Origin of the sequence: Hymenobacter glaciei (genome assembly GCF_039539585.1) — a bacterium.
Taxonomy (GTDB): Bacteria; Bacteroidota; Bacteroidia; order Cytophagales; family Hymenobacteraceae; genus Hymenobacter; species Hymenobacter glaciei.
In genome coordinates this window covers 167,334-221,285 of record NZ_BAABDK010000010.1, presented here as the reverse complement: position 1 = coordinate 221,285, position 53,952 = coordinate 167,334, and the positions used below count along the sequence as shown (strand labels likewise).

General features: G+C 58.4%; 63 protein-coding genes and 1 pseudogene (2 of these 64 running past the window's edge). 16 read left to right on the top strand and 48 right to left on the bottom strand.

The features are described 5' to 3' along the window. Window positions 1–282, top strand: the 3' portion of a protein-coding gene (locus ABD837_RS05740; protein ID WP_345051421.1) for a hypothetical protein. Its footprint begins 219 nt before the window's first position; only the last 282 of its 501 coding nucleotides appear in the window; its start codon lies off the left edge, out of view; its stop codon occupies window positions 280–282. Window positions 283–366: 84 nt separating this feature from the next. Here the strand turns inward: ABD837_RS05740 and ABD837_RS05735 are convergent, their stop codons facing one another. Beyond that, window positions 367–969 carry a histidine phosphatase family protein gene (locus ABD837_RS05735; protein WP_345051418.1) on the bottom strand — a complete coding sequence of 201 codons (603 nt, stop codon included), beginning with the start codon at window positions 967–969 and terminating at the stop codon, window positions 367–369. A gap of 214 nt (window positions 970–1,183) precedes the next feature. Further along, on the bottom strand, window positions 1,184–3,067 hold the full coding sequence (locus tag ABD837_RS05730; RefSeq protein WP_345051415.1) for an ABC transporter ATP-binding protein: 1,884 nt from the start codon (window positions 3,065–3,067) through the stop codon (window positions 1,184–1,186). A 616-nt stretch (window positions 3,068–3,683) separates the two neighbouring features. On the opposite strand from ABD837_RS05730, the gene ABD837_RS05725 reads away from it, so the two are divergent. The 9 genes from ABD837_RS05725 to ABD837_RS05685 all read left to right on the top strand — a co-directional run bounded on the left by ABD837_RS05725 (window position 3,684) and on the right by ABD837_RS05685 (window position 16,106). Then, window positions 3,684–6,044 carry a TonB-dependent receptor domain-containing protein gene (locus ABD837_RS05725; RefSeq protein ID WP_345051412.1) on the top strand — a complete coding sequence of 787 codons (2,361 nt, stop codon included), beginning with the start codon at window positions 3,684–3,686 and terminating at the stop codon, window positions 6,042–6,044. Window positions 6,045–6,639: 595 nt separating this feature from the next. Next, window positions 6,640–7,212: a helix-turn-helix domain-containing protein gene (locus tag ABD837_RS05720; RefSeq protein WP_345051409.1), complete on the top strand. Its 573-nt coding sequence runs from the start codon at window positions 6,640–6,642 to the stop codon at window positions 7,210–7,212. Between the two features lie 80 nt (window positions 7,213–7,292). Beyond that, window positions 7,293–7,706 (top strand): hypothetical protein, encoded by a 414-nt coding sequence (locus ABD837_RS05715; protein ID WP_345051406.1) that lies wholly within the window; start codon window positions 7,293–7,295, stop codon window positions 7,704–7,706. A 213-nt stretch (window positions 7,707–7,919) separates the two neighbouring features. Further along, window positions 7,920–8,732: an outer membrane beta-barrel protein gene (locus ABD837_RS05710; RefSeq protein WP_345051404.1), complete on the top strand. Its 813-nt coding sequence runs from the start codon at window positions 7,920–7,922 to the stop codon at window positions 8,730–8,732. Between the two features lie 429 nt (window positions 8,733–9,161). Further along, on the top strand, window positions 9,162–9,704 hold the full coding sequence (locus tag ABD837_RS05705) for a hypothetical protein (protein WP_345051401.1): 543 nt from the start codon (window positions 9,162–9,164) through the stop codon (window positions 9,702–9,704). Window positions 9,705–9,740: 36 nt separating this feature from the next. After that, window positions 9,741–10,982, top strand: a complete 1,242-nt coding sequence (locus tag ABD837_RS05700; RefSeq protein WP_345051399.1) for an MFS transporter — start codon at window positions 9,741–9,743, stop codon at window positions 10,980–10,982. Window positions 10,983–11,571: 589 nt separating this feature from the next. Next, window positions 11,572–13,620 carry a DUF3857 domain-containing protein gene (locus ABD837_RS05695; protein ID WP_345051396.1) on the top strand — a complete coding sequence of 683 codons (2,049 nt, stop codon included), beginning with the start codon at window positions 11,572–11,574 and terminating at the stop codon, window positions 13,618–13,620. Window positions 13,621–13,641: 21 nt separating this feature from the next. Next, window positions 13,642–15,585 carry a DUF3857 domain-containing protein gene (locus ABD837_RS05690; protein WP_345051393.1) on the top strand — a complete coding sequence of 648 codons (1,944 nt, stop codon included), beginning with the start codon at window positions 13,642–13,644 and terminating at the stop codon, window positions 15,583–15,585. Between the two features lie 83 nt (window positions 15,586–15,668). Beyond that, a complete protein-coding gene (locus ABD837_RS05685; protein ID WP_345051390.1) occupies window positions 15,669–16,106 on the top strand; it encodes a hypothetical protein in 438 nt (145 codons plus the stop codon). A gap of 36 nt (window positions 16,107–16,142) precedes the next feature. Here ABD837_RS05685 and ABD837_RS05680 read toward each other — a convergent pair whose 3' ends face one another. Together ABD837_RS05680 and ABD837_RS05675 are read right to left on the bottom strand one after the other, a co-directional pair. Then, a complete protein-coding gene (locus tag ABD837_RS05680; RefSeq protein ID WP_345051388.1) occupies window positions 16,143–18,215 on the bottom strand; it encodes a ComEA family DNA-binding protein in 2,073 nt (690 codons plus the stop codon). 171 nt (window positions 18,216–18,386) lie between these two features. Further along, window positions 18,387–19,301: a hypothetical protein gene (locus ABD837_RS05675; protein WP_345051385.1), complete on the bottom strand. Its 915-nt coding sequence runs from the start codon at window positions 19,299–19,301 to the stop codon at window positions 18,387–18,389. Between the two features lie 186 nt (window positions 19,302–19,487). On the opposite strand from ABD837_RS05675, the gene ABD837_RS05670 reads away from it, so the two are divergent. Continuing rightward, on the top strand, window positions 19,488–20,222 hold the full coding sequence (locus ABD837_RS05670) for a M48 family metallopeptidase (RefSeq protein WP_345051382.1): 735 nt from the start codon (window positions 19,488–19,490) through the stop codon (window positions 20,220–20,222). 9 nt (window positions 20,223–20,231) lie between these two features. On the opposite strand, the gene ABD837_RS05665 is transcribed toward ABD837_RS05670, so the two are convergent. After that, window positions 20,232–21,371: a DUF4357 domain-containing protein gene (locus ABD837_RS05665; protein WP_345051379.1), complete on the bottom strand. Its 1,140-nt coding sequence runs from the start codon at window positions 21,369–21,371 to the stop codon at window positions 20,232–20,234. Window positions 21,372–21,486: 115 nt separating this feature from the next. Between ABD837_RS05665 and yidD the strand changes: the two genes are divergently transcribed. Continuing rightward, window positions 21,487–21,711: a membrane protein insertion efficiency factor YidD gene (yidD, locus tag ABD837_RS05660; RefSeq protein ID WP_345051376.1), complete on the top strand. Its 225-nt coding sequence runs from the start codon at window positions 21,487–21,489 to the stop codon at window positions 21,709–21,711. Between the two features lie 44 nt (window positions 21,712–21,755). After that, entirely contained in the window at window positions 21,756–22,670 is a 915-nt protein-coding gene (locus tag ABD837_RS05655) for a hypothetical protein (RefSeq protein ID WP_345051373.1), read from the top strand. 114 nt (window positions 22,671–22,784) lie between these two features. On the opposite strand, the gene rplQ is transcribed toward ABD837_RS05655, so the two are convergent. The 16 genes from rplQ to lepB form a co-directional block, all read right to left on the bottom strand. Then, window positions 22,785–23,390 (bottom strand): 50S ribosomal protein L17, encoded by a 606-nt coding sequence (gene rplQ, locus ABD837_RS05650; RefSeq protein WP_345051370.1) that lies wholly within the window; start codon window positions 23,388–23,390, stop codon window positions 22,785–22,787. Window positions 23,391–23,576: 186 nt separating this feature from the next. Next, window positions 23,577–24,566, bottom strand: a complete 990-nt coding sequence (locus ABD837_RS05645; protein ID WP_345051368.1) for a DNA-directed RNA polymerase subunit alpha — start codon at window positions 24,564–24,566, stop codon at window positions 23,577–23,579. A 90-nt stretch (window positions 24,567–24,656) separates the two neighbouring features. After that, window positions 24,657–25,262 carry a 30S ribosomal protein S4 gene (gene rpsD, locus ABD837_RS05640; RefSeq protein WP_210521201.1) on the bottom strand — a complete coding sequence of 202 codons (606 nt, stop codon included), beginning with the start codon at window positions 25,260–25,262 and terminating at the stop codon, window positions 24,657–24,659. Between the two features lie 26 nt (window positions 25,263–25,288). After that, complete coding sequence (rpsK, locus tag ABD837_RS05635; RefSeq protein WP_035567868.1) at window positions 25,289–25,681, bottom strand: 30S ribosomal protein S11; 393 nt, start codon at window positions 25,679–25,681, stop codon at window positions 25,289–25,291. Window positions 25,682–25,768: 87 nt separating this feature from the next. Next, on the bottom strand, window positions 25,769–26,146 hold the full coding sequence (gene rpsM / locus ABD837_RS05630; RefSeq protein ID WP_035567870.1) for a 30S ribosomal protein S13: 378 nt from the start codon (window positions 26,144–26,146) through the stop codon (window positions 25,769–25,771). Between the two features lie 111 nt (window positions 26,147–26,257). Next, window positions 26,258–26,374 carry a 50S ribosomal protein L36 gene (gene rpmJ, locus ABD837_RS05625; RefSeq protein WP_046246595.1) on the bottom strand — a complete coding sequence of 39 codons (117 nt, stop codon included), beginning with the start codon at window positions 26,372–26,374 and terminating at the stop codon, window positions 26,258–26,260. Between the two features lie 21 nt (window positions 26,375–26,395). Continuing rightward, window positions 26,396–26,614, bottom strand: a complete 219-nt coding sequence (gene infA / locus ABD837_RS05620; protein ID WP_035567874.1) for a translation initiation factor IF-1 — start codon at window positions 26,612–26,614, stop codon at window positions 26,396–26,398. A 5-nt stretch (window positions 26,615–26,619) separates the two neighbouring features. Continuing rightward, window positions 26,620–27,405, bottom strand: a complete 786-nt coding sequence (gene map, locus ABD837_RS05615) for a type I methionyl aminopeptidase (protein WP_345051325.1) — start codon at window positions 27,403–27,405, stop codon at window positions 26,620–26,622. 8 nt (window positions 27,406–27,413) lie between these two features. Next, window positions 27,414–28,733 carry a preprotein translocase subunit SecY gene (gene secY, locus ABD837_RS05610; protein ID WP_345051323.1) on the bottom strand — a complete coding sequence of 440 codons (1,320 nt, stop codon included), beginning with the start codon at window positions 28,731–28,733 and terminating at the stop codon, window positions 27,414–27,416. Between the two features lie 15 nt (window positions 28,734–28,748). Further along, window positions 28,749–29,198: a 50S ribosomal protein L15 gene (rplO, locus tag ABD837_RS05605; protein WP_342297508.1), complete on the bottom strand. Its 450-nt coding sequence runs from the start codon at window positions 29,196–29,198 to the stop codon at window positions 28,749–28,751. 13 nt (window positions 29,199–29,211) lie between these two features. Continuing rightward, complete coding sequence (gene rpmD / locus ABD837_RS05600; protein WP_168672170.1) at window positions 29,212–29,391, bottom strand: 50S ribosomal protein L30; 180 nt, start codon at window positions 29,389–29,391, stop codon at window positions 29,212–29,214. A 5-nt stretch (window positions 29,392–29,396) separates the two neighbouring features. Further along, window positions 29,397–29,888 carry a 30S ribosomal protein S5 gene (gene rpsE, locus ABD837_RS05595; protein ID WP_035567955.1) on the bottom strand — a complete coding sequence of 164 codons (492 nt, stop codon included), beginning with the start codon at window positions 29,886–29,888 and terminating at the stop codon, window positions 29,397–29,399. 90 nt (window positions 29,889–29,978) lie between these two features. Then, window positions 29,979–30,329: a 50S ribosomal protein L18 gene (gene rplR / locus ABD837_RS05590; protein WP_210521205.1), complete on the bottom strand. Its 351-nt coding sequence runs from the start codon at window positions 30,327–30,329 to the stop codon at window positions 29,979–29,981. A gap of 9 nt (window positions 30,330–30,338) precedes the next feature. Next, window positions 30,339–30,893: a 50S ribosomal protein L6 gene (gene rplF, locus ABD837_RS05585; RefSeq protein WP_345051315.1), complete on the bottom strand. Its 555-nt coding sequence runs from the start codon at window positions 30,891–30,893 to the stop codon at window positions 30,339–30,341. Window positions 30,894–30,920: 27 nt separating this feature from the next. Next, window positions 30,921–31,319, bottom strand: a complete 399-nt coding sequence (gene rpsH / locus ABD837_RS05580; RefSeq protein ID WP_068191741.1) for a 30S ribosomal protein S8 — start codon at window positions 31,317–31,319, stop codon at window positions 30,921–30,923. 277 nt (window positions 31,320–31,596) lie between these two features. Beyond that, window positions 31,597–32,712: a signal peptidase I gene (gene lepB / locus ABD837_RS05575; RefSeq protein WP_345051312.1), complete on the bottom strand. Its 1,116-nt coding sequence runs from the start codon at window positions 32,710–32,712 to the stop codon at window positions 31,597–31,599. 236 nt (window positions 32,713–32,948) lie between these two features. On the opposite strand from lepB, the gene ABD837_RS05570 reads away from it, so the two are divergent. Continuing rightward, complete coding sequence (locus tag ABD837_RS05570; RefSeq protein WP_345051310.1) at window positions 32,949–33,674, top strand: hypothetical protein; 726 nt, start codon at window positions 32,949–32,951, stop codon at window positions 33,672–33,674. A gap of 414 nt (window positions 33,675–34,088) precedes the next feature. Here the strand turns inward: ABD837_RS05570 and ABD837_RS05565 are convergent, their stop codons facing one another. The 25 genes from ABD837_RS05565 to ABD837_RS05445 all read right to left on the bottom strand — a co-directional run bounded on the left by ABD837_RS05565 (window position 34,089) and on the right by ABD837_RS05445 (window position 49,191). Further along, on the bottom strand, window positions 34,089–34,637 hold the full coding sequence (locus tag ABD837_RS05565) for a hypothetical protein (protein WP_345051307.1): 549 nt from the start codon (window positions 34,635–34,637) through the stop codon (window positions 34,089–34,091). A 130-nt stretch (window positions 34,638–34,767) separates the two neighbouring features. Then, entirely contained in the window at window positions 34,768–35,037 is a 270-nt protein-coding gene (gene rpsN / locus ABD837_RS05560; RefSeq protein WP_035567891.1) for a 30S ribosomal protein S14, read from the bottom strand. A gap of 12 nt (window positions 35,038–35,049) precedes the next feature. Further along, window positions 35,050–35,604 (bottom strand): 50S ribosomal protein L5, encoded by a 555-nt coding sequence (gene rplE / locus ABD837_RS05555; protein ID WP_345051303.1) that lies wholly within the window; start codon window positions 35,602–35,604, stop codon window positions 35,050–35,052. A gap of 15 nt (window positions 35,605–35,619) precedes the next feature. Then, window positions 35,620–35,961 (bottom strand): 50S ribosomal protein L24, encoded by a 342-nt coding sequence (rplX, locus tag ABD837_RS05550; protein ID WP_345051300.1) that lies wholly within the window; start codon window positions 35,959–35,961, stop codon window positions 35,620–35,622. 3 nt (window positions 35,962–35,964) lie between these two features. Beyond that, complete coding sequence (rplN, locus tag ABD837_RS05545) at window positions 35,965–36,333, bottom strand: 50S ribosomal protein L14 (protein WP_188561967.1); 369 nt, start codon at window positions 36,331–36,333, stop codon at window positions 35,965–35,967. A gap of 9 nt (window positions 36,334–36,342) precedes the next feature. Next, window positions 36,343–36,642 (bottom strand): 30S ribosomal protein S17, encoded by a 300-nt coding sequence (gene rpsQ, locus ABD837_RS05540; protein ID WP_168672178.1) that lies wholly within the window; start codon window positions 36,640–36,642, stop codon window positions 36,343–36,345. A gap of 5 nt (window positions 36,643–36,647) precedes the next feature. After that, window positions 36,648–36,860 carry a 50S ribosomal protein L29 gene (gene rpmC, locus ABD837_RS05535; RefSeq protein WP_345051291.1) on the bottom strand — a complete coding sequence of 71 codons (213 nt, stop codon included), beginning with the start codon at window positions 36,858–36,860 and terminating at the stop codon, window positions 36,648–36,650. A gap of 3 nt (window positions 36,861–36,863) precedes the next feature. Continuing rightward, window positions 36,864–37,289: a 50S ribosomal protein L16 gene (gene rplP, locus ABD837_RS05530; protein ID WP_035567899.1), complete on the bottom strand. Its 426-nt coding sequence runs from the start codon at window positions 37,287–37,289 to the stop codon at window positions 36,864–36,866. Between the two features lie 152 nt (window positions 37,290–37,441). Then, window positions 37,442–38,332, bottom strand: a complete 891-nt coding sequence (gene rpsC, locus ABD837_RS05525) for a 30S ribosomal protein S3 (RefSeq protein WP_092676431.1) — start codon at window positions 38,330–38,332, stop codon at window positions 37,442–37,444. 6 nt (window positions 38,333–38,338) lie between these two features. Further along, a complete protein-coding gene (gene rplV / locus ABD837_RS05520) occupies window positions 38,339–38,758 on the bottom strand; it encodes a 50S ribosomal protein L22 (RefSeq protein WP_345051284.1) in 420 nt (139 codons plus the stop codon). Window position 38,759: 1 nt separating this feature from the next. Beyond that, a complete protein-coding gene (rpsS, locus tag ABD837_RS05515) occupies window positions 38,760–39,038 on the bottom strand; it encodes a 30S ribosomal protein S19 (RefSeq protein ID WP_068191730.1) in 279 nt (92 codons plus the stop codon). A 3-nt stretch (window positions 39,039–39,041) separates the two neighbouring features. After that, window positions 39,042–39,869 carry a 50S ribosomal protein L2 gene (gene rplB / locus ABD837_RS05510; protein ID WP_345051280.1) on the bottom strand — a complete coding sequence of 276 codons (828 nt, stop codon included), beginning with the start codon at window positions 39,867–39,869 and terminating at the stop codon, window positions 39,042–39,044. Window positions 39,870–39,913: 44 nt separating this feature from the next. Then, window positions 39,914–40,201 (bottom strand): 50S ribosomal protein L23, encoded by a 288-nt coding sequence (rplW, locus tag ABD837_RS05505; RefSeq protein WP_345051278.1) that lies wholly within the window; start codon window positions 40,199–40,201, stop codon window positions 39,914–39,916. Then, a complete protein-coding gene (rplD, locus tag ABD837_RS05500) occupies window positions 40,201–40,839 on the bottom strand; it encodes a 50S ribosomal protein L4 (RefSeq protein WP_345051276.1) in 639 nt (212 codons plus the stop codon). The genes rplW and rplD overlap by 1 nt, the downstream gene beginning before the upstream one ends. A gap of 8 nt (window positions 40,840–40,847) precedes the next feature. Further along, window positions 40,848–41,468 carry a 50S ribosomal protein L3 gene (rplC, locus tag ABD837_RS05495; RefSeq protein WP_345051273.1) on the bottom strand — a complete coding sequence of 207 codons (621 nt, stop codon included), beginning with the start codon at window positions 41,466–41,468 and terminating at the stop codon, window positions 40,848–40,850. A 231-nt stretch (window positions 41,469–41,699) separates the two neighbouring features. After that, window positions 41,700–42,974 carry an O-antigen ligase family protein gene (locus tag ABD837_RS05490; protein ID WP_345051271.1) on the bottom strand — a complete coding sequence of 425 codons (1,275 nt, stop codon included), beginning with the start codon at window positions 42,972–42,974 and terminating at the stop codon, window positions 41,700–41,702. Between the two features lie 18 nt (window positions 42,975–42,992). Next, a complete protein-coding gene (locus ABD837_RS05485; protein WP_345051268.1) occupies window positions 42,993–43,472 on the bottom strand; it encodes a carboxypeptidase-like regulatory domain-containing protein in 480 nt (159 codons plus the stop codon). Window positions 43,473–43,615: 143 nt separating this feature from the next. Then, window positions 43,616–43,921, bottom strand: coding sequence for a 30S ribosomal protein S10 (gene rpsJ / locus ABD837_RS05480; protein ID WP_035567915.1), 306 nt, complete (start codon window positions 43,919–43,921; stop codon window positions 43,616–43,618). A gap of 38 nt (window positions 43,922–43,959) precedes the next feature. After that, window positions 43,960–46,098 (bottom strand): elongation factor G, encoded by a 2,139-nt coding sequence (gene fusA, locus ABD837_RS05475; protein ID WP_345051265.1) that lies wholly within the window; start codon window positions 46,096–46,098, stop codon window positions 43,960–43,962. Window positions 46,099–46,199: 101 nt separating this feature from the next. Further along, window positions 46,200–46,667 carry a 30S ribosomal protein S7 gene (gene rpsG, locus ABD837_RS05470; RefSeq protein ID WP_035567919.1) on the bottom strand — a complete coding sequence of 156 codons (468 nt, stop codon included), beginning with the start codon at window positions 46,665–46,667 and terminating at the stop codon, window positions 46,200–46,202. 97 nt (window positions 46,668–46,764) lie between these two features. After that, complete coding sequence (gene rpsL, locus ABD837_RS05465; protein ID WP_068191715.1) at window positions 46,765–47,196, bottom strand: 30S ribosomal protein S12; 432 nt, start codon at window positions 47,194–47,196, stop codon at window positions 46,765–46,767. Window positions 47,197–47,348: 152 nt separating this feature from the next. Further along, window positions 47,349–47,837 (bottom strand): hypothetical protein, encoded by a 489-nt coding sequence (locus ABD837_RS05460; protein WP_345051255.1) that lies wholly within the window; start codon window positions 47,835–47,837, stop codon window positions 47,349–47,351. A 142-nt stretch (window positions 47,838–47,979) separates the two neighbouring features. Further along, entirely contained in the window at window positions 47,980–48,405 is a 426-nt protein-coding gene (locus ABD837_RS05455; protein ID WP_345051253.1) for an HU family DNA-binding protein, read from the bottom strand. Between the two features lie 76 nt (window positions 48,406–48,481). Continuing rightward, a complete protein-coding gene (locus tag ABD837_RS05450; RefSeq protein WP_046245258.1) occupies window positions 48,482–48,805 on the bottom strand; it encodes a DUF3467 domain-containing protein in 324 nt (107 codons plus the stop codon). 53 nt (window positions 48,806–48,858) lie between these two features. After that, window positions 48,859–49,191, bottom strand: a complete 333-nt coding sequence (locus ABD837_RS05445; protein WP_345051246.1) for a hypothetical protein — start codon at window positions 49,189–49,191, stop codon at window positions 48,859–48,861. A gap of 354 nt (window positions 49,192–49,545) precedes the next feature. Here ABD837_RS05445 and ABD837_RS05440 point away from each other — a divergent pair, with 354 nt between their 5' ends. Beyond that, window positions 49,546–50,088, top strand: coding sequence for a beta/alpha barrel domain-containing protein (locus ABD837_RS05440; RefSeq protein WP_345051243.1), 543 nt, complete (start codon window positions 49,546–49,548; stop codon window positions 50,086–50,088). A 1-nt stretch (window position 50,089) separates the two neighbouring features. Next, window positions 50,090–50,284 (top strand): hypothetical protein, encoded by a 195-nt coding sequence (locus tag ABD837_RS05435; RefSeq protein ID WP_345051241.1) that lies wholly within the window; start codon window positions 50,090–50,092, stop codon window positions 50,282–50,284. Between the two features lie 93 nt (window positions 50,285–50,377). Here ABD837_RS05435 and ABD837_RS05430 read toward each other — a convergent pair. Continuing rightward, a pseudogene (locus tag ABD837_RS05430) lies at window positions 50,378–50,458 on the bottom strand (DUF3467 domain-containing protein); the annotation flags it as partial. A 253-nt stretch (window positions 50,459–50,711) separates the two neighbouring features. Next, a protein-coding gene (gene rpoC / locus ABD837_RS05425) for a DNA-directed RNA polymerase subunit beta' (protein WP_345051238.1) crosses the window boundary here: on the bottom strand, window positions 50,712–53,952 show its 3' portion. 1,112 nt of this gene lie beyond the right edge of the window; the window shows 3,241 of its 4,353 coding nt (coding positions 1,113–4,353); its start codon lies off the right edge, out of view — the gene reads right to left on this strand; the stop codon is at window positions 50,712–50,714.

Here is a 53,952-nt window from a genome sequence, read left to right as displayed (position 1 = left end):
CTTAGCCCAGCTACCCGCGGCCGGGCGGCGTCGGCGGTGCCTACTGCTGCTCACCGGCGTGCTTCGTTTCGCAGCCGGGCCCCGGCCATGAGCGAAGACACCATGTTTGGGCTCTTTTTCTACGGCATTGGCGCGCTGCTCGTGGTGGCCGGGCTAGCCCTGGCCATTGGCTCGGGTGCCGGGCTAGCGGTTGTGGGTGGTGTCGTACTTGTATTGTTGGGCCTATGCTTGGCGCTGTTTTGGCTGTATGCAACGGGCTTAGGCAAAAACATGGGGCATTAACCGGCAATACCTAGCTCAATACTGCGCCACCCTGATTGGCAATGCCCGAGCCGCCCTGGAGTTTGCCGGAGCTGCGATGCAGGCTTACGCCCCCGGGCAAATAGCCGAGGGCCGGATGTGCTGCCGGCTTTTGCTTAACACCGGATGTTTGGCTTTGCCGCGGGCCCCGCCGCCGCTAAAGCTGATGGTCCAGATGCTATCGAAGTCGGCATCGGGCCAGTCGCTCACGTTTTCGAGGCCCAGGTCTTTCGCAATATCCACGATGCAGTGATGCTCCCACACCACCAGCACGGTGCCGCGCAGCTTGCGCAGCTGCCGGGCAAAGGCCTTGGTGTTGGCCACCATGAAGTCGCTGTTGATGGTGAGGTTGTGCTGCACGGCGTAGGGCATCACGGTTTGCAGCATGCGCACGCGGGTCGTGTCCCTATCGTTGGTGCCAATGACGGGCACGAAGACGAGATTGGGCGGCGTGGGCATCAGTTGGTTGAGCACGGCCGGCAACGCCAACGCCCGGTTGAGGCCGGCGCAGGAAAGATTGTCGCCCTCGGCAGGCTTTTCGCCGTGCCGGATGATGACAATGCGCAGCACGGGGGCCGGCGGGGCAGCAACCACCTTCGGGGCAAACGGCTGGAGCTTGGATATCAGGTACAGCCGGGCCTTATCAGACGCAGTGATTTTTGGCATCATGGGGAAGAAAGTGGGAACTGCCCGGTTTGTTGAGCCGCAAGGTAGCGGGCAGGTTGTGCCGGGTCAATTGCCAACCAATCAAGCACGCCATGCTGAGCGCAGTCGAAGCATCTCTACTGCAGGGGTCAATCAATCGATTGGAATGCTTAGCGCGGTAAAGATGCTTCGACTGCGCTCAGCATGACGTTCTCGGAAACAACTAAAAGACTCTCCCCTACCGATACCCGGCTGCCTGCAGCTGAAACAGCTCCGCATAGCGGCCACCGCGCGCCAGCAGCTCCTCGTGCGAGCCAATTTCTACGAACTGCCCGTTTTCGATGACCAGGATGCGGTCGGCCATGCGCACGGTGCTGAAGCGGTGGCTGATGAGCACGGCGGTTTTGCCTTGGGTTAGCTCCTTGAAGCGCTGGAATACCTCGTACTCGGCGCGGGCATCGAGGGCGGCGGTAGGCTCGTCGAGGATGAGCAGCTGGGCGTCGCGCATGTAAGCCCGGCCGAGGGCTATTTTCTGCCACTCGCCGCCGCTCAAATCCACGCCGCCGTTGAAACGGCGCCCAATCATCTGGTCGTAGCCGCCGGGCAGCTTGGCGATGACGGTATCGGCCAGGCTCTGGTGGGCGGCGGTTTCGATGCGGGGCTGATTATTCCGCTCCTCGATGCGGCCCACGGCCAGGTTCTGGCCGGCTGGCAGCTGGAAGCGCACAAAATCCTGGAAGATGACCCCAATTTCCTGGCGCAGCTCGGCTGGGTCGTACTCGCGCAAATCGTACCCATCGAGCAAAATGCGGCCCTCGGTGGGGTCGTAGAGCCGGGCCAGCAGCTTAACGAGCGTGGTTTTGCCGGCGCCATTTTCACCCACTAAAGCCAGTTTTTCGCCGGCCTGGAGCTGAAAGCTCAGGTTACGAATGGCCCACTTTGTACCATTTTTGTACTGGAACCCGACGTTTTCAAACTCGAACCCCTGCTTAATAGGTCGGGGGAAGGGTATGGGCCTCTCGCCGGTAAGCTCCTGCCGCACAATGCGCGGCCGCAGTGCAAAGAAGTCGAAGAAATCCTGCAAGTACAAGGCCCCGTCGGCCACCGAGCTGAAGCGGCTGAGGATGCCTTCGAGCAGCCCCCGCAGCCGGGCAAACGAGCCGGCCAGGAAGGTAAGCTGTCCCAGCGAGATACCGCCAGCCACGGTGCGGGCGATGATGTAGACGTACGCGCCATAGTAGCCGGCCGCGCCAATGCCCGCGAACAGCGCGCCCCAGCCGGCGCGGCGCAGCACGAGGCTTCTGTTCTGGCGGTAGAAGTCGTCGGACAGCTCGCGGAAGCGGTTTATCAGGAAACCGGAGAGGCCGAAAATCTTCACTTCCTTGGCCGTTTCGTCGCTGGCTCCGGTCTGGCGCAGGTAGTCGAGTTCGCGGCGCTCGGGCGTCCAGGAGTGCGAGAGGGAGTAGCTGCGCTCGTTGAAGTGCGACTCGCCGAGGAAGGCGGGCACCACGGCCAGCAGCAGCAGCCCCAGCAGCCACGGCTGGAAAGCCACCAACCCGCCGGCCAGCAGCACGAGCGTGACGAAGTCCTGGCCCTGGCTTAGCACCTGGCTCATGAGCACGGTGCGGGAGAGGGTTTGGCGGCGGGCGCGCTCCAGCTTGTCATAAAAGGTGCTGTCCTCGAACTGGTCGAGGTCGAGCTCGGCGGCGTGCTCCATCAGGCGAATGGAGGACTGATTGGCGAACAGGTCGCCGAGCAGCGAATCGAGCAGGGCCACGCCGCGCCCCAAAGCATCGGTGAGCAGCACCAGGCCGAACTCCAGCGCCACGAGCGTGAGCACCGGCGTAAGCGCCCGTTCGGGGGCGGGCAGCCGGGTCAGGGCCACCACTTCGTCAATAATCAGCCGGCCCACATAGAGCATGAGCAGCGGCAGAAACGCCCGAATAAGGCGCAGGGCCATGTTGCCCAGCGCCAACCCCGGGCTGGTGTGCCAGATGAGCTTCAGGAACGCCGGCAAATGGCGCAGGGCCGATACCCGCTCGCGCACGCTCACGGCGGGCTTTTCGGGGCCGCGCGAGGCGTTGGGATTCTTGGCGGAAATGGATTTCAGGAATTCAAACATGGCCCGGGCGGTGGCAAGGTTGGGGCCGGGATGGCAGCTCAGCCGTTTTGGCAGAGGCAATGCCCTACTGGCGCTTACGGGGGTAGTTGCTTGCGCGAACTCACGAGACGTGCTGCCCCAGTTGCGGGCCCGCATCTGGTGGAGCGCCGAGCAGGTGCACAGCTGGGGTCCCACGCTGGCACTGGCACTGGTAAATCTTTTTAGAAAGTCAATCAAACGGTCATGCTGAGCTTGTCGAAGCATCTCTACCGCTTCGTTGGACGGCTCATACCAAGCGGTAGAGATGCTTCGACAAGCTCAGCATGACCGTTTGATTGATTTGGCGAATTTTTAAAAAGCTTCGGTGTAACGGAAAAGCTCAAAATAATTATTGGCAACTTTTATTCACCGCGGGCAACCTTTCCCAGCCTCCTGCATCAAGTTGCGCAATACTGCACGCGGGAGCAGCCCCTCATGGCCTGGCCATGAATTGCCCAGGCTTTTTCCTGAGTCTTCCTTCACTGCCGTTTAGGGCGTAATTTTCGGGTTCGAACTTCCCGGTGGGCTTTCCTGCCGCTGTCCAGAAGGTTGCTCGAAGGATTTTTCTCTGCAACAACACTACTCTTCCTCCCTCTGCATGAAAGTATTTTTTACGCTTTGTATCGCCGTCGCGCCCACCCTGGTCGGTCTGGCTCAAACCCCGGGCTCCGTATCGGGGCGCCTGCTCGATGAAAAGCAGCAGCCGCTGCCCTTTGCCACGGTGCTGCTGCGGCCGGTGCAGGACACCACCAAAGTCACCGCGGCTCAAACGGGTACCGACGGGAGCTACCGCTTCCAGAAGGTGGCGGCCGGGCGCTACCGCGTCACGGCCAACATGCTGGGCTACCAGCCGCAACGCTCGGCGCCGTTTGAGGTGGGCAGCGCCGGCGTAGCACTGCCGACGCTAAAGCTCGCCCCGGCCGCCCAGCAGCTGAAGGACGTGCAGGTGGTGGGCCGCAAGCCCCTGCTGGAAATGCAGAACGGCAAAATGATAGTGAACGTGGAAGGCAGCGTGACGGCCGGCGCCACGGCCATCGAGGTGTTGCAGCAGGTGCCGGGCCTGCTCGTGATGAACGACCGCATCAGCATTGCCGGGCGCGAGGGCGTGGTCATCCTCATCGACGGGCGCACCACCCGCTACACCGACGTGGTGAGCGTGCTCAAGGACTTTCCGAGCACCAACATTGCGCGCATAGAAGTGATGAGCCAGCCCGACGCTAGCTACGACGCGGCCGGCAACGTGGGCGTCATCAACATCATCCTCAAGAAAAACGTGGACCTGGGCACCAACGGCACCGCAGCGGCCAACGTGGGCTACGGGCGCTTTGCCAAGGCCAGCGCCAACCTGGACCTCAACCACCGCGCTGGCAAGCTCAACGTGTTTGGCAGCGCGGGCCTGGCCCGCCGCAAAACCTACGAGCAGCTCAACACCGAGCGCGACGCCGAAACGCCCGGCGCCGGCTACCTGCAGCGCAGCTACCAGCCGCGCACGTCCACGCCCGGCAGCTTGCGCCTGGGCGCCGACTACAACCTCACCTCGCGGCAAACCCTGGGGGTGCTTGTCACGGGCTACGCCAACCGCATCCTGACCGAGGCCGAAAATGGCGTGACGGCGCCCAATAATGTCGAAGTTTCGACCCTGAACCGCACCCGCCGCCGCACCGATACCTACGCCGCCAACCTCAATTACCGCCTGCAGCTCGACTCGCTGGGGCGCGAGCTGACGGCCGACGCCGACTACTCCTACTACGGCCTCGGCAGCCTTGGGCAGGTGCAGAACGATTTCAATACCGGGCCTAACGAAACCCTGCGCAACGACCAGCAGGTGGGCATCGGGCTGCGCTCGGGCCGGCTGGACTACCGCTGGCCGGTGCGCCCCACTCTCAAGTTGAGCTTTGGGGCCAAAGCCAGCCAGGCTGACATCCAAAGCAACCTCGACTTTGTGGGCGGCGCCAAGAACCGGATTGAAAGCTTCGATTTTGTTGAGAACATCAAGGCCGGCTACGCGCAGGCCGAGGGCAAGAGCATGGGCATCAGCTGGCAAGCCGGCCTGCGGGGCGAATGGACCGACAACCGCGGCCACAGCACCAAAAACAACAGCGCCGACGCGCGCTTCACCCGCTCCTACGGCCAGCTTTTCCCCAGCCTCAGCCTGGACCGGGTGGTATACAAGTCGGTGGGATTGAACGCGGCCTACAGCCGCCGCATCGACCGGCCGGGCTACCAGGACCTGAACCCGAACGTCATCTACCTCGACCCCTACACCCAGCAGCGCGGCAACGTGAACCTGACGCCCCAGTTCAGCAACAACTACAAGCTGGCATTGACCTACAACAAGCAGCCCTTCCTCATCCTCAACCACAGCCGCACCACCGACGTCATCAGCCTGGTGACGCGGACCGACGGGCCGCTGATTTACTCCATCTCGGAAAACCTGGATTACCAGAACAGCTACAGCGTCTCCCTCAACGCGCCGCTCACCTTCGCGAAGCAGCTCACCGGGTACGCGGGCGTGAACGTGGCCCGCAACGAATTCGCCTACCTCGACGGGGATAACACTACGCGCGTGGCCCGCACGGCAGCCACCTTCTACTGGCAGGCCAACGTGCAGCTGCCGCACCAGGTCAAGGTTGAAGCGTCGGGGTTCTACCAAACGGCCGGCCTCCAAGGGATTCTCCGCTACCAGGGCTTCGGCAGCCTGAACCTGGGCGCGCAGAAAAGCCTGTTCAACGAGCGCGCCACCCTGCGCCTGACCGTCAACGACGTGTTTTTCTCCAACAAACAGCGGGGCAGCGTCACGTTCCAAGGGAACGACGTGCGCTTTTTGAGCTACTCCGAGTCGCAACAAGCGCGGCTCAGCTTCAGCTACAAGCTCGGTAACCAGCAGCTCAAGGCCGCCCGCAAGCGCGCCACCAGCCTGGAAGAGGAGCGCGGCCGGGTGAAAACCGACAAGGAGTAAGCGCGTGACGGGCGCATCAGCGGCAATATCTACCAGAGCGCCCCGGCGTAGTGGTACTGGTGAAAGCAGGCGGCGGCCGAAGCACCAGCTCCGCGGTGGCCAGCTACACTAGGAGCAGCAGTTAATAAAGGATGAGGCGGCCGACGTAGGGGGTGGCCAGCGCGAGGAGTTTCAGGTAGGCGGGCAGGTGGCGCGGGGCCGACACCCGCTCGCGCACGCTCACGGCGGGCTTGCAAAGCAATTAAGTAATCGAGCAGAAGTAATCAGGTCATCGTCCGGCCCGGTCCGACCGCCCCAGGCGGTCCGACCGGTTGTCGTCAGCTCAAAACCGGAGGTGCTTCAACCGGTCGGACCGCCTGGGGCGGTCGGACCGGGCCGATGCCGAATTACTTTTGCTCGACTACTTAGGTAGTCCCACCTCCCAGAAGCGCCAGCCCCACCAGTGGCTGGGGCTTCTGCATATCACCGCCCCCGGAAGCTTTGGCTGCACCAACCTTGTACAAGAATTTTCTAAAATCAAAAAATACTTGTACAAGCAGGTCTGCGTTTGTGTACAAGAATTATCAGAAAATAGAAAATTCTTGTACAGCTCCGTATGGCACGCCGCTCCCATATCTCCACTAACTTATTGGTCCGCGTTAGGGCTTGGTTTGGGCTGGACCAGGAAGCGTTGGCGCTTTATTTGGGTGCCAGCCCGTCACTGGTCCGCTCGATAGAATCCGGCCGACGCGCCCTTACCACCGACGTGCTGATGGCTCTGCGGCCCCTGCTGCCGCACCTGCCCCCGGCCGAAGCAGCCGCGCCCTCCCCTGCTACTCCGCCGCCCGGCCTGCCCGTGCCCGACGCGGCGGAGCTAGATTTCCGGCGGCGGGTGTGCGAGCAGCAGGCGGCAAAGCTAGGGCGCGAGCTGGCCGCCATTGAAGGGCGGGCGCGGGTGGCGGCGCGTTGGGCGCAGGCCCTGCCTAAGTTGCTGCAGGCCGCCTCAGAGAGCATTCCCGCGCCCGACAACCCCGAGCGCCCCGCCTGGCTGGCTGACTGGCTGACGCGGCAGGCCCGTCCGCTGCCACCCGAAGCCGCCACGCGCGGGCATCTGCTGCGGGCGCGGCTGGCCGGGCTCACGGCCGAGCTGGCGGCGCTGGCCGCGGCCGTAGCGCTGGAAAACGATTGAATAATTTGGTATACTAATACTATAGGGACGGCCGTTTGGGGGCGGAACATTCATTCATCCTTTTCACCCCCTTTTCCATCATGGACTACTCCTCCCTGACCGACCGCGCGATGTGCGACGCCGCCACCGCCGAAATCGAGTTCGAACTCAAAACCTACACCACCCGCGTGGCCCAAGGCGAGCTCACCGACACCCGCTCGGAGCGCACTGCCACCAGCACCACCGCCCAGTTGGCCAAGGTAAACGCCCAAATCGGCACGCAGGACATCCTGCTCGCTACGCCCGGCCTCGATGCCGAAACCCTGCAAGCGGCCACCGACGAGCGTGCCGCCCTGCTGGTGCGCCGCACGGCCCTCACCAAGCGCAACCGCCTCGCCTCGGGCCTCGACCGTTTCCTGGCCGATGTGGATGCCGAGCAGGTGACGGCCCAGGTGGCCACGCTCACCGCGGTCAAGGAGGGCATTGCCACCCGCCGGGCCGCGCTGCCGGCGTAGGCACCGTGTTGCAGCTTGTTCCAAGCCCCGCCGGTCCTGCCGTGCGGGGCTTTTTTTATATCTTGGCGCGCCATCGCGGCTCAGCCGAAAAAGTCGGGCCGACCCCATCCTCCGGGGCCCGGGCAGCACTGCGGCCGGTACGCCGGCAACAGCTCGCCTTCCGGCAGCGCCGGTCCTGTTGCTTTCATTTTTCGCTCGATTTTTACCCAATCTATGCGCCACGTACGGTCCTCACTGCTGCTTGCTTCTGCTGGCCTAACGCTGGCGTTCACGGCCCAAGCCCAGGTGCAGGTGAGCCTGGGCCCGCAGGTGGGCGCGGTCAGCAGCTTCTCGTCCTACTCCGACCATGGCAGCTACGCGGGCAATGGGCGGCCGTACCAGACGCGCTACCTGGCCGGTTTCGAGGGCGGTGTGCTGGTGGCCATTAGCTACGGCCGTTTCCAGCTGCAACCGGCCCTGCTGTTTACGCAGCGGGGTTTCCGCATCGACGATGACTACGTGAGCTATACCTTTCACGCGACCACCGACGTGCGCCTGCGCCTCAACTACCTCAGCCTTCCCATTCTGGCCGCCTATTCATTGCAGGCTTCCGGACAGGGGTGGCAGGTATTTGGAGGGCCCTACCTCGGCCGGTTGGTAGGCGGCAATTACAGCTTCCGCAACACCTACGTGGGCTATCGGCGGCCGCAGTACACCATCGAGGGCAGCATGCCCGTGGCCACCGGTGCGAAGTACCGCACGTCTTCCAACGACCCGGCCGCGTACGACCCCACCGGGAACACGCCGCAGCTAAGCTCCTACTTCTCGCGGGCGGTAGATGTCGGCTTACAGGCGGGCCTGGGGTATCGCTACGGCAACAGCCTGGTGCGGGCCAGCTACAGCCGGGGGCTGAACAACCTGGGCGTGGGTACCACAATCGACTACGGCAGCCCGAGTGGCACGTACACCACCGAGCCGCCCAGCTACTCCAGCCAGGCCTTCGAGCTTTCGTTCGCTTATTTATTTGTGCCCGCCCGCCGCCCCTAGACCCCTTGCGCGGCCGGGATTACCGGGTGCGCCTATTGCTGGCGCAAGGCACCGCCGAAGTGGTGCCTCAACCAAGGCCCGCTACTGGAAACGCAGCTTCCCGCACTCCGGGAGGCCATTCAGCCCGCATTACGGCACCGCTACCGCATTTCGGATACCCAAGCGCGCCAGCTGACGCAGAACCTGGCGGCCCAGCTTCTGCGGGGGAATGCTGCTGCCGCTCGCTGCGGCACAACGCGACGCTGGCCGAATTCCTCGCTCCCATGCTCACGCCGAACCGACCACTGCGGCGGCGTTGCCCGCAACAGGCCATGGCCTCATGCAAAAACCATTGCGCAAGTATCAGGAATATTCTGTAAATTGTCCATACCATTGGGCCTTTGAACACTGTTATGGCTATTACGCATTATAATTATCCAATTATCTACCATGCAATTACAATTACTGAGCGATACGCCCCCCGTTTCGGTTTACTATGATTGCTCCAATGATTGGCTATTTGTGAATTGGCACGGCGACCTGAGCCTGCCCTTGGTACAGGCGGGCTGCCTCGCCATTGCCCGCTGCTTTTTGGAGCGCTCCTATCCGCGTATTCTCAACAACAACGCCGACGTAACAAGCATGGATGTCAGTGCGCCCGACTGGCTGGCCGAGCACTTTTTACCCCACCTCGGGCTCGCGGGCATCGAATACCTGGGGTGGGTGTGCGCCCCCATTCCCAAGGTCAAGTACTTAACCAGCCAGGCCGTGCGCCAGCTGCGCTCCCCGGTGGTTGCCATCTTCGACGACGTGGACGAGGCATTCAGCTGGCTGCAGCACACCCGCTTTGCGCACCTCGAGGCCGCTGCAACCGCCGATAGCGCCTTCGAACGGCAAGCGGAGCTCGCCAGCCGGGTGGCCGAGCTTTCCGAAAGGCTCCGGCATTACCGCAAAGTCGCGCGGCTGTCGGCCCTTTCGCAACGGCGCGCCTGAGGCCACATCCGTTCTCCTGCCGACCTTAGCGGCTTCATGCCCGCAACTTCCCCTCCCGCGTCCCGCCCCTACTCCCTCGGCTTCTGGCTGATGTGCCTGTCGTCGTTCCTGTTTTTTGCCTCGTTCAACCTGCTGCTGCCCGAGCTGCCCAGCCACCTCACCCGGCTGGGCGGGGGCGAGTACAAAGGCTTCATCATTGCGCTGTTTACGCTCACGGCGGCTATTTCACGGCCATTTTCGGGCAAGCTGGCCGATACCGTGGGGCGCATTCCGGTGATGGTGCTAGGCTCGCTGGTGTGCGTGGTGTGCGGGCTGGTGTACCCGTGGGCCCTCACGGTGGGCAGCTTCCTGGGGCTGCGGCTGCTGCACGGCTTCAGCACGGGCTTCAAGCCCACGGGCACGGCTGCCTTCGTGGCCGACATTGTGCCGGCCGAAAAGCGGGGTGAAGCCATGGGCCTGCTCGGCATGACGGGCAGCCTGGGCATGGCCATCGGGCCGTGGCTGGGCACGCAGGTGGCCGAGCATTTCTCGCTCAACACCATGTTCTACTGCTCGGCGGGCATGGCCCTGCTGTCGGTGCTGGTGCAAGGCTCCCTCACCGAAACCCTGCCCCTGGCGCAGCGGCGGCCTTTCAGCTTCGGGCTGCTGAAGCTGGACTGGCGCCAGGAGGTGCTGGAGCCGCGCGTGTTTGCGCCAGCCTTTGTCACGCTGCTGTGCTTGTTTCCGTTCGGGGCGGTGCTCACCGTCATTCCCGACCAGAGCCAGCTGCTGGGCATGCCCAGCAAAGGCTTGTTCTACAGCTGCTACACGGTATCGGCGCTGGTGGTGCGGCTGGTAGCGGGCCGGGCCTCCGATGTGTACGGGCGGGTGCGGGTACTGCGCTGGTCGGCCGCCATTCTGGTGCTGGGGCTGCTGCTGCTGGTCTGGACGCCCTCGATACCGGTGTTTCTGCTCGGGGCGGTGGTGTTCGGGCTGGGCACGGGCCTGAACTCGCCCACCCTCTACGCCTGGACCGTGGACCTGAGCGACCCGCTGCGCCGGGGCCGGGCCGTGGCCACCATGTACATTGCCCTCGAAGTGGGCATCGGGCTCGGCGCTCTGGCCGCCGGCTGGATTTTCAGCAACCTCCCCACCCGCTTGCCCTACGTGCACGCCCTGAGCCTGCTGTGCGTGCTGGCCGCCCTGGCCTACCTACTGCGCATAACGGCCGACGCCCCTGCCGGCCACCAACCCGCCGCCGATGCCAACCCGGAGCCGCTGCCTGAGGAAGTGGTGTAGCGGAGAGGAAGCGGGAAAAACGCCCTTTTAGAGCCGTTTCAGATGTAGGGGCGGGGTCATTCCGACTGTACACTGGCCACGAAACCGCTCTAGTGAGCCAAAGGCCTCTCGCTAATCGAGCCCTAAAGTGATGCGGGAGGAAACCTCCGCGCCCCCGGGCCAGAACTGCCGGGCGAAGTCGCGTGCCGGCAGGTTGCCGATACTTGCGCCCGGGCGGGAAATAATACCGCGTGCCCATGCCAAACTTGCTGTCGGTAATGCCGAGCCCTTCGCCCGCGCAGCTGGGCATTCCGTCTCAGCAACCGGAATGAAGCGAACATGAAATTTCACAATATTTGCTTATGTTTAGTGTTCCAAAGATTGTCTACTCCTTTCTTTTTATGGTGTTGTGTTTTTTGAGCTACACTGCGTCGCAGGCCCTGGTGGGCAGCGCGCAGAAACACCCCAGGTTGGCAGGGCTGGGCTTCCTCCCATTAGTTCTGAACGCATAGCGGCTTCACGTTAACCACCGTGTCCTCCCGGTGGGCTTGTTGCTGCCTGTTTTTCTGCCAACCCCTCTTCTTAATTTATCCTCCTATTTTTTTCCTTGATGAAACACCCCCTACTCCTGGCACTGGGTACCGTACTGCTGACTACGGCCAACGCCCTCGCCCAAAGCGCGCCCTTAAAGTTTGGGCAGGTCGACCCGAAGGACCTCACTGCGGCTCCCTTTGCCGGCGATAGCGCGGCCGCGGCCGTGGTGCTCTGCGACTACGGCACCACCCGGTTCGAGTACGTCAACAACAATTTTCAGCTGGTAACGGAACGCACGACGCGCATCAAAATTCTGAAAAAAGCTGGCTACGAAGCCGCCACTGTAAAAGTGCCGCTCTACCACCAGGGCGAAAGCACGGAAAAGGTTTCGGGCCTGCGCGGCATCACCACCAACCTGGTTGATGGCAAAGGAGTGAAAACCAAGCTCGACCTCGGCACCAGTGCGTTTACCGAAGAAGTGACGCCTCACGTGCGGATGCGCAAGTTCACGCTGCCCGATGTGCGCGAAGGGTCGGTGATTGAATACACCTACACCGTGAATTCGGACTTCTTCACCAACTTTCAGGACTGGACCTTTCAAAGCGAATACCCCGTGCGCTGGAGTGAGTTCCGGGCCAGTATTCCGGAATACTTCACCTACCGCAAGGTCATGCAGGGCTACCATGCCATGACCGTGCAAACCGAGGAGGATAACGTCGTACAATTTGCCATTCACTCATCCGGTGGTTTTTCGGGGTCGGGCTTCGGCACGACCCGGGAAGCAGCCTCCACCGAGACGGTAACGGCCCGCCAGACCAACTCGCGCTGGGTGATGAAAGACGTGCCGGCCTTCCGCGACGAACCGTTTATGACTACGGCGGCCGACTACCTCGACCGCATCAACTTCCAGTTGGCCGGGGTCCGGTTTCCCGGGCAGGCCTACCAGGCCGTGGCCGGCACCTGGGCCAAAGTGGAGATGGAGCTGCTCAACGACGACAACTTTGGCCTGCAGCTCGACCGGGCCGGCTTTCTGAAAGACCAGCTGCAGCCCCTGATAGCGCGGTACCCGGACGCGGGGGAGCGGGCCGCCGCCGTGCGGGCACTCGTGATGAGTGCCGTGCGCTACGACGGCACCAACCGCTACTCGACCACTGCCTCGCTGCGCAAGGCATTCGATGCGCACCTCGGCACCGCTGCCGACGTGAACTTGCTCCTGATTGCGGCCTTGCGCGGTGCCAGCCTACCGGCGCATCCTGTATTGCTCAGCACGCGGGCCCATGGGCACCTCAACCCCTCTATTCCCCTGCTCGACCGGTTCAACTACGTGGTGGCGCTGGTACCGCTGGGCGCCGACAAAGACCTGCTGCTGGATGCCACCGACCCGCTGCTGCCCTGCGGCATATTGCCCGAGCGCTGCCTCAACCAGCAGGGCCGCCTGGTAATGCGCGACGCCGGAGCCAGCCGTTGGGTCGACCTCACCCCCACGCAGCGCTTCGTGCACTACCAGCAAATAAACCTGACGCTTGACGCCCAGGGCGGCCTCAGCGGCAAGGTACACGAGGAGCACGGCGGCTATGCCGGCGTCGACACCCGCCGCGAACTCAGCAACCTGGGCGAGAAAAAATACCTGGCCCAGAAAGTTGCCCCCCACAGTGGCTGGACGGTGCCCAAGCTCACCGTAACGTCCCGCGAAGAGGTGGCCAAACCGCTGGCCCTCGACTACGAGTTTACGCAGCCCGCCGAGGACCAGGCGGCCATCGGCACTTTTTACCTGAGCCCGTTGCGGGAATTCAGCACCGACCAGAACCCCTTCCGGCACGATGACCGCCTCTTCCCGGTAGATTTTGCCGCCCCGCAGGACGAAACGACCATGGTGACGCTGAAGCTCCCCGAAGGCTACGAGCTGGCCGAAATGCCCAAGCCGGCCGTGGTAGACCTGCCCGACGGCGGCGGCCGCTTCCTGTACAGCGTGGCCGCCGGCGCGCCCGGCACCGTGCAGATAACCAGCCGCCTGAACCTGCGCAAATCGGTGTACGCGGCGGCCGAATACGCCAGCCTGCGCGAGTTTTATCGCCTGATGCTGGAAAAGCAGGGCGAAAAGCTGGTTATTAAAAAGAAAGCCTAGCCCTGAGGGTCTGCCCTGTTTATGAAAGCTTTTCTACCCATTGTGGTCGCCCTGCCCCTGAGCGCCCTCCTGCTGGCGGCTGCACCCGCCCCCAAATATGCGGTGGCCGATATTCCGGTGGCCTTGCGCGAAGGGGCCCACGCCGTGGTGCGGGCCGATGATGAAGTGGTGACAGTGAAGTCGGCCAGCCGGCTGGTGCATACGGTGCACCGCGTCGTAACCGTACTCGACAACACCGGCGACGACCTGGCCCGCATTGGGGTGAGCTACGATGCCCTGCGCTCGCTGAGCTACCTGCGCGGTGCCGTGTACGATGCCGAGGGTCGGCTACTGCACCAGCTGCGGGCTTCCGAAATCAAGGATGAAGGCGTCGGCAGCGACGGGTCCAGTTTCATGACCGATGTGCGCGTGCGCTACGCCGACCTGCGCCAGCCCCAGGGGCCTTACACCGTGGAGTTCGAGTACGAAATTGTGTCGGACAACACGTTATTCTACCCCGATTTCCAGCCCCAGGAGGAAGAAGGAGTGGCGGTGCAGGCCGCCAGCCTGCGCGTAATCACGCCCGCCTCCCTACCTCTGCGCTACCAGGAACGGCAGCTGCCGGCCGGCGCCGCTGTGGCCCACATCACGGCCGGCAACCAGGAAGTGTACGAGTGGAAACTGACCAACCTGGCGGCAGTAGACGACGAAGAAGCGGCCCCGCCCCTCACCGACCGCACCCCGGCCGTGGTACTGGCTCCGGGCAGCTTCCAGGTACAGGGCCACGCGGGCACCGCCGCCACCTGGCAGGGCCTGGGCCAGTGGACCTACGACCTGAATGCCGGCCGCGACCAGCTGCCACCCGCTACCGTGGCTAAAGTGCAGGCCTTGGTGAAGGACCTGCCCGACGCCCGGGCCCGCGCCCGCCGCGTGTACGAGCTGCTGCAGGGCAGCACCCGCTACATTTCGGTGCAGCTGGGTTTGGGCGGCTGGCAAACGTTTCCGGCCAGCACCGTGGCCAGCAGTGGCTACGGCGACTGCAAAGCCCTGAGCAACTACACCCGGGCCCTGCTGGCCGCCGCCGGAGTGCCGGCCTACCAGGCCCTGGTGGGAGCCGGCTCCGGCGAGGCCGACCTGCGCGCCGACTTTCCCAGCTCGCAGTTCAACCACGTGGTGCTGTGCGCGCCCCTCGTTACGGCCGGGCGGCCCGATACGCTGTGGCTGGAGTGCACCAGCCAGACCGATGCCTTTGGCTACATGGGCAGCTTCACGGGCAACCGCCACGCGCTGCTGCTCACGCCCGAGGGCGGCAAGCTGATAGCAACCCCGCGCTACGGAGCAGCCGAGAACCGCCGCGTGCGCCGCCTCGACCTGTTTCTGGACGCTTCGGGCAGTGCCACGGCTACTGCCCGCACCCTGCGCACCGGCCAGGAGCAGGACCTCTACGCCGCGCTGCTGCACGAGCTGGGCCCGCCCGACCAGAAGAAGTACGTCGTTGACCGCCTCAAGCTGCCCACTTTCACGCTCACCCGGTTCAGCCTGGTCGCTACCCCGGCCGGCCCACTGCCCGGGGTGGTCGAGAACTTGGCCCTCACGCTGCCCGGCTTTGCGCCCCCCAGTGGCAAGCGGGTCTTCATCAACCCCAACCTGCTGAGCCGCCTGCCCGCCCTGCCCGCCCAGGTGGGCGAGCGCCAGGCCGAGGTGTGGCTGCCCAGCGCCACCCTGCACGCCGATACCGTACGCCTGCATCTGCCCGCTGGCTTTCACCCCGAAACCCTACCCGCCCCGGTGCAGCTGAGCACTGCCTACGGCACTTACGCCACCCAATACGCTACCCTGCCCGACGGCACCATCCAGTACATCCGCCGGCTCGAGCTCAAGCGGGCCAAGCTACCCAAAACGGCCTACCCCGGCTACCTCGATTTCCGTCGCAAAATCAACTCCGCCGATAAGGCCCAAGTGGTATTGGTGAAGGCTGGAAGCTGAAGATTCGACCGGTGCAAAAGCAGCGGTTATGTCGCATTGGCTGTCTTCTCGCCCCCACATTCATCAGGTTTCCTTTCCCAGCAATGAATAAAACCTTTCTACTGAGCTTGGCGCTGCTGGGCAATACTCTTGCCGCCAGCGCCCAAACAACCCAGCCCGTACCAGCCACCATGGGCGTGCAGCGCGTGCGCGTATCAGCCGCCGAGATGAACCCGGAGCTGGAAGCCGCTCGCACGGCCGACCAGCTCACCGGCCAGCTCACGCTCAGCCCTGCGCAAACAACCCGCGTGCGTGCAGCCGCGCGCTCGTGGTCGCAGGCCCGGCGCGACCTTTTGGTGAAGCACAACGGCCTACGCGACCACAGCACCCTGCAGGCGGAAGGCGCCGCCATTGAGACGCAATACGAAACCCAACTCAAAAGCATTCTGACTCCGGCGCAGGAAGAACGCCGCCAGATGATTCGGGCTCGTTTCCGCAAGATTCGGGAAGAGGCTGATGCCCGCGAAAAAGCCGGCAAATAGTGTCGGTGCAGCCCCCGCAGCCGTTACCATCACTGCTTAGAACTTCACCCGCAGTTGTGCCTTCACCTCGCTGCGCAACGAGCCCTGAATAGATTCCAGCCCCGAGCCCACAATGTCCTGGTGGCGGTAGCGGGTCTCGGCATAGCGCAGCCAGAGGGTAATGTTGCGGTTGAGCCGGATTTCCGCAATGCCGTACATCCGTGTGCCCTGCCCATAGAGGGCCGGCACTGATACCGCCAACAGCACGTCCTGCTCATACACGTACTGGCGGGTATCGTAGTCGTCGGCGTCGAAAATGGCGTAGCGCGCCGTGAGTTTGAGCGAGCGGTTGAACTGGTAGCCTACATCCTGCGCCAGCGCGAAGCCGCTACGCCAGGCTAGGCCGGTATCGTCGCGCAGGCGCATAGCCTGGAGCCGGGTGCGCAGTTCCAGGGCAGTGCTGGGCGCCGTGTTGTAGTACACCAGAATGCTTTGGCGCAGCTGCTCGCCGGGCAGCGGCACGGCCCGGCCGGGGCTCAGGTTTGTGAGGTCAGCCGTGCTCAGGTCGCGGGGCTTCAGGCGCTGGCGCAGCTGCACGTAGAGCAGGCTGGTTTTGGTGGGCGTGTACGCCACGCGCAGCAAAGCATCGTGCCCGTCGGTGGGCGCGCTGGCCCGGTAGCGCAGCCACGGAAACCGGAACTGGTCGTAGTAGGCTGAAATTTCCCACTTGGCTACGGGGCGCACCTTCATGCCAATGTACACGCCGGTTTCGTTGATGTTGCGGGTGTTTTCGCTGAATGCGTTGCCGTAGAGGGTGTGGAAGGTGGGGTCGTAGTGGCGCACCAACAGGGCCGCATCCACGCTCGAACCGAGGCTGGCCAACAGCCCGTTCACGGTGCCCAGTCCGCCGCCGGTAGTGCGCGCCGTTTCGCCAAACAGCAGAAAGTTGCGGTACACGTAGCTGTAGTTCAGGCTCAGGGCCAGGTTCTCGCGGCCGCTAAATTCGAAATAATTGTAGGGCTCGGGCCGCTTGAGAATGGCTGTGCCGTAGTGCGTGAACACGCCCGTGGCTCCAATGGCCAGGTTGCCATTGCGACTGGTGTAGGTGGCGTTGCCGCCGCCCACCGTTTCGGCCAGGCGATGCCGGTTGGCCAGTTCCGAGGCCGTGCGGTGGAAGCCCGTGTACAGCAGCCCCGAAGTAAACTCATCGAACTGCGCCAGCGAATCTCGGCTCTGCTGCAGGTTGGCGTCCACGTTCTTGTGCGAGGCAAACGCGGTGGCCTGCACCGTAGGCGCCACCTGGTACGTGGCTGCCCCACCCCGGAAAAACGTGTTTTCGAGCAGCGACGAATACGCCCGCACGCCCACCGACGAACGCCGCAGGGTGGTAATCGTTTCAGCCCCTTTGCCCACGCCCAGCCCCGACGACAGCAGCAGCCCCTGCCCGAACTGCAGCTGGTAGTCGCCCAGCGCCAGCGCCTTCAGCTTCCCGCGTTCCTGCAGCAGCAAGTGCGCCGATACATAGTCGGCCCCGAACTGCCCATTCTGCGGGTTCCAGATAAGCTGCTCGCCAGCATCCTTCTCCATCGAAAAGCCCACGCTGAAATCCTTGGTGTGGCTCACCCGGTAGCGCAGCAGCACCTTGTCGGCCGAGCCGAGGTAGCGCGTAGTAGGCTGCCCTTGGTAGATGGTAGGTGGCGTGTAGCCCTGCCGCTGCTGCAGCACCCGCTCGTAGCGCAGGTACATCGCGTTGTTGTCTTCGTGGGCGATGCGCTGCCACAGGTTGCCCCGGCTCCCGGCACCGCTGCTCTGCACACTCACAAAGGGCAGAATGCGGGCAATAGTGCGCAAGTCGTAGCCCTCGATGCTTTGCAGCTCATACACGCTTATCAGGTCGCCATTCGCCTGGCGGTGGTTCAGCAGGGTGGTTATCTGGTTTTCGTTTAGCAGCAGCAGCGAGCGCAGTTCCTCCCGGGTGGCAGTATTGAGGTTAATAGGCGTTTGGTAATACTGCAGCAGCGTTTCGTAAAGGTCCTCGTAGGGGACATCATCGGACTGAATTTCGGCAAAAAGCTCCTGCGTCAGGCGGTCCAAATCGGGCGCGCGGCGCACGTATTCCTGGCTGTGCACTGCCTGCGCAGTAAACAGTAAACAAGCTAAAACAAGCAGACTAGGGTGGCCAAAGCTTCGGTTACGTAACCATTTCCTTACATCCCCGGTCAATAAGCTCCCCGCAAAAGGGTAAAATTTCTTCATCGTCCTCCGTTAGCTATGCATTAGTCATTACTCCTTGCTAACTGCTCATTGCCCTTTACCCCAGGCCTTGCTCACACTCAGGTGCTGGCTAAAGCCCAACGCCTGCTGAAAAGTCGCTGCATAGTCAATCTGAAACGCCCCCGCCAGCACGCCAATGCCCGCGCTGGCCTGCTCCGTGAGCGAGGCCAGCCCCAGCCGTGCCGCCAGCACTGGTACCGGCCGGTATTCCAGGCCCACCTTAAAATTGGCGTCACGCTCCACGTCCTTTTCAGCTTCCACCAGCAGCAGCACCTGCGTACCCGGCCGGTAAGCCAACCCGGCCTTCAGGATGGTCGGCACCCGCTCGTCCTGGTAGCTGGCCAGCTTGGTCTGGCTGATGTTGTAGAGTGCCGCTCCAAAGCTGAGGCGACGTGGCAACACTTCAATTTGCCCGCCCAGCGTGCCCATGGCCACGCGTCGGCTGCCCAGGCCCTCAATGCTCACTTGCAGCACATCAACACGCGCCCCCAGGCTGATTTGTCCAAACCGGTAGCCGTACCCGAGGCCCACCCGCGTTTCATTGTACAGTTGTCCGCCGAAGCGCTGTGCCTCCAAGCCCACCACACCAAGTCGCGCCCAAGGCCGTGGGGCCGGCACATTCGAACCGCCCTCGGCTCCCGGCATTACGGCCGCCGCGTCTGCAGTTGCGGCAGGCTGCCGGCCAACCGGTAAAGCAAGGTTGAGCGCCGCCACGTTCAGGCCCGCGCTGAAGTAGCGGTTTTCGCCATAAAAGCCCACCGTAGGGCGTTGCACCTCGCCTAGTCCAGCTACGTTGTTGCCCATGCTCCACACGTCGCCGCCAATGGCCACCGAGGCATTGCTTAGCGCAGCGGCCCGGGCCCCGCGCACACCCGGGCCGTTACCCTGGGCCTGTGCTACGCCAGCTGGCAACAAGGCTACCAAGCTCAAAACAACTCCCATAATAGAAAAATACCGAGGTAAACAGTGTTCCATAGCAGTAAGGTAGCACGTGGGAAGCCATTGCTGGAAGCTCGACCGAAATTAATTTCTACGCTCATTGGTTACTCCCTGTCGCCCCGGTTCCAAACGGCCTAATTCGCCGAATTTTGCGGGACGTTTCACTCGTTTACCCTCCGTTCTCACTGCATGCCTCGCCCCTTTTCTGCCGCTCCCCGCCACGAAACCCTCGCCTACCAGAACCAGTCCCTGCACTACACCCTCGTGTTCCGGTCCCGGCGTTCCCTCGGCTTCGCCGTGCGCCCCGATGGCAGCGTGCACATCAGCGCCCCGGCCGGTACCTCGCCCGAGTGGGTGGCCCAGCAGGTACTCAAAAAAGCCGACTGGATTCTCAAACATCAGCAGACTTTCGCCAACCGCCCGGCCCCGGCCCCCACCCGCCGCTTTGAGGCCGGTAGCCCGCACTATTACCAAGGCAAGCCATACCAATTAAGCCTAGCTGAAGCGGCTCGCCCCACAGTAGCGTTGGTTGATGACGGGTTGGTCGTTTCCGCACCTCAGCCATTATCGGCTACCCAAACCGAAGCGCTGCTTCACGCCTGGTACGCCCAGCAAGCCGGCCCACTATTCGCCGCGTCGCTGGCTCGCGTGTGGCCCCGTTTCGCCGAATTCAACCTCACCCGCCCTACATTGTCAGTCCGCCAGATGCGCACCCGCTGGGGTAGCTGCACGCCGCGCTCGGCCCGCATTCGCTTATCGCCTGAATTGGTACGCGCAAGCCCCGGGTGCCTCGACTACGTACTGCTGCACGAATGCTGCCACTTGCTGGTCGGCGACCATTCCCTGGCGTTCTACGACCTGCAAACCCGCCTGCTACCCGACTGGCAACGCTGGAAAGCCGAGTTGAACGCGCTGCCGAAGTAGTGCCAGGTGCTAGCCGTTTAGGTAATCAGCCAGCGGCTTATCTGCTGGGTCGCGCCAGGCTTGTTTCGCATTTACAGAGTAGCCGCAGACGACGGCGGCTGCTTGCATGGCACTGTCAAACGTGTAATCCTGTCGAAATTCAAGACGGTCGGACAGCGGCATCAGAATCTTCTCTTCCAACAACTGCTTGCGTAATGCCACACTGGCTCCAGTTAAACTATCCCGGTCGCGCAGCATCGCGGTGGAGCCGGCACGTACCCGTAGCTTGCGAGTAGCCGAGTCCCAATCGGCAATGGCCCGTATGCTAAGCCGATTTAACACCAGCACAAATTCCACCGATTCACCCGTCCTAGAAACGTTTGCTGACGACTTTGGCTGTTTGGCCGCCACAGATTTAGTAGCAGCCGTAGACGTGGATTTGGCTATAATTGATTTAGGAATGGCGAGGGCCGCAGGCACTGCGGGTGCGAAACTACCTCCCACAAGAAACGCCTGCGCTTCGGCAGCAGTAATGGTGAGCCCCTTTGCCGCTAGCAGACTTACCAGTGCCTGGGGCAGCGCTGGAAATGGCGGCAGCGACACTAGTTTTTGCGCATCGGGCAGTACGTCTTTCATGGCCCGCTCTTTTTTACCCAGCATCAGATAGGCTTCGGCTTTTTGGCGGGCCGAACGGTTGAGGATGTTTTCCCGGTGCAGAAAGGTTTCGAGGTAACCTGCCATTTCTTCAATGCCATCTTCCAACAAATCGAACTTGCAGAATAGCTTGTCTTTAAACTCACCGCTGGTAAATGAGAAATAAAAGCGCCAGTGCCGACCATCGGTAATCACCGTGAACAGGGCCGTGTGGTCACGATTATAGTCGCGTAACTGCTTCTCGACGGCCGCCAAATCAGCCGCAAATGCACCGACAGCTTTGCACTCGATGAACACTGCCGTTGCCTCAAAGTCGTGGGTAAACAATGCCACATCAACGCGGGTATTGTCTTCTTTTTTAGTGGCTTTAAATTCCGTATAAACCTCCGTTGGATTCCAGATATCCCAGCCCAATGCCTGCACCACCCGGGCCACCAAAGCCAGCCTGACGTGCTCCTCATTGTGGTACTCGTTGTTTAGCAGGCGCTGGCGGATATCGAGTAGTATTTCGTGCATTAGAAGCAGGTAGCAGGTAGCGGTTAGCGGTGCGCAAAGAAAGCGACTTACGACTCTCCATCGAATTAAACGGTTGGTTTACGCTCCTGTAGCCAACGGCCCTACCTTCGCATCCATGTTTTCCCGCTTCTTCCGCGCGCTCTTCCTCTCCCTCGTTTGGTTTTACCAGCGCTTTATCTCGCCACTCACCGCGCCGAGTTGCCGCTACGTGCCCACGTGCTCGGCGTATGCGGCGCAGGCCATCGGCAAGTACGGGCCGTGGCGCGGCGGGCGACTGGCCCTACGCCGCATTGCCAGTTGTCACCCGTGGGGCGGCCACGGCTACGACCCCGTACCCTGAGCAATGGCCTGCGTATAGCCAGATTCAACTTTCTGTTTTGCTTAATGCGCTTTATTCCCTTGCTGCCGGCCGCCTTGGCCTTCCTGCTCACCACTGCCTGCTCGCAGGCACAGCCCGATATTCCAGCCGATAAAGGTGCCGCTGGGCAATCGTCTCGCGGCATGCCCAAAGGCGGCGACCGCCGCAAGGATAAAGACGCCGCTGCTGCCATTCCTGGCCTTCGGAAAGTAGGTTCGCTCAAAGGCACAGTACCTGAAAGCTCCGGCCTCGCTCCCTCCCCCAATACAGGAAGCTACTTTAGCTTCGGCGATGAGGGCAACTCCCCTACCCTTTACGAAATCAATGGTGCAGGCAACCTGACCCGCACTATTGAAGTGCCTGCTGATAATCGCGATTGGGAAAGCCTCAGTCGCGACGGCAACGGCAACTACTACATTGGCGACTGCGGGAACAACGAGTCGACTCGCCACGACCTGAAAATCTATAAATTCCGGCCCGACGCGCCGAAATCAGTAGGTACCATTTCCTTCACGTATCCGGACCAAAACGAATTTCCACCCAAGAAAAAGCAGCGCAACTTCGACGTCGAAGCCAGCCTCTGGCAGGATGGTCAGGTCTGGCTCTTCACCAAAGACCGCGCACAAGACCAGGCCAGCAAGGTTTATACTGTACCGGAGCAGCCCGGCACCTACACCGCCAAGCTGGTTACCACCCTCGCCATCCCCGGCCAGGTAACCGATGCTGCCCTGCGCGCCGATGGTCACCGTCTGGTTTTGCTGGGCCGGGGCCAATTGTTCATCCTTGATGGCAACACCTGGGCCGATATTCTAAAAGCCACCCCCCGCCAGGTGTCGTTGGAAGGAGCCGGCCAAACCGAGGGCGCGGTCTTCAAAGACAACGACACGCTGCTCATCAGCACTGAAAAGGGTGACCTGTACGAATACACATTACCTCGATAACGCTCGGGAAAGGGTTGCTAAGCCCACTGAAAAGCCGAGATTGAAGCCCAACAAATACAAAAAGGGACGCCCCTCACGGAGCGTCCCTTTCTATTTAGCAGCTTGCGCTACGAATTAAGCACCGGCTTCGTCAGCCTTAGCTTCTTCGCGGCTCTCGCCAGCTTTAACGGTTGTGGTAGCGGTATCAGCCTGAGCCGATGCCTCAACTACAGCGGCAGGAGCTACAGCTTCGCCGGTTACTTCGGTAGCCGAAGTAGCAGCGTCGCCAGCAGCTTTCTTGCCACCACGGCTGCGCGAACGACGGGTCGTACCAGCAGCGGCCTTCTCCGAAGCAGCCTGCTTCGACTCAATCAGGGTCTCGTTGAAGTCCACCAATTCAATGATGCACATCTCAGCGTTGTCACCCAGACGGGTATCGCTCAGCTTCAGGATGCGGGTATAGCCACCGGGACGGTTAGCGATTTTGCCCGAGATGTTGCCAAACAGCTCCTTAATCGACTCTTTGTCCTGCAGCGCGGCGAACACCATACGGCGCGAGTGCGTCGTATCGTCTTTCGACTTGGTCAGCAGGGGCTCGATGTACTTACGCAGGGCCTTGGCCTTGGCTACCGTGGTGGTAACGCGCTTGTACAGGATGAGCGAAGACGACATGTTCGACAACATGGCGTGGCGGTGGGCGGTAGTCCGGCCCAGGTGGTTGATTTTTCTTCCGTGACGCATCGGTCGTTTGAAAAAGTGTGTGCTTGCGGGCGGCGACCACGGCGGGCTCTTGAAGCCTCATTAGAACCGCTGCCCCTGGGGCACACTGTGGATAAATGTGAAAATAAAAAAAATGTGGAGATGTGAAAGTTGTGGGCTGAGCGCGAGGCTCACATTTCCACATTCTCACATCTCCACATTATAACTCTAGTCTTCGTCCAGGCGATACTTGCCCAGGTCCATTCCGAACTCCAAACCACGCTCTTCAACGAGGTTTTCCAGCTCAGTCAGGCTCTTCTTGCCGAAGTTGCGGAACTTCATCATGTCGGCAATTTCGAGCTGCACCAATTCACCCATCGTCTTGATGTCGGCAGCCTTGAGGCAGTTCTTGGCACGTACGCTGAGCTCCATGTCCTCCAACGGAGTCTTAAGCATCTTGCGCATCTGCATGGTTTCCTCATCAATCGGCTCGTCTTCGGTCACGCGCGGACCTTCGAGGGTCATCGTGTTGTCCGAGAACAGCATGAAGTGCTGAATGAGGATATTGGCCGCACCTTTCAACGCGTCCTCCGGGTGAATCGAACCGTCGGTCTGAATCTCGATAACGAGCTTCTCATAGTCGGTCTTTTGCTCCACGCGGGTGTTCTCGATGCTGTACTTCACGTTCTTGATAGGCGTGTAGATAGCGTCGATGGCAATCTGACCGAAAACCTGGTCAGCTGGCTTGTTCTCGTCGGCGGGCACGTAGCCACGACCGCGGGCAATCGTCAGCTCAAACTCCAACTCCGTGTTGGTGTCGAGGTGAGCAATTACGTGGTCGGGGTTCAGTACTTCGAAACCGCTGGCGAACTTGGCAATATCAGCGCCCGAGAAGGTATCCTGGCCTTTCACGCGCACCGTAATTTTATCCGAGATGGCATCGCTCGTTTTCTTGAAACGGACCATCTTCAGGTTCAGGATGATTTCGGACATGTCCTCAATCACCCCTTCGATGGTCGAAAACTCGTGCAGCACGCTGTTGGTGCGCACCGACGTAATGGCGAAACCCTCCAACGACGACAACAGAATGCGACGCAGCGCATTGCCGATGGTGACGCCGTAGCCCTTCTCGAGCGGCTTAAATTCAAACGTCCCGGTGAAGTCGTCGGATTTCTCCATCACCACTTTCTCCGGCATCTGAAAAGCTAAGATTGACATATGTGGGGCGTAAAAAATTAGAAAAAAATTGGTAAAGTATAAGCACAAGAGCGGCCCGACAAACTGCCGGGCCGCTACCAGTAGCGCTAATTACTTCGAATACAGTTCGACGATGAGCTGCTCAGTGATTTTCTCCGGAATCAGCTCACGAGCGGGGGCGTTGATGAACTTGCCAGCCAGTTCTTTGCCGTCCCACTCCAGCCAGGAGAACTGGCGCGAGTTGCGAACCGACAGGCTCGTGGTGATGGCTTCCAGCGACTTCGACTTCTCACGCACGGCCACGATGTCGCCGGGACGGAGGTGGTACGAAGGGATGTTCACCACTTCACCGTTCACGGTGATGTGCTTGTGACCAACGAGCTGGCGAGCAGCACGACGCGTCGAGGCGATGCCCAAACGGTACACAGCGTTGTCCAGACGGGCTTCCAGCAGGGCGAGCAGGTTGTCGCCGGTGATGCCGGGGAGTGCTGCTGCTTTGTGGAACAGGTTTTCGAATTGCTTCTCCAACATGCCGTACATGTACTTCACCTTCTGCTTCTCCATCAGCTGGACAGCGTACTCCGACTGCTTCTTGCGACGACCACGGCCGTGCTGGCCCGGAGGATAGGCTTTCTTGTTGAGCGCTTTGCTCGGGCCGAAAATCGGCTCGTTGAAGCGACGGGCAATTTTTGAGGTAGGGCCGGTATAACGTGCCATTGTAATCTAATTTCTGAAGTGAAAAACTAAACGCGACGACGCTTGGGGGGGCGGCAGCCGTTGTGCGGCAGCGGCGTTACGTCGCGGATGGTGGTCACCTCAATACCCACGTTACCGAGGGCGCGGATGGCCGACTCACGGCCCGAGCCTGGACCTTTAACAAATACTTCGGCTTTGCGCATACCCAGGTCGTGGGCTACTTTACCGCAGTCGCTCATCGCCATTTGTGCGGCGTAGGGCGTGTTTTTCTTCGAACCACGGAAGCCCATTTTGCCGGCCGAAGCCCACGAAATCACTTGACCGTTATTGTTCGTAATCGAGATGATGATGTTGTTGAACGAGGCACGGATGTGTACCTGGCCCACCTGCTCCACCACGACAACGCGCTTCTTGGCTTTGTCTTTTCTTTTTTGTGCCATTTGGTTATCGCAAAAAATGCGGGAGGTGTTGGCACTGGCTGCGCGAGTGCATTACTCACCAGAGCCAGCGCCGATTCCCGGTTAAGTTTATTTAGTTGCCTTCTTCTTGCCGGCCACCGTCTTACGCTTGCCCTTGCGGGTACGCGAGTTGTTCTTGGTGCGCTGACCACGAACTGGCAGACCTTTGCGGTGACGCAGACCACGGTAGCAGCCGATGTCCATCAAACGCTTGATGTTCGTCGTTACTTCCGAGCGCAGCACGCCTTCGGTCTTATGCTCGGCGGCAATAATGGCGCGGACAGCACCCGACTCCTCGTCGGTCCAGTCCTTCACCTTTTTATTGACATCGATGCCAGCCTTTACCAGAATCTTGCTGGCGTTGCTCCGGCCAATGCCGAAAATGTAGGTCAGCGAAATTTCGCCGCGCTTGTTGTCCGGGATATCAACCCCTGCGATACGAGCCATTGTGTGTGGTTATGTGTTTGCGGACAGAAACCCGGCAACCGCTTGGAAGGCGGGCCGGAGGTGAATAACCAACGACCCATTACCCAAGGTTCCGGGGTTCTAAAAATTGAATTAACCCTGACGCTGTTTGAAGCGTGGGTTTTTCTTGTTGATGACGTAGAGCTTGCCATTACGGCGGACTAGTTTGCAGTCCACGCTACGCTTTTTCACCGAGGTTTTTACTTTCATGACCTATGGAGAGAAACGGGTTTATTTATAACGATACTTGATGCGCCCCTTAGACAAGTCGTAAGGAGACATTTCCAGTTTCACCTTGTCGCCGGGCAGAATCTTGATGTAGTGCATCCGCATCTTGCCCGAAATGTGGGCAATCAGTTGGTGACCGTTCTCCAATTCCACGCGGAACATGGCGTTAGAAAGGGCTTCCAGGATGGTTCCGTCCTGCTCAATCGAGGCTTGTTTTGCCATAAGGGCTACTGCTGCAATGCTTTTTCTATGTACTCAAAGGAGGTGAGAATCTCCGCCTTTTCTTTTCTTACTACTATGGTGTGCTCGAAGTGCGCCGAGGCTTTGCGGTCCTTGGTGCGAATAGTCCAGCCATCCGCCTCTTGCACCACGTCCTTCTTGCCTAGGTTCACCATCGGCTCAATGGCGATGACCAGACCCGTTTGCAAGAGCGGCCCGGAACCCCGCTTGCCATAATTTGGCACTTCGGGTTTCTCGTGCAGCTTCGCGCCAACTCCGTGGCCGACCAGCTCCCTCACAACCCCGTAACCCATCGGGGCCACATGGTTCTGAATGGCGAAACTGATGTCGCCCACGCGGTTGCCGCTCACGGCTTGTTCGATGCCTTTGTACAGCGACGCTTTGGTTTCCCGCAGCAGCATCAGCACTTCCGGCGCCACCTCCCCGATTGGATAGGTGTAAGCACTATCTGAATGAAAACCATTCAGGAAAACCCCACAGTCCACCGAAAGGATGTCGCCACTCTTTAGCGGTTCATCGGTGGCGAACCCGTGCACCACCACCGAGTTCGGCGAGAGGCACAGGCTGTAGGGAAACTTATTATAGCCTTTGAAAGATGGCACTCCACCGTGGTCCCGGATGAATTCCTCCGCGCGCTTATCAAGCTGCCGCGTCGTCACTCCTTCCTTCACCATGCTCGCGACTTCGCCGTGAGCCTTGGCCAGCACTAATGCACTGGCGCGGATGAGGTCAATTTCTTCCTCGGTCTTGTATTGAATACTACCGCTTGCCATTGCTGTAGTTACGAGGCAATGGAAATGGGCTGTGCCGTGCGACCGCGCAGCTTACCCGATTTCATCATGCCGTCGTAGTGCTGCATCAACAAGTAGCTCTGTACCTGGTTTACTGTGTCGAGCACTACCCCCACCATGATGATGAGTGACGTGCCACCATAGAAAGCCGAGAACGGACGGGTAACACCCAATAGTAGGGCAATAGCGGGGAAGATGGCGATGAGGGCCAGCGCCACGGCACCCGGCAGGGTGATGCGCGTCAGGATTTCATCGATGTATTCCGAGGTGTCCCGGCCAGGTTTCACGCCAGGCACGAAACCACCGCTTCGTTTCAGGTCATCGGCAATCTGGTTCGGATTGACGCTGATGGCAGTGTAGAAGTAAGTGAAGATGATAATCAGCAAGCCGAAAGTCAGGTTGTACTGCCACGAAGTATAATCCGAGAACTTCGTACCGATGTACATAGCCACGTCGCTCTGGTTATTCCACACCGAAGCCAGAATGGCCGGCACGAACATCAGCGACTGCGCGAAAATGATAGGCATTACACCAGCTGCATTCACTTTGAGGGGGATGAACTGACGCTGCGCATCCAACTGCGTGGTGCCTCCTACCTGCTTGGCGTACTGCACCGCGATGCGGCGAACAGCTTGCGTGAGCACAATAACTGCCATTACCACGAGGAACAGCACCACCATTTCCAGCAGGAAGATGAGGGACTTGTTCACGCCTTTAGCAGCAGCCTCACCGATGATAGCACCGGGGAGACGCGACACGATACCAATCATGATAATCATGGAGATACCGTTGCCGATGCCTTTATCCGTGATTTTCTCGCCTAGCCACATGCAGAACAACGTGCCGGCCGTGATGATAATCATGGTCGAGACGGTGAAGAACGTGCCGGGGTTGATGATGGCCTCCGCGTTAATGGTGGCGATGAAGCCAACCGACTGGGCCAACACAATCGGAATCGTGAGAACCCGGGTATATTGGTTAATTTTCTTACGTCCCGATTCACCTTCCTTCTGGAGTTTCTGGAAGTAGGGCACGGCGATGGTGAGCAGCTGCAATACAATCGACGCCGAGATGTAGGGCATGATGCCCAACGCAAAGATGGACGCGTGGCTGAATGCGCCACCGAGCAGCGTATCCAGAATGCCAAACAGACCTTGGGCACCCGTCTTGAGTTGGGTGGGGTCAACGCCCGGCAACACCACGTAAACGCCTAGGCGATAGATGGCAATGAAGAAAAGCGTATTGAGGATTCGCGTACGCAAATCCTCAATCGCAAAAATGTTTTTTATCGATTCGATAAACTTATTCATTGCCGAAGGTAGCTATTAGAGCGTTACCGCTTTGCCGCCCGCCTTCTCGATGGCTTCAACAGCCGACTTCGAGAATGCGTGAGCATGAACTTCTACAGCCGTGGCGATTTCACCGCGACCGAGGATTTTGATTTTCGCGTTCTTGGAAACCAAGCCGTTAGCCACGAAGTAGGCAGCATCCATCGTAGTGGCGCTGTTCTTTTCGAGGAGGGTAGCCAGCGCATCGAGGTTGATGGCTTTATACTCTACACGGTTGATGTTCGTGAAGCCGAACTTAGGCACACGGCGCTGGAGGGGCATCTGGCCACCTTCAAAACCGGACTTGCGCTTGTAGCCCGAACGCGACTTGGCGCCTTTGTGACCACGGGTCGACGTGCCACCGCGCGTGGAGCCTTCGCCCCGGCCAATCCGCTTCTCGTTTTTAGTCGAGCCGTAGGCAGGCGATAAATTGCTTAGATTGAGCATGACGATAATAGTCTTACAGTTCGGTTACTTGGAGCAGGTGCTGCACGCTTTTCACCATGCCCATAACGGACGGGTTTACTTCGTGGGTAGCGGTGCTGTTGAGTTTGTTCAGGCCGAGGGACTGAACGGTGCGCTTCTGACGCTCGGGGCGGTCAATGGCGCTGCGCACGAGCTTTACTTGAATTTGTGCCATGTCAATTAACCGTTAAAAACGCGGGCCAAAGAAATACCACGGGCTTGAGCGATTTGCAACGGGTCGCGCATTTTGGCGAGGGCTGCAAACGTCGCTTTTACCACGTTGTGAGGATTCGACGAGCCTTTCGACTTCGCCAGCACATCCTTGATACCGGCGCTCTCGAACACGGCACGCATGGCACCGCCAGCGATTACACCCGTACCAGCCGCTGCGGGCTGGATGAGCACGAAACCACCGCCGTAACGGCCTTCCATGAGGTGAGGAACGGTGTGCTTGTACATCGGCACTTTCACCACGTTCTTCTTGGCGTCGTCAATGCCTTTGGCAATGGCGTCGGTTACTTCGTTGGCTTTGCCGAGGCCGTAGCCTACGTTGCCGTTGCCGTCGCCTACTACCACGATGGCAGAGAAGCTAAAGCGGCGACCGCCTTTCACCACCTTCGCTACGCGGTTGATGGCTACTACTTTTTCTTTGAAGTCGGAGTCAGCACCCATGCGGGAGTTGTCCTTGTTCCGGTCGCGGTCGTTGCTGCGCTGACGGTCTCCGCCAGGACGATTGTTGTCGCGTTCTTGCGCCATGATAGTTTAGAAATTGAGGCCGCCTTCGCGAGCACCTTCAGCCAATGATTTTACGCGACCGTGGTAGAGGTAACCCGAGCGGTCGAACACCACTTTCGTGATGCCTTTCTCCTGGGCTACGGCGGCGATTTGCCGGCCTACGGCAGCAGCCAGAGCCACACCGTTGCCACCTTCGGCGGTTACTTTTTTCGACGTTGCGGCAGCCAGGGTGCGGCCGGTTGTGTCGTCGATAATCTGAGCATAAATGCCCGTGTTGCTGCGGAACACCGACAGGCGCGGACGCTCCGTGGTACCGGACACTTTCGTGCGGATGATGCGCTGAATCCGCTTGCGGCGAGTTGCTTTATCAAATGCCATGATGCGAATTTATTTAGAAGCCGTTTTACCAGCTTTGCGACGGATAATCTCGCCAACGAAGCGCACACCTTTGCCTTTGTAAGGCTCCACTTTGCGCAGCGAACGAATTTTGGCGGCCACCTGGCCCAGCAATTGATTGTCGATGCTATTAAGCGTAACAATCGGGTTTTTGCCTTTGTCGGTAACGGCCGTAGCAGTTACTTCACCCGGCAGGGCGATGTACACGTTGTGCGAGTAGCCGAGGGCCAACTCCAGCGTGCTGCCCACCAGCGAGGCTTTGTAACCTACGCCTACCAGCTCCAACTTCTTCTCGAAGCCTTTGCTTACGCCTTCCACCATGTTGTTGATGAGCGAGCGGTACAGGCCGTGCATGGCTTTGTGACGCTTCTGCTCGGTGGGGCGGGTTACGGTGAGGGTACCGTCTTCGATGGCTACGGTGATGTCGCGGTCTACTTGCGTAGTGAGCGAGCCCTTGGGGCCTTTCACCGTCACCGCGTTGTCTTTGTCGACCGATATGGCGACCCCAGCGGGGACGGAAATCGGCAGTTTACCAATACGTGACATAATTGAATTTGCTAAAGCGGTTCCGGACTAGTACACGTAGCACAGCACCTCGCCGCCCACGTTCTCGGTTTTGCACTCTTTCTCCGTCATCACGCCTTTCGAGGTCGAGATGATGGCGACACCCAGGCCGCTGAGGACGCGGGGCAGGTTGTCGGCAGCCACGTACTGACGCAAGCCGGGCGTCGAAACGCGCTGCAACTTGGTGATGGCGGGCGCCTTCGTGGTCGGGTTGTACTTCAGAGCAATTTTGATGGTGCCCTGAACCGACGAATCATCAAAACGGTACGACTGGATGTACCCTTTATGGTACAACACTTTCGTGATTTCCTTTTTGATGTTGCTGGCCGGGATTTCTACCACCCGGTGGTTCGCCTTGATGGCGTTGCGTACCCGGGTCAGGTAGTCGGCAATGGGGTCAGTGTTCATTATTTGTTAAATACGTCCGCTTTTTTCGGAGCGCAAAGATAAGAAAATTTCGCCGGGTGCCCAACGGGACCAACGAAATTTCGGTTAAGACTACTTGGCACGTCCGGCGACGGCACGGCCAATGGTTTCTTTTGGCAACCTGCCAAATGGTTTTCGAGGCGAACCTCAGGTTTTGGGAGTGCAAAGGTAGCAGGCTAACAGGGCTTTTGCAAGCGGGCAGTGGAAATTCCTACTATGCTGTAGCTGCTATATTAATTATCGGGCCCAACTCGACACCTTAACTGATGGAGTGGAACAGACGGCTCCACCGAACTTTGTGCAGAAAGTCCGCATACGGGTCGATGGATAGCCAGACGAAAATGGCCTTGCCCACGATGTGGTCCTCCGGCACGAAACCCCAGAAGCGCGAGTCCTCGGAGTTGTGGCGGTTGTCGCCCATCATGAAGTAGTAGTTCTGCTTGATGGTGTAGCGAGTAAGCGGCTGGCCGTTCTGCTGAATCATCCCATCCTTCCAAGTAATGCCGATGTTGTGCTCGTACTGCGACACGATTTTATAGTATACTGCCGCATTGGCTGGGGTCAGGGTTATGGACTGGCCTTTCTTCGGTACAGGCAAGGGCCCATAGTCATCGAGCTGCCACTGGTTAGGCGTGGCGCTGGCGGCCTGTGATACATCGAAGTCGGCCGCGTCGGGGAATAGCTGCATCGGGTATTGCACCACCGTGAACGACTTTGCGTAGGGCTGCCGGCGGAAGTAGGCGGCTACCTCGGCCGGGCAGCTGATGACGAAACCGGGTTTGCCCGTGGCCGGGTTGGCGCTCACGCGGGGGATGCCATCGGGCTCCCGGTAGTCGACCACGCCCTGGGCGTGCAGCGCAGCCACGATTTCATCATTCGGCGCGGCTACTTCCAAGAAGTAGGTGGTTTGGGGGTGGCCGGCTACCGCACCGGGCTGGCCATTGAGGAAGACCTCTCCGTGGCGAATGGCCAGCGTATCGCCAGCTACGGCAATGCAGCGCTTGATGAGGTTCGTGCGCACATCAGCCGGCCGCTGCTGCTCGTGCGGCACATGGAATACCACGATGTCGTTGCGCTGCACGGAGCTGAACCCCGGGAAGCGGAAGGTGGGCAGCTGGATGAGGTCGGAGTAGCTCTGCGGTCCCTTTTCCCAGAGGGTTTGGTGCGTGAGGGGCACCTGCAAGGGCGTTTGGGGGGTGATGGGGCCGTAATGCAGCTTGCTGACGAATAAGTAGTCGCCTACCATCAGCGAGTTCTCCATGCTCTCGGACGGAATGGTGTAGGCCTCCACGGCGGACCAACGCAGCAGCGTGGCGGCCACCACCGCAAAAATCAGCGAGTTGGCCCATTCCCGGACCAAGCCTTTCGGCTTCACGGGAGAGGTAGTGTTATTGAGTTGTTTTCTGCGAAAAAAGGCCATAGGTCAGGAGGAAAATAGAGGAAACCTGTGATGTGAATTCAACCCATTTCGGGGATGAAACGAACCGGTTGAACGCTCCACTGCACCGCTTAGTATACCCGCCACCCTTCCCTCCTATTGCCCAGCTTTTCCTGCTTACTATTACGGTGCCTGCGGGCAACATTGCCCGTGGTTTATCTACCCTATTCCCAATGGCGAAAACTCCCTCCAAACTGTTCGGCACCAAATTCCGCAACTGGCTGCTCTACCTCGTGGTGTCGCGGCAAAATCTAAAGGCCGTGGCTGGCTATACCATCCAGGCCTTGCAACAGGATGGCACCCGTTTCAAGCCGCAGCTCGACCTGCTCCAGCCACTCTACGACGGGTTCGATGCCAGCCTTACTACGGCGGCCGGAGCCAGCGCCGGGCGCGGGGCGCAAACCCTGCTCGCCAGCACTGTTTTCAGCCTGGTGAAGCAGTTTATGAAGCGGGCCTACAAGAAGAGCTTCGCCGCGCTTGAAGAAGACAACCCGACGCTGTTCAAGGAATTTTTTCCAACCGGGCGCACCGAGTTTTCTTCGGCCTCGCGCAAGGGCCTGGGCACCTCGTTCGACCGCTTCGTGAAATCCCTCGCCGAGCACAAGGCCGACGTGCCCGACGGGGCCAACTTGCTCAAAGCCGCCCAGCCGCTGGCCGAGCAGTACACCGAGTCGCGCAAGCAGCAGGCCGCCCGCAAGAAGCAGGTAAAAACCGCCGTTACCACCCTCGACGCCGACGAAACCGACCTACTCGTAGAACTCTTTGGGGCATACACCGCCCTGCTGGCCTACTACTACAAAACCCCGGAGCGCGCCGAAACCTACTTCGACTTCTCCACGCTGCCCCACAACCAGCCCGCCGCGGCCACCGGGGCCATTTCCGGTCCAACGCAGCCCTAGACTTTTCTGTGGAGGTCCGTAGGACGTCCAACAGGGCATCACAGAAAAATAAGAAGGCCCGTAGGACGTCCTACGGGCCTTCTTATTTTTCTGTGATGCCCTGTTGGAATACCAACGGGCACCTGGGTTTTTCTGTGGAGGTCCGTTGGACGGTTTTTAGGATAATGGTGCCGTAGGAACGCGCCACGGCGCGTTCGGCCCTGTGCCGGTACGCGGTGGTTCAACGATGGAACGCGCCGTGGCGCGTTCCCACCCCGCCTTACGTTGAACCACTGCCGTTTTTAAGTCCTGAGCGGAACTTGGAGTGGCAGCAACTGCTGTGGTCAGCCTCCCATGCAGTCCCGCCCCTCCCCCACCACCCGCCGCCCCAGCATCTGAGGAAACGGGAGTGGCTGCGACTTGGATGATAATACGCTACTTAGTTTTAACCTTGATGTATATGTAATCAATTTTGTCAGAGCCATTATTGAAAAAGCTAATTTCTTTAATGCCTTTGATATTCGTCCATCGCACAACAGACGAACTTGTAAATGCAGGCTGAACGCTTGGCAAACCAAGGAGCTTGATGGAACCTGAGTTCAAATCGAAGCCAGACACATTATTAATCGTTATCCAATCTGCTTTCCCATTGATGAAAAGCACCTCATAATGTCCTCCTTGAAAAAAAGCTTTTTTGCATTCCCCATTTGTACAAGGGGTTCCACTTGGCCTAGCTTTCTCAACGTTATCCGGCTTACCAAGCTTCTTTTCAACTCCAGCCAAACTTTTGCCAGCTATATCGGAAATGTTGATTAATGCTCCTGAGTCGATATTGTATTTCTTTTCCAAAGCCAGACGCTTTGTTCTTGCAGCATCATTCGAATTAACCGTGGATTGAGGCGTTGCTTCTGCGACAGATTTAAGTGTTAAAGCTGGTACATCAACCTGCTTTTCAGAAGTTGATTGCTCGTTACAGGAAAGCATTATGGGCAATACACACAAGAGGTATAGATACCTTTTCATAAGATTGAGTTGAGGTTAATGTAAAACAAAAATAGACGCCCCAGCCGAAGCTGAAGCGTCTATCTAATTGCTTGCGAAAAGCCTTGCTGGACTACCAGCTCGACTTGGTCACACCGGGAATCTTCCCAGCCAGAGCCATTTCGCGGAAACGCACGCGGCTGATGCCAAACTTGCGCATGTAGCCGCGGGGGCGGCCGTCAATCATGTCGCGGTTGTGCAGGCGCACGGGCGAAGCGTTTTTGGGCAGCTTGTCGAGACCTTCGTAGTCGCCGGCAGCTTTCAGAGCCTTGCGCTTCTCAGCGTAGCGGGCCACGGTGGCAATGCGCTTGCGCTCCCGTGCTTTGATGGATTCTTTAGCCATGAGTTCGGGAGATTAAGCTTCTTTGTTAGCGTTGGCGAAGGGCATACCGAAAGCTTTCAACAGCTCGTAGCTCTGCTCGTCGTTCTCGGCGCTGGTCACAAACGTGATGTCCATGCCCGAGATGCCTTTGATTTTGTCAATCGAGATTTCGGGGAAGATGATTTGCTCTTTCACGCCGAGCGTGTAGTTGCCACGGCCATCGAAACCTTTGTCGTTGATGCCTTTGAAGTCACGTACGCGGGGCAGGGCCACCGTCAGAAGACGGTCCATGAACTCGTACATTTTCTCGCCGCGCAGGGTCACTTTCGCGCCGATAGGCATGCCTTCGCGGAGCTTAAAGTTCGACACCGATTTCTTGGCGATGGTGGCAATGGCTTTCTGGCCGGTGATAACCGTCAGCTCTTCCACGCCGTTGTCAACCAGCTTCTTGTCAGCTACCGCGGCACCGATGCCACGGTTGATGCAGATTTTGGTGACACGGGGTACCTGCATGATGCTCTTGAACTGGAATTTCTCCTGGAGCGCGGGTACGATGTCTTTTTTATAAATGTCTTTGAGACGGGCCATGATGCGGGGGGCTGCTTAAGCCGTTTTGGCAGTGGCACGCTTGGCCTTCGCAGGCGCAGCCGGAGCTGCAGCCGCTGCGGCGCCTTTGCGCACCCGCTCACCGGTGGTGGGGTTGATAGCCTGCACGTTGCTCACGTGCATGGGCGCCTCCATCTTGGTGATGCCGCCCTGGGGCGATTTGGCGCTCGGCTTGTTGTGTTTCGTCACCAGGTTCAGCCCTTCCACGGTTACGCGCTGGGTTACCCGGTTCACCGACTTAATCACGCCGGTTTTGCCCTTTTCGTCGCCAGCAATCACCTTCACGGTATCGCCCGACTTTACGTGCAGCTGCACGGGGTCTGCTTTTCTGATAGCCATGGCTTAGAGTACTTCGGGGGCTAGGGATACAATTTTCATGAACTGACGCTCACGCAGCTCGCGGGCCACTGGGCCGAAGATGCGCGTGCCGCGGGGCTCGTCGTTGTTGTTGAGCAACACGGCAGCGTTGTCGTCGAAGCGGATGTACGAACCGTCTTTACGACGAATCTCCTTCTTCACACGCACCACTACGGCCTTGCTCACGGTGCCTTTCTTGGCATTGCCCGAAGGGATAGCCGACTTGATGGCTACCACAATCTTGTCGCCAACGCTGGCGTATTTCTTGCCCGTGCCACCCAAAACGCGGATGCAGAGGACTTCCTTGGCGCCGCTATTGTCGGCCACCGTCAGGCGGGATTCTTGCTGTATCATCGAGTTAGATTATTTAGCGCGTTCAATAATTTCCACCAGGCGCCACCGCTTGGTTTTGCTCAGCGGCCGGGTGCTCATGATGAGAACCGTGTCGCCTTCGCCGCACTCGTTTTTCTCGTCGTGGGCGTGGAATTTCGTGGTTTTGGTCACGAACTTGCCGTACTTGGGGTGCTTCTGTTTCTGCACCACAGCCACGGTGATGGACTTGTCCATCTTGCTGCTCGTCACCTTGCCGGTGATTTCTTTGCGCATGTTGCGCGAAGCTTCATCAGCAGCGGTTTGGTCTTGGGTTGTTACGTCGGTTGCCATCGGAATTAAGCGGGGTTAGAGGCCTGCTCGTTGTTCCGGCGGGTCTGCTCGGTGAGCAAACGGGCGACGTTCTTACGGTTGGCCTTGAGGCGGGCGGGGTTTTCCAGGGGCGAAATCGCATGAGCGAAACGCAGCTGCTGGCCCTGAGCCTGCTCGGTTTTGATTTGCTCTTTCAGCGCGTCGGCGGAAAGGCCTTTGTGGTCGGTCTTGTTCTTCATGACTTAGGCGGCGTCCGTGTAGTCGCGGCGAACCACGAATGAAGTACGAACCGGCAGCTTCTGAGCCGCGAGACGCAGCGACTCCTTGGCTACTTCCAGCGATACGCCGTCCGACTCGAACATGATTTGACCCGGCTTCACGCAGGCTACCCAATACTCGGGCGAGCCTTTGCCCTTACCCATCCGCACTTCAGCAGGCTTCTTGGTAATGGGTTTGTCGGGGAAAATGCGAATCCATACTTGCCCTTCGCGTTTCATGGCGCGGGTCATGGCAATACGGGCAGCCTCAATTTGGCGAGCCGTAATCCAAGACACTTCCAGCGACTTGATAGCGAACGAACCGAAGTCGATGGAGCTGCCGCGGTAGGCGAGGCCTGTTACGCGACCCTTTTGCATCTTGCGATACTTGGTCCTTTTCGGTTGTAACATGTTATTGAAATTTTAAAGAATTCAGAAGAAGAGTTAGACCGTCATGCAGAGCGCAGCGAAGCATCTCGCGTGCCACCACTAATCAATGCTGATTGCAACGAAACACGCAAGATGCTTCGCTACGCTCTGCATGACGTTCTTATTAGAAACGTCTAGCGACGCGGGCCGCGAGCGGCACCACCGGCAGCTCCACCACCTTGGGCGGGGCCGTTGCGGCGGGGACCAGCGTTGTCGCCGCGGGGAGCACCACCGCCGGCGTTGCCGCCACGGTCGTTGCCACCACGGCCACCAGCACCACCGTCACGACGCGGGCCGCGGTCGCCTTCACGACGCTCGCCACGGGGGCCACGGTCGTCACGACGTCCACCGGCATCGCCACCGGGGTTGGTAAGCTGCTGGTTGGGCGAGAGGTCGGGCTTGCCGAACACCTCACCGCGCATTACCCACACCTTGATGCCGATTTTGCCATACACGGTCTGAGCTTCCGACAAAGCGTAGTCGATATCGGCGCGCAGGGTGTGCAGCGGCGTACGACCTTCTTTGTACTGCTCCGAACGGGCAATCTCCGCACCGCCGAGACGGCCACCGCACTGAATCTTGATGCCTTCGGCACCAACACGCATGGCGGCCTGAATCGACATTTTCATGGCGCGACGGAAGGAGATACGAGCGGCCAGCTGCTGGGCGATGCTTTCGCCGACCAGCTTGGCATCCAACTCCGGACGCTTGATTTCGAAGATGTTGATTTGAACGTCTTTGCTGGTGATTTGCTTCAGCTCGTCCTTTATCTTGTCAACTTCCTGGCCGCCTTTACCAATTACCACACCCGGACGCGCCGTGTTGATGGTGATGGTGATGCGCTTCAGGGTGCGCTCAATCACAATGCGGCTGATGCCACCTTTCTGAATGCGCGCATTGATGTACTTGCGGATTTTCTCGTCCTCCACCAATTTCTCGGCGAAGTCCTTGCCGCCGTACCAGTTGGAGTCCCAGCCTTTGATTACTCCCAAGCGGAAGCCAACCGGATTTACTTTCTGTCCCATATTAACTTAGGATTTGGCGTCGGCCTTAGGATTATCGGTAGTACCAACTTGCTTAGCGTGCTCGGTGGTCTTTTTCAGCTTTTCAACCTTCGTGTCGATTTTCAACGTCACGTGGTTGCTGCGCTTGCGGATGCGGTGGCCACGGCCCTGGGGGGCGGGGCGCAGGCGCTTCAGCTGGCGTCCTTCGTCCACGAAGATTTCGCTGATGTAGAGGTTTGCGTCCTCAATCCGCTCTTCTTCGTTGTGCTGCTGCCAGTTGGCCAAGGCCGACAGGAGCAGTTTCTCAATCTTCTCGGCGCCGATGTTGGCTTCGAAGCGCAACAGGCCGAGGGCCTGGGTCACTTTCTTGCCGCGCACGAGGTCGGCCACCAGTCGCATCTTACGAGGCGAGGTCGGCACATTGCGGAGTTTTGCTACTGCTTCCATCTTAGCGCTTGCCTTTATCTTTTTTGGCGACGTGACCACGGAAGTTACGCGTCGGGGCAAATTCGCCCAACTTGTGCCCTACCATGTTCTCGGTCACATACACCGGGATGAACTTATTGCCGTTGTGAACAGCGAACGTGTGGCCAACGAAATCGGGGGAAATCATCGAGCGGCGCGACCAAGTCTTTACCACCGATTTCTTACCAGCCGTTTCGAGTGCCGTGACTTTCTTTTCCAGCCGGAAGTCAATGTACGGCCCTTTTTTGAGTGAACGTGCCATATATTACTTCTTGCCTTTGCGGCTCACAATCAGGTTCTCCGAATACTTGTTCTTGTTGCGGGTCTTCTGGCCCTTGGCCAAAATACCGTTGCGGCTCCGTGGGTGACCACCCGACGACTTGCCTTCGCCACCACCCATGGGGTGGTCGACAGGGTTCATAACCACACCACGAACGCGGGGACGACGACCAGCCCACCGGTTCCGGCCAGCCTTACCCATCACGGTGTTCATGTGGTCGCCATTCGACACGGTACCAACGGTAGCCATGCAGGTAACGAGCACCATGCGCATCTCGCCGGAAGGCAGTTTCAGCGTGGCGTACTTCTCTTCGCGGGCTACGATTTGGGCGTAGGTACCGGCCGAGCGGGCCATTGCTGCACCCTGGCCGGGCTGCAATTCGATGTTGTGGAGGATGGTACCGAGGGGAATCTCGCGCAGCGGCAAGGTATTGCCCACTTCGGGAGCCACGCCGGGGCCCGATACAATCTTCGCGCCTACCTGCATGCCGGCGGGAGCGATGATGTAACGCTTCTCGCCGTCAGCGTAGCTGAGCAGGGCGATGCGGGCGGTCCGGTTGGGGTCGTACTCGATGGTCTTCACCGTGGCGGGCACACCGGCCTTGTCACGCTTGAAGTCCACGATACGATACTGGGTTTTATGACCACCGCCGATGTAGCGGTTGGACATTTTACCGGAAGAGTTCCGGCCACCCGATTTGGGGAGGGAAGTCATCAAAGACTTCTCCGGGGTCGACGTCGTAATCTGGTCGAACACCGGTGCAACGCGGTGGCGTTGCCCTGGGGTTGTTGGTCTGAGTTTTTTAAGTGCCATTACTAGCTAGTTGTGCTTTTGCGGCGGAAGAATTAAGGCGAAGCCTAGAGGTTGCTATAGAAGTCGATTACATCGCCTTCTTTAACCGTCACAATGGCTTTCTTGCCATTGGAACGACGGCCGGAAACCTGGCCGCCTTTGGTACCTTTCGACTTGATTTTGCCAATGGTGCGCATCGTGTTGATGTCGGTCACGGTCACGCCGTACAGCGTTTCGATGTCCTTCTTGATTTGCACTTTGTTGGCGGTGCGCTCCACTTCGAAGGTGTAGCGACCTTTCTCGTTGAGGCCGGTGGCCTTTTCGGTGACGATGGGGCGTTTCAGCGTGCTCATTATTCGGCGGTGCTATAGAGTTGAACCAATGAAGCCATGCCGTCTTCCGAAATCAGCAGCGTGTCCGTGTTCAGCAAATCGTGGGTGTTGAGGCCAATCGGCGTCGACACTTTCACTTTCTGCAGGTTGCGGGCGCTGAGGAGCACGTTCTTGTTTACCTCACCGGTAACCAGCATGGTCTTCTTGCCATTGTTCAGCTTGAGGCCGTCCATGATGGCAACGAAGTCCTTGGTGCGGGGAGCAGTCATGGCAATGTTCTCCACGATGGAGATTTTGCCATCCTTCGCCAGGCTCGACAGAGCCGAGAGGCGTGCTACGCGCTTGGTCTTCTTGTTGAGCTTGAAGTTGTAGTCGCGGGGCTGCGGACCGAACATCCGGCCACCACCAACGAACACACCCGACTTCATGCTGCCGGCGCGGGCGCCGCCCGTGCCTTTCTGCTTCTTCAGTTTCTTCGTGGTGCCGTGCACCTCGTTGCGCTGCTTGGACTTGTGCGTGCCCTGGCGCTGGTTGGCCAGGTACTGCTTCACGTCCAGGTACATCACGTGCTCGTTTACTTCGAGACCGAAGATGGCGTCAGACAGGGTCACCTTGCGGCCGGTGTCTTCGCCTTTAAGGCTATATACTGCGAGTTCCATCGTATCGTCTATTTCTCGATTACCACGTAAGAATTCTTAGCACCGGGAATCGAGCCGCTCACCAGAATCAGGTTCTTGTCGCCTACTACGCGCATCACCTTCAGGTTCTGCACTTTCACGCGGTCGTTGCCCATCCGGCCACCCATGCGCATTCCTTTGAATACGCGCGAAGGCCAGGAGCAAGCACCAATCGAACCGGGGTGACGCAGGCGGTTGTGCTGGCCGTGGGTCTGGCCACCAACACCCTGGAAGTTGTAACGCTTTACAACGCCCTGGAAACCCTTGCCTTTGGAAGTGCCTACAACGTCAACAAACTCGCCTTCTGCGAACAGAGTAGCGTCGATGGTTGCGCCAGCGGCGTAGGTCGATTCGGCGTCGAGGCGGAATTCAACCAATTTTTTCTTGGGGGTAGTACCGGCTTTCGTGAAGTGACCAACCAAGGCTTTGGTGGTGTTCTTCACTTTTTTCTCGCCGTACCCAATTTGAATGGCGGTGTAACCGTCATTCGCGATAGTCTTAACCTGCGTCACTACGCACGGACCCGCTTCGATGAGCGTGCAGGGAATGTTTTTCCCATCCGGAGTGAAGAGGCTTGTCATACCGATTTTCTTACCGATGATGCCAGGCATTCTGTTGTTGATTAAATGACACAAAAAGAAAACGACCGAATGCCGTTTTCGCTAAGGGAGTGCAAAGATAGGAAAAAAGCCTCGGGAATCACAAGGCAGCTTGGAAATATTTTCTCAGTGAGGCTGTTAGCTCAGCTTAACGTCTCGATGTAGGGTGCGGGGCTTGCCCCCGCCCGTCGTTGAACAAATCCCGCGCATCATTCAATGACGGGCGGGGGCAAGCCCCGCACCCTACGCCGGCCGCCAGGCAGGGTCTTGCTCCTCACTGGGCAGGGAGCCTTGCAGCGCCAGCAGCAGGAAGAAGACCACGAAGGCGAGGCCAATCTGCGTTTCCAGCGTGTATTCGACCAGAAAGGACAGGGCAATGCTGACGTATTGGGCCAGTAGTAGGGGCGCGTGTTTGCGGCGAGCCCACCACGCGGGGTAAAACAGCCCGACGCAAAACACTAGCAGTCCCAACGCACCGTAAGCGGCCAAGTTGTAGAGGTACTGGTTGTGGGGTTGGATGTAGAATTCGGAGCCCATCTCGGGGTAAAGCTTGGCGTAGCGCTTGGCCATTTCGCTTTCCAGGTCGGCCTTGCTCACCCCCACCAGCTTATTATCGGACCAGATGGCTAGCGCGGCTTTGTAGGAGTACACCCGCGCCGCGATGGAGAAGTTCTTGCCCTCGGAGCTATTGGTCTGCTTGACCTTACCGACGTCCTCCTGTGTGTTGTAAACTTTGTTGCGAAACGTGGGGAACGCCACAAAGCTGAGCACCGGCAGTAGCACCATCACCGCAGCCAGCATACCGGCCTGTTTCCACTGCCGCTTGCGAAGCACCAGCCACAGAATGGCCAAGCCGCCCAAAGCATAGAAGGTCATTTCGCCGCTGCGTACCGCCAGCAGGTGCAGGAATAGCGCGAGTGCCACGATGGCCCCAATCACCCACGGTCGCCACGCCTGCCGCACCGCATCATGGGCCAGTAGCAATGCGCCGGCCACAATGGCCAGCGTGATGAGGAGGCTAAACCGAATGTGGTCCGGCTCAGTCGGCAGCACCTTGGAATGGAGGTAGCTTTCGTTGATTGCGCTGGCGTGCAGCAGATAGTTGATAGTTGCCCCAACTGCCGCTAGCAGCGTCATCGCCACAAGCAGCAGCCACAGCCCGCGCAGGTAGCGCCCCGGCAACGCTGGCAGTAGCCAGAACGCCAGCGGCAACAGCAGAAACGGCAGCTGCAACACCACGTCCTTGCCGTAGTCGCCTATGTTGGCTGCATCTGTGTTCAGCCCCTGAATCAGGTGCAGCAGAAACACCAGAGACAAGCTTCCGAATACCGGCCACAGTTGCCAGTTGGCGATGCGGCGATGGGTAACGGCGTAGACGATTCCCGTGAGGGCGATGCCAGCCATCCCGATGCTGGGCAACACCCGAAACCAGTTGGCTATGAAAATGCCGACGATGACGCAACCGCAGAAGAACAAGGCGGCCCGGTGAAGGCGGGCAAGAGTAAAAATGGATTGCATACCAGAACTGGCCACTATTTACAGTTCTAATTGATGTGTTGTACAGTAGTATTCCGCATGGCACTCATATAATTGGCAGCCCCCTAAATATATCTTTCCCGCTTTTGCTTTAGCCAACAATTTTGCATCTGGCAAGCCGTAAACGATTGGAACAATGTGGTCCATATGACCACCTACGCAGCGAAGTCGCTTACCTTTTATGTGAGTGTATTTGCAGGGTCCAGGAAAAGCTATCAGCATATCATGCGTAGCATTTGAAACCAAAATATTCGCTCGCTTCATGTCACGATAACCGACGTATTTAATAATGACATCATACTTGCCAAACGGTACATTGCTCATGCTAAACGCACCATTGCTGTCAGTTGAAGCACCAGTTACGACTGTGTCTGACTTCATCATCAATATCGTGACACCAGGAAATTTCTCATTCGTTTTACTATCAACCACAACGCCAGCCACAATCCCCTTTTGAGAGAGCGCCGTGAAGGAAATCATTGTTAATAATAATAGAACTATTATCGCTTTCATAGCCTATCAGGCGCTATTGTGAGTATTTGTGGCCCCGCAAGTTCCAACGAAAAAGCCCCACCGCAACTAGTGCAGTGGAGCTTTTCTCAATTAAGACAGAAATCGAATCCTCAGACTTTGATTTCTACGTCAACGCCGCTGGGCAATTCCAGCTTCATCAGGGCATCTACGGTCTTCGACGAAGTCGAGAAGATGTCCACGAGGCGCTTGTAGGTGCAAAGCTGGAACTGCTCCCGGCTCTTCTTGTTCACGTGGGGCGAGCGCAGCACGGTGAACTTCTCCTTTTGGGTTGGCAAAGGAATCGGGCCGCTAACGATGGCACCGGTGGCCTTCACAGCTTTCACGATTTTCTCGGCCGATTTGTCTACGAGGTTGTGGTCGTAGCTTTTCAGCTTAATGCGAATTTTCTGGTTCATTGTGATTGGTGGGGGCCGATTGCCCCCGTTAGAAAAGCTTATTTACCTCCTTTTACTTTGGCGATGATGCCTTCGGCCAGGTTCGTGGGCACTTGCTCGTAGTGCGAGAACGTGAGCGAAGCCGAAGCGCGGCCCGACGAAATCGTGCGGAGCGCAGTTACGTAGCCGAACAGCTCGGACAATGGAACGTCGGCCTTAATCAGCTGAGCACCGCCTTTTGTGTCCATGCCTTTCATCAAACCACGACGACGGTTCAAGTCACCGGTTACGGGACCCGTGTACTCGTCGGGGCAAACCACTTCCACGCTCATGATGGGCTCGAGCAATTTCGGGCCAGCCTGGCGGGCAGCTTCGCGGAAACCACCACGGGCGGCGAGTTCGAACGACAGAGCGTCCGAGTCAACGTCGTGGAAGGAACCGTGGTACAGACGCACCTTCATGCCTTCAATCGGGAAGCCAGCCAGCGGACCTTGCTTCATGGCTTCTTCGAAACCTTTCTGGATTGGCTGGATGAATTCGCGGGGGATTACACCGCCCACAATGGCGTTGTCGAACTCGAAGCCGGGCTTTTCGGGCTCGGTCTCTTTCGGGCCGAGTTCGAACACGATGTCGCCGAATTTACCGCGGCCACCGGTCTGCTTCTTGTAGGTTTCGCGGTGGTCGACTTTCTTGGTGAGAATCTCCTTGTAGGCCACCATTGGGGCGCCCTGGTTGATTTCCACTTTGAATTCGCGACGCATGCGGTCGATGATGATTTCAAGGTGCAGCTCGCCCATGCCACGGAGAACGGTCTGGCCCGTTTCGGGGTCGGTGTTCACTTTCAGCGTGGGGTCTTCCTCGATGAGCTTGGCGATGGCCATGCCCATTTTATCAACGTCGGCCTGCGTCTTCGGCTCAATGGCGTAGCCAATTACCGGCTCGGGGAAACTCATCGACTCAAGGACGATGGGGTTCTTCTCGTCGGTCAGCGTGTCGCCGGTTTTAATGTCTTTGAAACCAACACCTGCAGCAATGTCACCGGCCTGAATCTTGTCGATGGGGTTCTGCTTGTTGGAGTGCATCTGCATGAGGCGCGAGATACGCTCCTTCTTGCCGGTGCGGTTGTTGAGCACGTACGAGCCCGAGTCCAGCACGCCGCTGTAGCAGCGGAAGAAGCACAGACGGCCTACGAACGGGTCGGTAGCAATTTTGAACGCCAGAGCGGTGAAAGGCTCCGTGTTGTCGGGGTGGCGCTCGATTTCCTCGCCGGTCTCGGGGTGGGTACCGATGATGGCGGGCATGTCGAGGGGCGACGGCAGGTAAGCCATAACGGCATCCAGCATCGTTTGAACACCCTTGTTTTTGAAGGCCGAACCGCACAATACGGGCGAGAATTTCATGTCGATAACCGCCTGGCGGATAACAACCATCATTTCCTCTTTCGTAATGGAATCGGGGTTGTCGAAGAATTTCTCCAGCAACGCGTCATCGTACTCAGCCACGCTCTCAACGAGCTTCTGACGCCACTCGGCTACCGTCTCAACCAAGTCCTCGGGAACGGGGATTTCGTCGTACGACTTGCCTTCGGTTTTGTCGTCCCACACGATGGCTTTGCCAGTCAGCAGGTCAACTACGCCTTTGAAGGTGTCTTCCGCGCCAATTGGAATCTGCAACGGAATTGGGTTAGCGCCCAACTTGTCTTTGATTTCGTTAACGGCTTTAAAGAAGTCAGCGCCGGCACGGTCCATCTTGTTGACGAAGCAAATGCGGGGCACTTTGTATTTGTCAGCCTGACGCCATACGGTTTCCGACTGCGGCTCAACGCCCGAAACGGCGCAGAACAACGCAACAGCACCGTCGAGCACGCGCAGCGAACGTTCTACTTCTACCGTGAAGTCAACGTGGCCAGGAGTGTCAATCAGGTTGATTTTGTACTGCATGGTGTCCGGCGTCGGGTCACCCTTGATGTCGGTCGGGTAGTTCCAGAACGTGGTGGTAGCAGCCGAAGTAATCGTGATGCCGCGCTCCTGCTCCTGCTCCATCCAGTCCATCGTGGCGGCACCATCGTGCACTTCCCCGATTTTGTGGGTTTTACCCGTGTAGTACAGAATACGCTCCGAGGTCGTGGTCTTACCGGCGTCGATGTGCGCCATAATCCCAATGTTGCGGAGGTAATAGAGGTCTTTATTAACGGCCATTATTACAATGAGTGAGTTTGTGAATAAGCGAATGAGTGAATCAGTGATTAGGTTCCGTTAGGTTAAATCACTCATTCACTCATTCGCTCATTCGCACTTGTTTAGAAACGGAAGTGCGAGAAGGCTTTGTTAGCCTCGGCCATGCGGTGGGTGTCGTCCTTCTTCTTGACGGCAGCACCTTCGCCTTTGGCGGCAGCGATGATTTCGCCAGCCAGCTTGTCCTTCATGGTCTTCTCACCACGACGACGGGCGTACTGAATCATCCACTTGGCACCTACCGAAATGCGGCGGTCGGCGCGCACTTCAATCGGAACCTGGAAGGTGGCACCACCTACGCGGCGGCTCTTTACTTCCACGGTGGGCATCACGTTGTTCAACGCTTTGCGCCACATTTCGAGGCCGCTCTCCTTTGTACGCTGCTCCACGAGGTCGCAAGCGTCATAGAAGATGGTGTACGCCAGGTTTTTCTTGCCGTCGTACATCATGTAGTTCACAAAGCGGGTTACCAGCGTCTCCTTGTATTTAGGGTCCGGCAGCAAGATGCGCTTTTTTGGTTTTGACTTTCTCATGATTGAATATAGTTGTCAGTTGCTTGTTGTCAGTTGTCAGTTGTCAGTCGATTGAACGACCTAACAACTGACAACTAACAACCAACAACTAAATCATTTATTTCTTTTTGGCTGGTGCGCCTTTGCCACCCTTGCCAGCCGCTGCTGCGGGTTGACCGGGCTTCGGACGCTTAGCACCGTACTTCGAACGACGCTGGGTCCGGCCGCTTACACCGGCGGTGTCCAGGGCGCCACGGATAATGTGGTAGCGAACACCTGGCAAGTCTTTAACCCGGCCGCCACGAATCAGCACGATGCTGTGTTCCTGGAGGTTGTGGCCTTCACCGGGGATGTATGCGTTTACTTCCTTACCGTTGGTAAGGCGCACACGGGCCACTTTGCGCATAGCCGAGTTTGGCTTCTTAGGCGTGGTGGTATACACGCGAGTGCATACGCCCCGACGCTGCGGGCACGAATCAAGGGCGGGCGACTTCGACTTGGTAGTCAAAGCCTCACGGCCTTTCCGTACTAACTGATTGATGGTTGGCATTTAAGGAATGGTTTGTTGGGAGCCGTTTGCCCCTAAAATTTGGCTTGCAAAGGTAAGGTTATTCCGCCGCAATAGCAAACAGAGTGAGGATGTTAATTTTGTAGTCAAGCATTTGAGCACAGCCAGCGCACACGTTTTAAAGGCAACAGGGGTCAGTATCGCCGGAGTTTGATTTTGATAAAGGCAAACAGTATAAGCGCTAGCCCAATTACTACGACTATCCAAGAAGTGAACAAGCCCACCAAAAATAGAAGGATTCCGGCCAATCCTGCGTAAACAGCAAACAGGAAATCATTTGTCGGTTTATGTTCCGCTGATACCTTTTGATGCATGGACCGTCTTGCCAGTCGTAGCTTAGTTAATAGCATCATCGGCTTACTTGCTTTCGTTGCTTTAGGTAACGCTGCTTCAAAACGGGAACGAGGTGTTTGCTTAATTGCTATCTGCTGCTTTCTGAGCGCAGTGATCGGCATAGGTTGCAACGGTTGGAGTTGGCTTTGTGGAGGCGTAGCATACAATGAGGTGGTGTGCCTTGTCACATCCAAAGCATTTGGATATACCAAAACCGCCTTTTGGCTCTGGCACCCCAGTAGCAATAGCAGCATCAGGAAGCTGGCAGCCTTTAAGTAGATTTGATTCATTGGAGCAATTTAAATGACTATTCACGCAACAGGCCCGCCGGAATCCGGCGGGCCTGCGGGGCACTCGGGCAACTCCCCGGCGGGAGCCGGACCAAACATCCTAAAGTTTCGGGCAAAACGTCCTAATGTTTGCCTCGAAACATTAGGACGTTTTCTTCTGGGTGCGGGCGGCTGCCGTGGGTATGGCCGCCACGCGCTTCAGTTCGGCTCCTTGCATGGCCTGGGCAAACAGCTTACCGGGCCGGAACTTCACTTTCACGTTGCTCACCAGCGCCGCGTTGAATTCTTTCTCCGTGGCCGCGCCTTCGCTTTCCAGCGAGGTGAAGAACGAGCCAAAGTCGCCGAAGCGGACGATGTGGCCGTCGGCCAGTTCTTCGGGCTCGGTCTGGAAAAAGGCTTCCAGCACGGCCATTACATCGACGGTACTCACAGTGGAGATGCCGCTGATGTGCTTGGCTAAATCGCGCACGGTGGTTTCGTCGGTGCTTTTGGCCGTGGCGTAAAACTTCTTGGGCGCGTTGGCGTCGGAAGGATTGCCCCGCTCGGCTAGGCTATACTCAATGGGCATGATAAAATAGGTTTGTGGGTTAGAACAATCCTATATCGCCACTTCACCTTTTTTTATTGCCTAACGCCCTCTTTTCTTACGCCTCCCCTACCGCGCCGCCGAAGTTCATCGGGTAGCTCGGCGCTTCGCTCTGCATCTTGATGGTGCCGAAAGCGGCTTCAAACCGCTCGATATTCTCAGTGAGGGCTTGCAGCAGGCGCTTGGCGTGTTCGGGCGTGACGACGATGCGCGCCTTCACCTTGGCCTTGGGCAGGCCGGGCATCATGCGGATAAAGTCAATCACGAACTCGCTGTTGCTATGCGCAATCATGGCGAGGTTGGCGTATTCGCCCTCGGCCATGGCTTCGGAAAGCTCGATGTTGATGGCGTTCGGGTCCGGGTTTTGGTCGGTTGGTTGCATTTGATTGGCTTTATAAATTTTGATGGTTGGCTTTCTCAGGATGTGCAGAAGCTCTACTGCCTGTCCACATAATGAAAATTCTTGTGTCCGTCCTGCACCTCAATTTTCGTGATATCGCGCAACGGAATGACATTCATCAAACCTGGCATAAAGGTCGAGGGACTACCAACAACTGAGCTGTCTTTTATAAAGAGGCGGTCAAAATACATAATATTCCTTTTGCCGTTGTGAGTGAACCGAACTTCAATAGAAGGGCTGTTTTGCAGAACTACCTCCTCATTCTTTGAGCCAACACACTTGATTGTCGGAATTCTAGCGACGTTTGCGAGGTAGCTTATCGGCATTCCATAAGGTCCACTTACTCTCACCTGTTGAAGACTGTTCATATCTACTCCAGCAAACTGCTGCCGAAAGCTTTGGACTGGAATCAGGAATGTAGTGCATCCTGTGAAACTCAAAGCTCCCGTTAGAAACAGTAGAACTACACTTAATCGGTTTTTCATTTTAGTCTTGTTCAGATAACTGGCATGCAATAACAGAAAAAGCCGACCGGGTTACCCCGGTCGGCTTCTCCATTACAAACCTACGGCAGATTACTCCGCCGACACTTCGCGCTTGCCAGCACGGCTGGGGCGCTTGGTGGGAACGGCGGCTTCCATCTCCTCTTTCGAGCAGTCAGCCCGCTTAAGTTGAGTATGGGCACCCTATTGCAACAACTACTGCTTGCGTATCATTACCGCATGAAAGCGCCCCGCCGGACGGCTCCCTTGCCTGAAAAGATTGACAAGCTCACGCGCTCCATCGAGAACGCGCTGACGAGCGAATCATTCCCGACGCAGGTGCGGCCCCTCACGCTTAGACAGGCACGCCAACTGGTAAAAGCCGACTGGCAATTCGATTGGGCCAGAGAAGCCACTGCCTCCGACCGCGAAGTGCTGCAACTCAACACGGTTGCCAATCCGCATATCATTCACGGCTTACTGAGCCTGGAAGTACTGCCTGATTTGGTTTTTATGCACCTAGTAGAAAGTGCGCCTTTTAATAAAGGCCGCTACAAAGCGTACGTCGGGGTGCTGGGCAACCTCACCGCGTTTGCCTGCCGCCGGTCCTTCGAGTTGGGCCTTGATGGCTACGTGGCCTTCGACAGTAAAACCAAACTGGTCGCGCATTACAAAGCCGTATTAGAGGCCACGCAACTCACCAGCACCCGGCTCTACCTGGGAACCCCCGCCGCCCAGAAACTCGTTGACCGTTATTATCCCAACCCCTCCGCGCCCTACTGATATGGAAACCGCCCTCCTGCCCCGCCCCATCGGCATCGAGCCCCGTGAGGTGGACCTGACGCCCATTTGCTCGGCTCCCCTCACCGCTGCCGAGCGCGAAGAGCTAAGTGCTTTTTTCCGGCAGAAACGAGCGGAAAACGACAAGAATCCCGCCGTCGTCGCGCTCCGCAAGCAGTTTGGCGCGCCACGCAAGTAGTCCGCTCATTCCCCGTAGCAAAACAAAAAGGCGGCTGGTGTACACCAGCCGCCTTTTTGTTATCCGTTTTCTTCCTGCTTACCAAGCCTCTCCGAACTCGCTGTTGCTGTGCGCAATCATGGCGAGGTTGGCGTATTCGCCCTCGGCCATGGCTTCGGAAAGCTCGATGTTGATGGCATTCGGGTCCGGGTTTTAGTCGGTTGCATGATGACGCGTCAATGAATAAAGGCTAATACGAGTCAGCCTTAAATGTTACTAATAAAATAAGCCCAAGGAGTAAAAGCATGGCTATGGAGAAGACCAAACCAACCTTTTTAATGACTTTATAAAAAGGCGCTTTTTGTGACGGTGTATTCATTCTGACAAAGAAACAAAAAAGCCGACCGGGTTACCCCAGTCGGCTTTTCCATTACAAACCTACGGCAGATTACTCGGCCGATACTTCGCGCTTGCCAGCACGGCTGGGGCGCTTGGCGGGAACGGCGGCTTCGGCTACTTGCGCGGCTTGGGCAGCTTCCATCTCCTCTTTCGAGCCGACAATCTGACGAGTGTACTCGCGCAGACCGGTACCGGCTGGGATGAGGTGACCGACGATTACGTTCTCCTTCAGGCCCAGGAGCTGGTCGGCCTTGCCACGGATGGCGGCTTCGCTCAGCACCTTGGTCGTCTCCTGGAAGGAGGCGGCCGAGATGAACGACTGCGTGCCCAGCGAGGCCTGCGTGATGCCTTGCAGCGTGGGGCGCGAAACCGAAGGCTGAGCGTCGCGCACTTGCACGAGGGCAAGGTCGCGGCGTTTCAGGCTGCTGTTCTCGTCGCGGAGGCGACGGGCCGTCACAATCTGACCGGGCTTCATGTTGCTCGAATCACCGGCTTCGGTCACGACTTTCATGTCGATAATCATGTCGTTCTCGGCCATGAAGATGATTTTATCAATCACCTGATTTTCGAGGAACGACGTGTCACCGGCATCCAGAATCACCACTTTCTGCATCATCTGACGAACAACCACCTCGATGTGCTTATCGTTGATTTTCACCCCCTGCAAGCGATACACCTCCTGAATCTCGTTCACGAGGTACTCCTGCACGGCGCCGGGGCCCTGAATGCTCAGAATGTCCGAAGGCGTGATGGCGCCATCCGACAGCGGCATGCCGGCGCGGATAAAGTCGTTGTCCTGCACCAGAATGTGCTTCGACAGCGGCACCATGTACTTCTTCTTGACACCGTCTTTCGACTCGACGTAGATTTCACGGTTACCGCGTTTCACGGTGCCGTAGGTTACCACGCCGTCGATTTCCGATACCACGGCGGGGTTTGACGGGTTCCGGGCTTCGAAAAGCTCCGTCACACGCGGCAGACCACCGGTAATGTCGCGGGTTTTGCCCACCGAACGCGGAATCTTAGCCAGGATTTGACCAGCCTTGATTTTATCGTTGTTCTCCACGGCCAAGTGCGAGCCTACCGGAATGCTGTAGCCCTTCTGACCTTCGGCATCGCCCTTTTTGCCAGGGCGCACGATGATGGACGGGTTCTGGTCCTTGGCCTTCGACTCGATGATTACCTTCTCGCGGTGACCGGTCTGTTCGTCCGATTCCTCACGGAACGTAACGCCTTCGGTGATGGCGTCGAACTGCACGGTACCATCAAACTCGGCCAGAATAACGGCGTTGTAGGGGTCCCAGGTGTTTAGTTCCGTGCCTTTTTCAACTTCCTGACCTTCCGTTACGAGCATGTAAGAGCCGTAGGGAACGTGGTTGGAAGTGAAGACGCGGCCGGTGCCTTTCTCCACGATGCGGATTTCACCCGAGCGACCCATGACCACGGCACCCTTCACGCCTTCGGCGTTAGTGGTAGCCACGGTACGAATGTCTTCGAATTCCACCACGCCAGCGAATTTGGCTTTGATGTTCGACTCAACGGCAATGTTGGAAGCCGTACCACCTACGTGGAAGGTACGCAGGGTCAGCTGCGTGCCGGGCTCACCAATCGACTGTGCGGCGATAACACCCACGGCCTCGCCACGCTGCACCATGCGGCCCGAGGCTAGGTTACGGCCGTAGCACTTGGCGCAGATGCCGCGCTTGCTTTCACAAGTCAGCACCGAACGGATTTCCACCGACTCAATAGCCGTAGCATCGATGCGGCGGGTCGTGTCTTCCTTGATTTCGGAACCCGAAGTCAGGAGCACCTCGCCGGTAATTGGGTCGATTATATCGTGCACAGTCACACGGCCCAGGATACGCTCGGCCAGGGGCTCCACGATGTCTTCGTTGTCTTTCAACGCGAAGGTTTCGATACCGCGCAACGTGCCGCAGTCCGGCTCGTTCACGATTACGTCCTGCGAAACGTCTACCAGACGACGGGTCAGGTAGCCGGCGTCAGCCGTCTTCAGTGCCGTGTCAGCTAGACCTTTACGAGCACCGTGGGTCGAGATGAAGTACTCGATTACGTCGAGGCCTTCTTTGAAGTTCGACAGAATCGGGTTTTCGATAATCTCGCCAATCGAGCCTTGCAGCGACTTCTGCGGCTTGGCCATCAGACCACGCATACCGCCCAGCTGACGAATCTGCTCGCGCGAGCCACGGGCTCCCGAGTGCATCATCATGTAGATGGAGTTGAAGCCCTGGTCCTCCTTTTCAAGGCGGCCCATCAGCGTCTCCGTAATCTGGTTGTTGATGCGCGTCCAGATGTCAATAACCTGGTTGTAACGCTCGTTGTCCGTAATCAGACCCATCTGGTAGTTCTGCGTCACGGCCTTCACGTCGTTCTGCGCCTGCTTTACCAGCACGTCCTTCTCCATCGGGATTTTAATATCGCCGAGGCCCATACTCAAGCCGCCTTTGTAGGCCGACTGGAAACCGAGGGTCTTGATTTCGTCCAGGAACTGCGCGGTACGAGCCATGCCCGTGCGCTTGAACACCGTCGAGATGATTTGCTGCAGCTTCTTCTTGGTCAGCAGCTCGTCCACGAAACCTACTTCTTCCGGTACGAGCTGGTTGAACAGCACGCGGCCGGCCACGGTATCCACGATTTTGGTTACCAAGTCGTCGTTTTCGTCCCGAATCTGCGTCCGCACCTTGATGAAAGCGTGCTTCGAGAGCTGGCCTTCATTGATGGCAATCACCACCTCTTCGTCCGAGTAGAACACCCGGTCTTCCCCGATAATCTTCTCGTTCTCGGTGCTGCGCTTGCCTTTGGTGACGTAGTACAAGCCCAGAACCATGTCCTGCGACGGTACCGCGATGGGCGCGCCGTTGGCAGGGTTCAGGATGTTGTGCGACGCGAGCATTAGCATCGAAGCTTCCAGGATAGCGGCCGGGCCAAGGGGCACGTGTACAGCCATCTGGTCACCGTCAAAGTCAGCGTTGAAGGCCGTACAAACGAGGGGGTGCAGCTGAATAGCCTTGCCTTCGATGAGGCGCGGCTGGAACGCCTGGATGCCCAGACGGTGAAGCGTAGGAGCACGGTTGAGCAACACCGGGTGGCCTTTCAGCACGTTCTCCAGGATGTCCCAAACAACGGCGTCCTTGCGGTCCACGATTTTCTTGGCCGATTTCACCGTCTTCACAATGCCGCGCTCGATGAGCTTGCGGATGATGAATGGCTTGAACAGCTCGGCCGCCATGTTCTTAGGCAAACCGCACTCGTGCAGTTTCAGCTCCGGACCA

Excerpts from the sequence above, each read along its gene's own strand:
- rpmD (WP_168672170.1), bottom strand. The coding sequence starts at position 29,391 with ATGGCACAAATTCAAGTAAAGCTCGTGCGCAGCGCCATTGACCGCCCC.
- map (WP_345051325.1), bottom strand. The coding sequence starts at position 27,405 with ATGGCAAGCGGTAGTATTCAATACAAGACCGAGGAAGAAATTGACCTC.
- ABD837_RS05725 (WP_345051412.1), top strand. The coding sequence starts at position 3,684 with ATGAAAGTATTTTTTACGCTTTGTATCGCCGTCGCGCCCACCCTGGTC.
- rplV (WP_345051284.1), bottom strand. The coding sequence starts at position 38,758 with ATGGAAGCAGTAGCAAAACTCCGCAATGTGCCGACCTCGCCTCGTAAG.
- rpsN (WP_035567891.1), bottom strand. The coding sequence starts at position 35,037 with ATGGCTAAAGAATCCATCAAAGCACGGGAGCGCAAGCGCATTGCCACC.
- secY (WP_345051323.1), bottom strand. The coding sequence starts at position 28,733 with ATGAATAAGTTTATCGAATCGATAAAAAACATTTTTGCGATTGAGGAT.
- ABD837_RS05435 (WP_345051241.1), top strand. The coding sequence starts at position 50,090 with ATGGAAACCGCCCTCCTGCCCCGCCCCATCGGCATCGAGCCCCGTGAG.
- ABD837_RS05665 (WP_345051379.1), bottom strand. The coding sequence starts at position 21,371 with ATGCACGAAATACTACTCGATATCCGCCAGCGCCTGCTAAACAACGAG.
- ABD837_RS05710 (WP_345051404.1), top strand. The coding sequence starts at position 7,920 with ATGCGCCACGTACGGTCCTCACTGCTGCTTGCTTCTGCTGGCCTAACG.
- ABD837_RS05690 (WP_345051393.1), top strand. The coding sequence starts at position 13,642 with ATGAAAGCTTTTCTACCCATTGTGGTCGCCCTGCCCCTGAGCGCCCTC.
- ABD837_RS05720 (WP_345051409.1), top strand. The coding sequence starts at position 6,640 with ATGGCACGCCGCTCCCATATCTCCACTAACTTATTGGTCCGCGTTAGG.
- rpsQ (WP_168672178.1), bottom strand. The coding sequence starts at position 36,642 with ATGGCAACCGACGTAACAACCCAAGACCAAACCGCTGCTGATGAAGCT.
- rpsH (WP_068191741.1), bottom strand. The coding sequence starts at position 31,319 with ATGAACACTGACCCCATTGCCGACTACCTGACCCGGGTACGCAACGCC.
- rpmC (WP_345051291.1), bottom strand. The coding sequence starts at position 36,860 with ATGAAGAACAAGACCGACCACAAAGGCCTTTCCGCCGACGCGCTGAAA.
- ABD837_RS05670 (WP_345051382.1), top strand. The coding sequence starts at position 19,488 with ATGCCTCGCCCCTTTTCTGCCGCTCCCCGCCACGAAACCCTCGCCTAC.
- ABD837_RS05570 (WP_345051310.1), top strand. The coding sequence starts at position 32,949 with ATGGCGAAAACTCCCTCCAAACTGTTCGGCACCAAATTCCGCAACTGG.
- ABD837_RS05565 (WP_345051307.1), bottom strand. The coding sequence starts at position 34,637 with ATGCTTTCCTGTAACGAGCAATCAACTTCTGAAAAGCAGGTTGATGTA.
- ABD837_RS05695 (WP_345051396.1), top strand. The coding sequence starts at position 11,572 with ATGAAACACCCCCTACTCCTGGCACTGGGTACCGTACTGCTGACTACG.
- rplC (WP_345051273.1), bottom strand. The coding sequence starts at position 41,468 with ATGCCTGGCATCATCGGTAAGAAAATCGGTATGACAAGCCTCTTCACT.
- rpsK (WP_035567868.1), bottom strand. The coding sequence starts at position 25,681 with ATGGCACAAAAAAGAAAAGACAAAGCCAAGAAGCGCGTTGTCGTGGTG.
- rpsJ (WP_035567915.1), bottom strand. The coding sequence starts at position 43,921 with ATGAACCAGAAAATTCGCATTAAGCTGAAAAGCTACGACCACAACCTC.
- ABD837_RS05730 (WP_345051415.1), bottom strand. The coding sequence starts at position 3,067 with ATGTTTGAATTCCTGAAATCCATTTCCGCCAAGAATCCCAACGCCTCG.
- ABD837_RS05450 (WP_046245258.1), bottom strand. The coding sequence starts at position 48,805 with ATGCAACCAACCGACCAAAACCCGGACCCGAACGCCATCAACATCGAG.
- rplR (WP_210521205.1), bottom strand. The coding sequence starts at position 30,329 with ATGGCATTTGATAAAGCAACTCGCCGCAAGCGGATTCAGCGCATCATC.
- ABD837_RS05700 (WP_345051399.1), top strand. The coding sequence starts at position 9,741 with ATGCCCGCAACTTCCCCTCCCGCGTCCCGCCCCTACTCCCTCGGCTTC.
- rpsD (WP_210521201.1), bottom strand. The coding sequence starts at position 25,262 with ATGGCACGTTATACCGGCCCTACCTCAAAAATTGCCCGTCGCTTCAAC.
- ABD837_RS05705 (WP_345051401.1), top strand. The coding sequence starts at position 9,162 with ATGCAATTACAATTACTGAGCGATACGCCCCCCGTTTCGGTTTACTAT.
- ABD837_RS05715 (WP_345051406.1), top strand. The coding sequence starts at position 7,293 with ATGGACTACTCCTCCCTGACCGACCGCGCGATGTGCGACGCCGCCACC.
- rpsC (WP_092676431.1), bottom strand. The coding sequence starts at position 38,332 with ATGGGACAGAAAGTAAATCCGGTTGGCTTCCGCTTGGGAGTAATCAAA.
- rplW (WP_345051278.1), bottom strand. The coding sequence starts at position 40,201 with ATGAGCACGCTGAAACGCCCCATCGTCACCGAAAAGGCCACCGGCCTC.
- rplD (WP_345051276.1), bottom strand. The coding sequence starts at position 40,839 with ATGGAACTCGCAGTATATAGCCTTAAAGGCGAAGACACCGGCCGCAAG.
- ABD837_RS05445 (WP_345051246.1), bottom strand. The coding sequence starts at position 49,191 with ATGAACAGTCTTCAACAGGTGAGAGTAAGTGGACCTTATGGAATGCCG.
- ABD837_RS05645 (WP_345051368.1), bottom strand. The coding sequence starts at position 24,566 with ATGTCAATCTTAGCTTTTCAGATGCCGGAGAAAGTGGTGATGGAGAAA.
- rplQ (WP_345051370.1), bottom strand. The coding sequence starts at position 23,390 with ATGCGTCACGGAAGAAAAATCAACCACCTGGGCCGGACTACCGCCCAC.
- rpsL (WP_068191715.1), bottom strand. The coding sequence starts at position 47,196 with ATGCCAACCATCAATCAGTTAGTACGGAAAGGCCGTGAGGCTTTGACT.
- ABD837_RS05455 (WP_345051253.1), bottom strand. The coding sequence starts at position 48,405 with ATGCCCATTGAGTATAGCCTAGCCGAGCGGGGCAATCCTTCCGACGCC.
- ABD837_RS05735 (WP_345051418.1), bottom strand. The coding sequence starts at position 969 with ATGATGCCAAAAATCACTGCGTCTGATAAGGCCCGGCTGTACCTGATA.
- ABD837_RS05440 (WP_345051243.1), top strand. The coding sequence starts at position 49,546 with ATGAAAGCGCCCCGCCGGACGGCTCCCTTGCCTGAAAAGATTGACAAG.
- rpsS (WP_068191730.1), bottom strand. The coding sequence starts at position 39,038 with ATGGCACGTTCACTCAAAAAAGGGCCGTACATTGACTTCCGGCTGGAA.
- rplN (WP_188561967.1), bottom strand. The coding sequence starts at position 36,333 with ATGATACAGCAAGAATCCCGCCTGACGGTGGCCGACAATAGCGGCGCC.
- ABD837_RS05685 (WP_345051390.1), top strand. The coding sequence starts at position 15,669 with ATGAATAAAACCTTTCTACTGAGCTTGGCGCTGCTGGGCAATACTCTT.
- rplB (WP_345051280.1), bottom strand. The coding sequence starts at position 39,869 with ATGGCACTTAAAAAACTCAGACCAACAACCCCAGGGCAACGCCACCGC.
- rplP (WP_035567899.1), bottom strand. The coding sequence starts at position 37,289 with ATGTTACAACCGAAAAGGACCAAGTATCGCAAGATGCAAAAGGGTCGC.
- ABD837_RS05675 (WP_345051385.1), bottom strand. The coding sequence starts at position 19,301 with ATGGGAGTTGTTTTGAGCTTGGTAGCCTTGTTGCCAGCTGGCGTAGCA.
- rpsE (WP_035567955.1), bottom strand. The coding sequence starts at position 29,888 with ATGGGTGCTGACTCCGACTTCAAAGAAAAAGTAGTAGCCATCAACCGC.
- ABD837_RS05460 (WP_345051255.1), bottom strand. The coding sequence starts at position 47,837 with ATGAATCAAATCTACTTAAAGGCTGCCAGCTTCCTGATGCTGCTATTG.
- rplF (WP_345051315.1), bottom strand. The coding sequence starts at position 30,893 with ATGTCACGTATTGGTAAACTGCCGATTTCCGTCCCCGCTGGGGTCGCC.
- ABD837_RS05655 (WP_345051373.1), top strand. The coding sequence starts at position 21,756 with ATGCGCTTTATTCCCTTGCTGCCGGCCGCCTTGGCCTTCCTGCTCACC.
- yidD (WP_345051376.1), top strand. The coding sequence starts at position 21,487 with ATGTTTTCCCGCTTCTTCCGCGCGCTCTTCCTCTCCCTCGTTTGGTTT.
- ABD837_RS05485 (WP_345051268.1), bottom strand. The coding sequence starts at position 43,472 with ATGATTTCCTTCACGGCGCTCTCTCAAAAGGGGATTGTGGCTGGCGTT.
- rpsG (WP_035567919.1), bottom strand. The coding sequence starts at position 46,667 with ATGAGAAAGTCAAAACCAAAAAAGCGCATCTTGCTGCCGGACCCTAAA.
- rpsM (WP_035567870.1), bottom strand. The coding sequence starts at position 26,146 with ATGGCTCGTATCGCAGGGGTTGATATCCCGGACAACAAGCGCGGCGAA.
- infA (WP_035567874.1), bottom strand. The coding sequence starts at position 26,614 with ATGGCAAAACAAGCCTCGATTGAGCAGGACGGAACCATCCTGGAAGCC.
- fusA (WP_345051265.1), bottom strand. The coding sequence starts at position 46,098 with ATGGCCGTTAATAAAGACCTCTATTACCTCCGCAACATTGGGATTATG.
- rpmJ (WP_046246595.1), bottom strand. The coding sequence starts at position 26,374 with ATGAAAGTAAAAACCTCGGTGAAAAAGCGTAGCGTGGACTGCAAACTA.
- rplO (WP_342297508.1), bottom strand. The coding sequence starts at position 29,198 with ATGCTCAATCTAAGCAATTTATCGCCTGCCTACGGCTCGACTAAAAAC.
- rplX (WP_345051300.1), bottom strand. The coding sequence starts at position 35,961 with ATGGCTATCAGAAAAGCAGACCCCGTGCAGCTGCACGTAAAGTCGGGC.
- ABD837_RS05490 (WP_345051271.1), bottom strand. The coding sequence starts at position 42,974 with ATGCAATCCATTTTTACTCTTGCCCGCCTTCACCGGGCCGCCTTGTTC.
- rplE (WP_345051303.1), bottom strand. The coding sequence starts at position 35,604 with ATGGCCCGTCTCAAAGACATTTATAAAAAAGACATCGTACCCGCGCTC.